The following is a 57671-nucleotide window of genomic DNA, read 5'->3' as shown; positions in this document are numbered from 1 at the left end:
TCCATCCGGGCCAGTACAGTCTCGCGGTCCCAGACCGGCAGCCGAAACGCCTCCTGGTAGTAGCGCAGGTAGGAGCGCATGCCCTCGCGGGAGAGCGCGCGCAGTTGCTCGGGCGTGGCATCGGGCCCCACCACGCGACGCAGATTGGCCTCCAACTGGAGCACGCCGCCGCCGCGCCGCCGCCAGACCAGGTCGGCGATCCGCCGGAAGGCGGCGGTGGCGACCGGTTCGGGCAACCGCTTGACCACGGACCAGCCCAGGGCGTACCCGGTGTCGGCCAGCCGCTGCCCGAGGTCGGTCATGCCTTGTCACCCCCGGACACCGCGTTGTCGATCGCGGAGGCCGAGCGATACACCGCGATCATCCGCTGGAAGACCGTGATCAGGCTGCCCACCGCGATGAACCACAGCGCGGCCTCCTGGATGTAGGGGACACCCATTCCGTCGAGGCCGGTCGCCACCAGCGAGATGACCAGCCGCTCGGCGCGCTCGATCAGTCCGGAGACGTCGCAGGCCAGGCCCAGGCTCTCGGCCCTGGCCTTGCAGTAGGACACGACCTGGCCGGATCCGAGGCAGAAGATCGCCAGGATGCACATGCGCAGGTTGTCGCCGTCGCCGGCGAACCAGATCGCCAGCGCGCCGAAGATCGCGGCGTCCGCCACCCGGTCCAGCGTGGAGTCGAGGAAGGCTCCCCATTTGGTCGAGCGGCCCAACTGGCGCGCCATGTTGCCGTCGACCAGGTCGGAGAAGATGAACGCGGTGATGACGAGCGTGCCGGTGAGGAACCAGCCGATCGGGAAGAACACCAGCGCCGCGACGACCACCCCGAGGGTGCCGATCAGCGTCACCGTGTCCGGACTCACGTTGTGGCGCAGCAGAAAACTCGCGAACGGGGTGAGCACACGCGTGAAGAAGGCACGAGCGTATTTGTTGAGCATCGCCTTCCCGAGGGATTGCCGGGGCGGCGGGGGATCCGAGGGACTCGACCCGCCTGGTGCGCCCATCGTACTGACGCGGTCGCACCTCCCGGGCCCCCCGTCGCCCGGGCGTGCCCTGCCCGGGCGTGCCGCGTTGGAGAACAGCGCATCCGGCGAGGACACTTGTACTCGGTCGGACGTCGGGGCAATGCTGCCGTTCAGGAATCGATTTGCGGACGTTGGCGTACCGACGACCGACAAGAGCCTGTCCGTCCGATCTCGACGGACCCGCCGGAAACGGACGGACAGGCCCTGGCACCTGTGCGTACGGGGACGTCGACGACGACCGCACGACATGGACAACCAGGAGGTGGCACATGGCGGACAAATCCGGAGCTAGCGCCGGAACCGTCGGCAGGGTAACCGCGCCGGCGAGCCCGGACTCGGTGCGCAACGTGGTGCTGGTGGGCCACACGGGAGCGGGCAAGACGACATTGGTGGAGTCCCTGCTCGTGGCGACCGGGACGATTCCCCGGGCCGGTCGCGTCGAGGACGGGACGACCGTGTCCGATTTCGAGGACATCGAACACCGCCAGCACCGCTCGGTGGCGCTGTCCTTGTCGCCCGTCGAATTCGAGGGCGTGAAGATCAACCTGCTCGACACCCCCGGCTACGCGGACTTCGTCGGCGACCTGCGCGCCGGCCTGCGCGCCGCGGACGCCGCGCTGTTCGTGGTCTCGGCCGCCGACGGCGTGGACGGCTCGACCCGGATGCTCTGGGACGAGTGCGCCTCGGTCGGCATGCCCCGCGCGATCGTGATCACCAAACTCGACCAGGCGCGCGCCGACTTCGACGAGATGGTGCTGATCTGCCAGCGGGTGTTCGGCGACCCCGACTCGGACACCGTGCTGCCGCTGTACCTGCCGCTGCACGGCGAGGACGAGGGCGTCGCGGGCCTGATGGGCCTGCTCACCCAGCGGGTCTACGACTACTCCTCCGGCACCCGCCGAACGCTCGACCCCGACCCCGAGCACCTGCCGCTGATCGAGGACGCCCGCAACCGGCTGATCGAGGGCATCATCGCGGAGAGCGAGGACGAGTCCCTGATGGACCGTTACCTCTCCGGCGAACAGATCGACGTCGACACGCTCATCGCCGACCTGGAGACGGCCGTCGCCCGCGGCTCGTTCTACCCGGTGCTCGCGGTCGCCCCCGACGGGCTGGGCACCATCGAACTCCTGGAGGGCATCGTCCGGGCCTGTCCGGCACCACCCGAGCACGAGGTGCTGCCGGTCACCACCCCCGACGGCAAGCCCCGCGACCCGCTGACCTGCGACCCCGAGGGCCCGCTCGCGGCCGAGGTGGTCAAGACGACGTCCGACCCGTACGTGGGCCGGATCTCGCTGGTCCGGATCTTCTCCGGCACGCTGCGCCCGGACATGACGGTGCACGTCTCCGGGCACGGCATGGCCGATCGCGGACACGAGGACCACGACCTGGACGAGCGGATCGGCGCGATGTCGATCCCGCTGGGCAAACACCAGCGCTCGCTCAACCGCGGCATCGCCGGCGACATCGTCGCGATCGCCAAACTCACCCGGGCCGAGACCGGCGACACCATCTCGGACAAGGACGATCCGCTCCTGATGGAGCCGTGGATGATGCCCGACCCGCTGCTGCCGGTCGCCATCCGCGCGCACAGCAAGGCCGACGAGGACAAGCTCTCCCAGTCGCTCGCCCGCCTGGTCGCCGAGGACCCCACGCTGCGCCTGGAGCACAACACCGACACCCACCAGCTGGTCCTGTGGTGCATGGGCGAGGCGCACGTCGAGGTGCTCCTCGACCGGCTGCGCAGCCGCTACGGCGTCGCGGTGGACGCGGTCGCGCACAAGGTCTCGCTGCGCGAGACGTTCGCGGAGAAGGCCAGCGGGCGCGGTCGACACGTGAAACAGTCCGGCGGACACGGCCAGTTCGCGATCTGCGAGATCGACGTCGAACCGCTGCCGGGCGGTTCCGGGTTCGAGTTCGTCGACAAGGTCTTCGGCGGCGCGGTACCGCGCAACTTCATCCCGTCCGTGGAGAAGGGCGTCCGGGCGCAGATGGAGAAGGGCGTCGCGGCCGGCTATCCGATGGTCGACCTGCGCGTGACGCTGACCGACGGCAAGGCACACTCGGTCGACTCGTCCGACATGGCCTTCCAGATGGCGGGCGCGCTGGCGCTGCGCGAGGCCGCCGCGGCCACCCGGATCCACCTGCTCGAACCGGTCTCGGAGGTACGGGTCACCGTCTCCGACGAGTACGTCGGCGGCGTACTCAGCGACCTGAGTTCGCGCCGGGGCCGAGTGGTGGGCACCGAACCGACCGGCTCGGGCCGCACCCTGATCCGCGCCGAGGTCCCGGAGATCGAGATCAGCCGCTACGCGATCGACCTCCGCTCGATCAGCCACGGCACCGGCCAATTCGCCCGCTCCTACTGCCGCCACGACCCGATGCCCCCACAACTCGCGGCGAAGGTCACCTCGCAGCCCGACGACTAGGCCGGGTCCGGTGGATCTTGGTGGATGAGGTCGCGTCGTCCGGTGCCGTGGCTCGGCGTGCCGGAGAAGCAGCCGCATGGTGGTTCCATTCGGCTGTTTCTCCGGTGCGGCGAGACGCGGTGCCGGGCGGCGCGGCCCCACCGAGATCCGCCGGACACGGCCTGGGCCGTCGATCCGCCATCCGCCGCACACCCGAGGTGCCGGGTGCCCGGCGGATGGCGTTCAATATGCGGGTGAACAATCGGGGGTCCCAAGGCTCGACACGACGTCCGCGCACATCCCGCGGTTTCCGCCTGGGCTGGCGCGCGGTGGTGACCGTACTGATTTTCGGCGCTCTGTTGCGCGGCGCGATCTGGGGCACCGACATGGCGTTCCCCTTCGGTCCGCTCACCCAGTACGCGTTCCGCACCGATCCCAACGGCGTGATCGAGTCGAACTACGTCGACGCCGACACCACGGACGGCAGGCGCATCCACATCCCGATGGCGCACTCGGGCATGAGCCGCGCCCAGTTGGAGGGCCAGCTCTGGAAGTTCCTCCAGGATCCGAGCCTGCTCCAGCAATTGGCCAAGAACCAACGCGAGCGCTACCCGCACGATCCGCACTATCTGCGGCTCTATCTGATGCGCGACACCGTCGTGCTGCGCGACGCCGCCGAGGAACGCCGCTTCACCGAGACGCTGACCCAGTGGGAGGTCAAGTGAGCACCGCAGCGCAGGGCGCCGCGGGCTGGGTCCGGGCCGCCCGACGCTGGTGGTACCCCTCGGTCCCGGTCCTGCGGATCGCCTGGATCCGGCTGTTCGTCTACCTCTTCGTGCTGTACGACATCACCGCGCTGACCAAGGGCACGATGGGCAACGCACACCTGCCCGCGTCGCTGTACCAGCCGGTCTGGCTGGCGGACACGCTGCAGCTGCCGGTGCCCACCCCGGCCCTGGCCGAGACGCTGCGGATGGTGATGTTCATCGGCGCCCCGATCGCCGCGCTCGGCATCCTGCCCCGGCTGTCCGGCACCGTGATGGCGGTGGCGTTCACGTGGTGGGAATTCGTCTACATGTCCTACGGGAAGATCGACCACGACCACTTCGCCATCACCGTCACCCTGTGGTTGCTTCCCACCGCCGGCCGGGCCCGATTCCGGGATCGGCACAGCGACGAGAGAGCCGGCTGGGTGATCCGGTGCATGCAGATGTCGGTGGTGCTGAGCTACTTCTTCGCGGCCTGGGCCAAGATCCGCGAGTCCGGCTTCCGCTGGGTGACCGGCGCCACCTTCTATTGGGCGATCGAGCGACGCGGAACCGGGTTCGCCCGGCCCCTCCAGGACCATCCGCTACTGCTCCAGCTCGGCCAGTGGGTGATGATGATCGCCGAATTGCTCGCGCCGGTGATGCTGGTGCTGCGCCGCTGGTGGCTGTTCCTCGCGGTGTGTTTCTGGCTGGGCTTCCACCTGTTGACCTACCTGAGCATCGAGATCCACTTCCTGCCGACGGTGATCTGCTTCACCGCGTTCGTGCCGTGGGAGAAGGTCGACGCGAGGCTGCGGGCCGGCCTTCGGCGGGTGCGGCCCAAACGAACGGTCACGCCGGCGGAGCCGGCAGTGCTCGTTCCGTAGCCACCAGCGCGAGCAGCACCGCGGCGCCGGTCCACGCCAGCGGCGCCACCGAAGCCGGCGTGCCGTCCGCGGCCACCTTCTCCGGGAGCGAGCCGTAGGCGGTGCGGTGCGCCGCGAGCCAGTCCAACCGACGAGCGGCCGCCGCCGGATGTCCCGACGCGGCGTCGTACAGCGCGAAGGACGCGGTCTCCGGCGTCCACGCGGTGGACGGGTCGCCGGCCCAGTCCAGACCGGGCAGGATCCCGCCGTTGGGCAGGGTCAGCCGGTCGGCGGTGCGCCGCACGGCCGAGTCGACCTTGGCATCGAAACCCGCGAACGGCGGCCCCAGCCAGGTCACCGCGCTGTCCTCGCCCCCCGAGGAGCTCGGCGTGCGCTGATAGCCGTACGCGCCGAACCAGGTGCGGATCCCGGTGTCGAGCCGGGACGCGGCGGCGGACCACCGGGTCGCCGCCGGGTCGCCCATCCGGCGGGCCAGGTCGGCGGATGCGCGCAGGCCGGCCAGCAGCGGCGCGGCCGTACCCAGGGTGATCTGATCGGTGCGCGTCTCCCAGTAGTCCGGGCCCGCCGGCGGCAGCCCGGACCGTTGCAGGCTTCCCGCGACACGATCGGCGGCGGCACGCACCGCCGGCCACAGCTCGGCCAGGCCCGCGCGGGTCGCGGGGGCGTTCGGGTCCTGTGCCACGTACCAGAACCACACCGCCCACGGCATCCAGCCGCCGCCGTCCTGCTGCGCCGGGCGCCGGTCGGGCGCGATCCCCTCGACCGTGTAGCGCGCCTCCCACGTCCCGTCCGCGCGCTGCAGGCCGGCCAGGTGCCGAAGGACGAGCAGGGCATCGTCGGGGTGTCCCGTCGCGGTGTACGCCGCGGCCACCCAACTTCCGTCCCGGGGCCAGACGTTGGACCAGAAGCTGTGCCAGGACGCGGTCACCGCGCCGTCCGGTCGGGTGAGCAGCCGCAGATCGCGCAGGGCCCGCTCGGCCATGTCCCGGCGAGCGGCGGTATCGCCCGGCACGTGCCCGGCGTCCAGCCACGCGCGCTCCGCGGCGGTGGGCGGTCGCGCGGGGGCGTCGGTCGGCACGATCTGCAGCGCGCCGGGTTCGCCGGCCACGCCACCCATCAGGAGCGGGCCGGTGGGCCGCGGACCCTTGGTGGCACTGGTGAGCGTCGACACGAGCAGCGTGCACAGCAGGAGTATCGCGGTGGATATGCCGATCCGGCGGGCCCTGCCGTGCATCCGGTACCGCCTCGCCACGAAGGTCCGCGGAGCGCTCGAGGCCCCGCGGGAACATGGGACAAGTCTACGAACGCCGGTTTGGATGGCCACCGCTGGGCGGTGCGCTCGCAGCCCGGAGGGGATACGGCCGAGACGGGCGGGCCGTGCAGCCGCGGGCCGCGCAGGGCGTCCGCGCCTACGGGACCAAACCCTGGGAACCGGATCGATCCCCCGATCGGCGAGCGGCGCCGAACCGGGCAAACGGGTGAAATCCGGAACCGCTCCGCTCGGCGATCACACAGGAGATCAGACAACCGATCAGCACGCACACGCCCGCGATCACATAGGCGTTGCCCGCGAGCAATTGCCACCCCCGCAGGTGCAGCTCGCGATCGCCCCCGAAGGGCACCGTCCACACGAGACCGGCGGGCAGCACGCCGGCCACCCGGGGCCGGTCCATCGGATACGCCGCCGCGAGGGCGCACAGGGCGGCGAGCGCCACCACGTCCGGCCACGCCCGGGTCCGCCGAACCCGATCCACCAGCAGGATCACCAGCGGCAGCGCCCACACCCAGTGGTGCGTCCAGGAGATCGGCGACACCAGCAGCGCGGTCAACGCGCACAACCCCATGCCGGTGAGCTCCGCGCCGCGCCGCGCGGCACGCACGGCGAGCGTCATCCCGAGCGCCGCCACCACCGTCGCGAGCAGTGGCCACAGCAGACCCGGCGCCGGGTCGGCGCCGAACTGTCGAGCCACCGCACCGTGCAACGACTGGTTGCCGGGGAACTGGGCCAGACCGATCCGAGCATCGTCGAAGAACAGCCCACCCCAGTAGTCCACGCACTCACGCGGCAACACCACGAACGCCACCGCGATCGTGCCGACGAACGTCCCCAGCGCGGTCGCCGCCTCGCGCACCCGTCCGGTCAGCAGCAGGTACGGGACGAAGATCACCGGCGTCAGCTTGAGCCCGGCCGCGAGCCCCACGCCGACCCCGACCAGCCGGGCCCCACGCGGGCGGGACAGGTCCCACAGGACCAGCACCAGCAGCAGCAGGTTGATCTGCCCGAAGCGCAGGTTCTCCTGCACCGGCTCGGTCCACAACAGCGCCGCGGCGGTCAGCGCGGTGGCCCGCACCCGATCGCCGCGCAGTCCGGCCATCCCCCAGGCGAGCCATGTCGCCACCGCGAGCAGGACCAGGTTCGCCGCCACGCCCAGCGCCTTGACCGCCACCCACGGCAGCCATGCCAGCGGCGTGAACACCAGGCCGGCCCACGGCGTGTAGGTGAACGGGAGCCGCCCGGGCCGGACCGTGTACAACTCGCCGCCTCCGGCGAGCACGTCCGCTCCGCCCGAGCGGTACACCGCCAGGTCGCCGAGCCACCACGCGTCGCCCGATCCGAACAGGCCGAGCGCGAGGTACGCGGCGACCGACGCCGCGGCCACCGCGAGGGCGAACCCGCGACTCACCCGTGCAGGGTGACGGTATCCGGCCGCAGGTGCGCCGGCATGGCACACGCGGGAGTCCCGCCGGGCATGCGGTCGCGGTTGTCCGCGACCAGGCGGTACACGCCGTGCGCGGCGATGCTGACCGGCTGCACCCGCAGGGCGGCGCCGGCCAGCGCCCACGGGCCGCCGGCGTTCATCAGCAGCTTGGCCACCGCGTGGTGGCCGCCGTACACGGTGCCGACGGGGGTCACCCACAACACCTCGTGCTCGGCGCGGTGCTGCTCGACGCCGAGTTCCTCGAGTTCGGCGAACTGCCAGGCCACCACGTCGGCATCGAACGGGATGTGCTTCCGGGCGAACTCCACCGACCGGGTACAAAAACCGCAGTCGCCGTCGTACACGAGAACCGGTCGTGCGCTCAAAGCTCTTCTCCTTGACAACAGCCGCTTGGATCCTGCCATCGGACCGCCTCCGCCCACCGGCTCCGAGCGCGCCCACCCCGCCCGCGGCGCGCCCGCACCCTGGGGGCGCCGACCGATCCGGTCAGTCGACCGGCCACGCGGAGGCCAACATCTCGCGGGTGTCCGCGAGCAGTTGCGGAAGCACCTTGGTGTGCCCGACCACGGGCATGAAGTTGGTGTCGCCGCCCCAGCGCGGCACCAGGTGCTGGTGCAGGTGCGCGGCGATCCCCGCCCCGGCGACGTGGCCCTGGTTCATCCCGATGTTGAACCCCTGCGCACCGGACACCTTGCGCAGGGTGGCCATCGCGAGCTTGGTGAACCGGGCGAGCTCGATCGTCTCCGCGTCGTCCAGGTCGGTGTAGTCCGCGACGTGCCGATAGGGCACCACCATCAGGTGGCCGCCGTTGTACGGGTACAGATTCAGCACCGCGTAGACCTGCTCGCCCCGCGCGACGACGAGCCCGTCGACATCGCTCAGCGACGGAATCCGGCAGAACGGGCACCCGTCGTCGGGAGTCGGCCCCGACGGCTTGTTCTCACCCTTGATGTACGCCATCCGATGGGGAGTCCACAGCCGGGCAAAGGCATCCGGCCCCCCAACCCCGTCCTGCATCTCGGGCTCGCTCGTCATGCCAGGAAGCATATGCCGTGGGCCGGGAGGGGCCGCGACCCGGTGACCGCACGCTGTCGCGCGATCCCGGGCCGCGGCCGATGACACCGCGTCAGATCTGGATGCGGTCCGCGACGGCCTTGACGATCTCGGCCACCGCGTCGTCGACCGGCACGCCGTTGTTCTGCTCGCCGCTGCGGTAGCGGAAGCTCACCGCGCCGGCCTGCACGTCCTCGTCGCCCACCAGGAGCATGTACGGGATCTTGAACTTGTTCGCGTTGCGGATCTTCTTCTGCATGCGGTCCGCCGAGTCGTCGATCTCGACCCGGATGCCGTGCGCCTTCAGCTTGGCCGCGACCTCTTCGAGGTAGGGGACGTGCTCCTCGGTGATCGGGATGCCGACCACCTGGACCGGCGCGAGCCACGGCGGCATCTTGCCCGCGTAGTGCTCCAGCAGGACCGCGAAGAAGCGCTCGATCGAGCCGAACAGCGCGCGGTGGATCATCACCGGCTGCTGCCGGGTGCCGTCCGAGGCGGTGTATTCCAGGTCGAAGCGCTCCGGCAGGTTGAAGTCGACCTGGATGGTCGACATCTGCCAGGTGCGGCCGATCGCGTCCTTGGCCTGGACCGAGATCTTGGGGCCGTAGAACGCGGCGCCGCCCGGGTCGTCGACCAGTTCCAGGCCCTGCTTCTGCGCGGCCTGGCGCAGCGTCTCGGTCGCCTCGGTCCAGTTCTCCTCCGTGCCGATCGACTTCTCCGGGTTCCTGGTGGACAGCTCCAGGTAGAAGTCGTCGAGCCCGTAGTCGCGCAGCAGGTTCAGCACGAAGGTCAGCAGCGAGTCCAGCTCGCCCGCCATCTGGTCGCGCGTGCAGTAGATGTGCGCGTCGTCCTGGGTGAAGCCGCGGGCGCGGGTCAGCCCGTGCACCACACCCGACTTCTCGTAGCGGTAGACCGTGCCGAACTCGAACAGGCGCAGCGGGAACTCCCGGTACGAGCGCCCCCGGGCCCGGTAGATCAGGTTGTGCATCGGGCAGTTCATCGGCTTGAGGTAGTAGCTCTGGCCCTCGTCCAGCTCCATCGGCGGGTACATGCCGTCGGCGTACCAGTCCAGGTGGCCGGACAGCTCGAAGAGCTTGCCCTTGGTGGCGTGCGGCGTGTACACGAACTCGTAGCCGGCCTCCTCGTGCCGACGGCGCGAGTAGTCCTCCATCGTGCGGCGGATGATGCCGCCCTTGGGGTGGAAGACGGCCAGGCCCGAACCGATCTCCTCGGGGATGGAGAACAGGTCCAGCTCGGCGCCGAGCTTGCGGTGGTCGCGCTTCTCGGCCTCCTCCAGGAAGGTCGTGTACGCCTTGAGCTCGTCCTTGCTCGGCCACGCGGTGCCGTAGATCCGCTGAAGCTGCTTGTTCTTCTCGCTGCCGCGCCAATACGCGGCGGCCGAGCGCATCAGCTTGAACGCGGGGATGTTGCGGGTGGTGGGCAGGTGCGGGCCTCGGCAGAGATCCTTCCAGCACAGCTCGCCGGTCTTGGCGTTCAGGTTGTCGTAGATGGTCAACTCGCCGGCGCCGACCTCCGCGGAAGCGCCCTCGGCGGCCTCGGCGGCGGAGCCCTTGAGCCCGATCAGCTCCAGCTTGTACGGCTCGTCGGCCAGCTCGGTGCGCGCGTCCTCGTCGGTGGTGACCCGGCGGGCGAAGCGCTGACCCTGCTTGATGATCTCCTGCATCTTCTTCTCGATGCGCTTGAGATCGTCGGGGTGAAACGGCGTCTCGACGTCGAAGTCGTAGTAGAAGCCGTCCTTGATCGGCGGGCCGATGCCGAGCTTGGCCTCGGGGAACAGCTCCTGCACCGCCTGCGCCATCACGTGCGCGGCGGAGTGGCGCAGGATGTCCAGGCCGTCCGGGGAGCCGATCCCCACCGGCTCGATCTCGTCGCCGTCGACCAGGACGTACGCCAGGTCCACGAGCCGGCCGGCCACGCGCGCGGCGACCACCGAGCGGTCGCCCTCGAAGAGCTCGGCAGCCGTAGTGCCCGTGGTCACCACCCGCTCGTCCCGGTCCGGGTCGCGGCTGATGGTCACTCGGGCTTCGGACACCGTTCGTCTCCTGACATGTGGTTGGCGGGTGCTGCGCGGCCGGACTCGGCTCGCTCGCACACCGATGCTCTCGCTCGCACACCGATGCTATCGAGCCGGGAGCGTGAACCTTGCCTCGGTTTCCCCGGCCCGGGCGGGCGCCGGCCCGCGGTGGGCACACCCGGGCGCGGGCGCCGGTGGGATGCCGGCGCGGAAGCCGGCGAAGACACCTGCGAAGACGCCCGCACCCTCGCATCCACCGTCACGTCCCCGTCACGACAACGAAAGATCGAGCCCCGACTTCCCACAGGGTCACTCGTTCGGGTGAGAATAGGGCCCGTGACGCAACGGATGGCCTCGCTGGCAGTCCCGCTGCGGCCGGTGATCCGGCTGTTGGCCGGGGCTGTACTGGCGTGCGCCGCGCTGCTCGGCAGCGCGTTCCCGATCCACGCCGAGTCGGTGCCCTCGACCGCGACGATCCCGACGGTGTGCCCCTTCCATCACACCGCCCACCAGGACCGGGACGACGGCGGGCCGGACGACAAGGGCGACGGTTCGGGGCGGTGCGGCGATCGCTCGCACGCGTGTGTGCCGGCCACCGTTCCGCCGCTGCCGCCGGTGGTCGCACCCGCGCCCCGCTCGATGCTCCCGCCATGGCTGGCCGAACCGGACGCCATCGGTATCGCGCTCGCGCCCGCGCCCGCCAAGGACGCCTCCGACCTGACGGTGCTCTGCGTCAGTCGTACGTGATCCGCGCGGCACACCCTCGCACGGTCCACAGACGAAATCCGGAATCGGAATAAGGCGGAGCCATGGGGCAACAGTCCCCCAACACCTCGAAGAAGCAGAGCAAGGCGCAGCGAACGGCCAGGATGGCGGCAACGCGTGAGCGGGTGGCCGCTCAGCGCGAGCAGGAGCGCAAGGCCGCCAAGCGCCGCTCGGCGATCATCTTCGCCGCCTCGGGCATCGCGGTCCTCGCCCTGGTGGCCGGACTGACCGCCGTGGTGATGTCGTCCAACGACGACGGCGACAAGAAGAGCAGCGCGAACAACGTCATCGCCGACGTCAAGCCCGACCCCAACACCAAGAGCGACATAGCCGGGGTGGCCGCGTACACCGCGTCGCAGGGGCACATCTCCAAGCCCAAGGACGTCACCTACAAGCAGACCCCGCCGGTGGGCGGCGAGCACGACCCGGCCTGGCAGAACTGCGGGATCTACGACTCGCCGATCCCCAACCGCAACGGCGTGCACTCGCTGGAGCACGGCACGGTGTGGATCACCTACCAGTCGAATCTGCCCGCGGACCAGCTGGAGATCCTGAAGTCCAAGGTCAAGGGCAAGACGTACATGATGCTGAGCCCCTACGACGGGCTGGACAAGCCGGTCGTCGCCTCGGCGTGGGGTCTGCAGCTGAAGCTGGACAACGCGAGCGACCCGCGCCTGGACCAGTTCATCAAGGAATACAAGGAAGGCAAGCAGACCCCGGAGCCCGGTTCGCCGTGCACGGGCGGGGTCGGGAAGCCGACCTCGTGAGGCCCCGCGCACGCGTCGCGCTGATCGTGGCGACCGGGCTGCTCGCGGTACCCGCGCTGGCGGCCTGTTCGTCCGACGACTCGACGAAACCGGCCGCGGCCGCCGCGCCCACCCGTGCGCTGGGGCCGGCGCCGGCCGCGGTGCCGAACCCGCCGGCCGACGATTCCGTCGACGCCGGGTTCGCACGCGACATGCGCACGCACCACGCGCAGGCCGTACAGATGGCGATGATGGTCCGCGACCTGACCCAGGACGACGCGACCCGCAAGCTCGCGTACGACATCGCGCTGACCCAGCAGGAGCAAATCGGCCGGATGGCGTCCTGGCTCCAACTGTGGGGCCTCACCCTCGGCTCGACCCGGCCGGTCATGCAGTGGATGACGCCGGGTTCGATGCCGGGCCACTCCGGTCACGGCACGCCGGCGGCCGGGGCGGACACCCAGCTGATGCCGGGCATGGCCACGCAGGCGCAGTTGGACAAGCTGGCGACGTTGCACGGCAAGGACGCCGAGGTGATGTTCCTCCAGCTGATGATCACGCACCACGAGGCGGGTGTGGCCATGGCCCGCGAGGGCGTGGCGCGCGCCCAGGTCCAGCAGGTCCGGGATCTGGCGAACACGATGGTGGTGGGCCAGAGTTCGGAGATCGACCTGATGCGGTCGATGCTGACGGAGCGTGGGGCGGCGGCGTAACACCTGCGCGCTGCCGGTGGTGTGGTGTTCGCGGCTCGGGACGGGTGGACGGGTCGCGGCGGGGTGCTGGTTCGCGGTCGGGTGCGGTGGTCGCGGTCGGGCGCGGCGCTCGCAGCTGGGTGCGGTGCTCGCGGTCGGGTGCAGCGCTTGCTATTGAGAGCAGCGCTCGCGGACGGGTTCGCCGCTCGCTGTTCGGTGCACCGCTCTTTTCGCGGTGCACCGTTCGCAGCGGAACGCACGGCTCGGCACGGCTCGCTACAGTGTGCGCCGCTCGCGGCGACGGCGAAGTCCAGCGCTCTCGATGGAGGGCACCGCTCGCCATCGAGAGCGGTGCTCGCAATAGAGGGCACCACTCGCAACGGAGAGCAGTGCTCGCAATAGAGAGCACTGCTTTTAACTGGGAGCACCACTCGCCGTTCGAGGCATTGCTCGCTGCTCGGTGCACCGCTCCCTGTGCGGTGCACCGCTCGCAGCAGCACGCACGGCTCGCTACGTGGTGCATCGCTCGCAGTGCGGAGCACCGCTCTCGGTGGCGTGCATCGCTCGCGTTCCGGCGCGCTGCTCGCCGTTCGGTGCGTTGCCGGCTGTTCGGTGCACCGCTCGCAGCGGAGAGCGCTGCTCTCGGTGGCGTACACCGCTCCATGCGGTGATACCCCGCGCAGCGGGAGGACGGCTCCCTGATGGGTCCTGACGAATACCGACGCCCACTGCCCTCTATCTGCTCGCGACGACTCGGCAACGCCCCGGCTCGGATCGCGCGGGACGCATACGCCTCGTCGATCGGCAATCGGCAATCGGCAATCGGCACCACATTCGATGGGGCTCTGAGCAGGTCAATTGTTCGGGGCACTCATGGCCGGACCGTGGCCTAAGGGGATGCGGGCGTGCCACCGGCCCGGCCGGCATCAGGCGACCTTGGTGCCCACCGGGGCCGTACCATTCCCGAGCGGAGAGTCCGGGTCGGCTTTGGGCGTGGCAACGGGGGTTGCGTGTGCGGGTGTTGGCGGGTCGGTACGAGCTGGTCCGGTTCGTCGGGCGTGGCGGCATGGGCGAGGTCTGGGAAGGGCGGGACCGGCTGATCGAGCGGCGGGTCGCGGTCAAGCTGCTCCCGCACGCGAACGCCGACGCCTCCGGTGCCGCATTGTTCTTCCGCGAGGCGCGTACGGCGGGGGCCCTGCACCACCCGGGCGTGGTCGCCGTGTACGACCTCGGCCAGGACGAGGGGGACGGTTCGCTGTTCCTGGTGATGGAGTTCGTCGAGGGCCGCGACCTGGCCGCGGTGCTCGACAAGGAGGGTCCTCCCGCGGTGCGCACCGCTGTGGAATGGGCGGCGCAGGCCGCCGCGGCGCTGGCCCGGGCGCACACCGCAGGGATCGTCCACCGGGACCTGAAACCGGCGAACCTGATGCTCACCGTCGAGGACCGGGTCAAGATCCTGGACTTCGGGATAGCCCGGTTCGTGGAGTCCACGAACCGATCCAGCAAGGTGATGGGCACCCTCGCCTACATGCCGCCCGAGCGCTTCGACGAGCAGCCCGGGGATGCCCGCTCGGACCTGTACTCGCTCGGCTGCGTCCTGCACGAACTCCTCACCGGCAACGTGCCGTTCAACGCCACCGGCCCGGTCTCGATGATGAACGCCCACTTGCGGAGGACGCCCACGAGACCCGGCGAACACCGCCACGGCGTACCCGCCGAACTCGACGACCTCGTCCTCGCGTTGCTCGCCAAGGACCCCCGGGACCGACCCGACACCGCCGACGAGGTACACCGACGTCTGCGCGCTGCCGTCGACCTCGCCCCGGACGCCGAAACCCGGCGCATGGTCCGAGGAGGGGATGCGATCGCCGACGCGCCGACCATCGGCCTCGATCGGAAGCCCGTCGCAAGCGGCACACCGCGAAGTGGTGACGGCGGCGGCCCATCCAAAGCCCCGACCCCCACGCGTCGCCGCCTTCTGTGGCTTGTCGGCGGCGGCGCAGTTACCGCTCTGGGCATCGGCGGCGTTCTCGAACTGATCGACTCGCCCGACGACCGGCGAGAACCGCAGCGCACCGCCGGCGACCAGGTCCCGTCGTCCCCGCCCGCAGTAACCCCCACCGACACCACGGTGCGCTGGTCCTACTCCACCGGGGCCGAGGTCGACTCCTCGCCGGCGGTCGTGGACGGGGTGGTCTACATCGGCAGCCACGACAAGAACGTGTACGCGCTCGACGCCGCCACCGGCACCAAGAAGTGGGGCTACGCGACAGGCGCCGAGGTCTTCTCGTCGCCTGTGGTGGCGGGCGGGGTGGTGTACGTCGGCAGCACCGACAAGAACGTATACGCCCTCGACGCCGCCACCGGCACCAGGAAATGGGTCTACACCACCGGCGAAAAGGTCGCCTCCTCGCCGGTCGTCGTGGGCGGGGTGGTGTACGTCGGCAGCGCCGACATGAACGTGTATGCGCTCGACGCCGCCACCGGTGCCAAGAAATGGGCCTACACCACCGGAGGCATGGTCTGGCAGTCGCCGGCGGTTGTGGGCGGAGTCGTCTATGTCCCCAGCAATGACAAGAACGTGTACGCGCTCGACGCTGCCACCGGTGCCAAGAAATGGGCCTACTCCATCGGGGCCTCCACCAGCTCGAACCCGGTGGTAGCGGGCGGGATGGTGTATATCGGCAGCGGTGACAAGAACGTGTACGCACTCGACGCCGTTTCCGGCACCGGCCCGTAAGTGCGCCGCGCCGCTCGCTGTGGAGAGCGCCGCTCTCGGTGCAGTGCACCGCTCGTGTTTGGGCGCACCGCTCGCTATCCGGTGCACCGTTCGCCAGGCGGCGCACGCCTCGTTGTGGGCCACACCGTTTGCGGCGGGGCGCGCAGCTCGTTGCGGCCGGCGGATAGGCGAGTGGGGGGGGGGGGGGCGCCCCGCCGTGTGGGGGCCCGCCGGGGGGGCGGGGGGGCGGGCCGGGCGGGGCGGGGGGGGGGCGGGGGCGGGGGGGGGGGTGTCCGTGCCCCCCCCCCCCCCCACTGTGGTCGATGGCGAAGTGCCGCCGCCGGGTTAGACCTCGACGGTCGCCGTCGTCGCCGTCGCCGTCGCATCGCCGGCATGGCGTCGGCGGCGGACCTCGCGGACGACACGTGCCGGCACTCCCACGATCAACGGCACCGAGGCACCCAGCGCCATCCCGCCGAGGACCACCAGCAGCGGACTGTCCTCGACGATGCGTCCCGCCAGCGTGCCGACCGTCATCGCGTACGACACCGAGATGGTCGCCCCGACCAGCGTCGCCGCACGGAACTGCGGGCGGGGATATCCCAGTCGGCCGGCGAGCATGTTCACCGCGGTTCGGCCTCCGGGCAGGAAGCGGGCCGCGATCAGTGCGGACATCCCGCCCTTGGCCAGCGCGCCCCGGGCCAGGTCCATCGCCTTCTGTCGACGCGGCCCGAGCACGGCGTCGCCCCCGCGACGCAGCCGTGCGCGGCCCACCGCGTAGGCACACTGGTCCCCGATGAAGGCACCGATCCCGGCGGTCAGTAGAACCAGGACGATGTACCGAAGGTCACCGTCGGCGACCGCTGCCGCGGCCATCACGAGTTCGTCGCCCGGCACGATCGGCAGCACGGCGTCGATGGAAACGATCAGCGGCATCGCCAGCCACAACCACGGAGAGAACAACAGGCCGGTTCCGGCGCCGGTCACTGGTGTACCCCCGCGCACGCGCAGCGGATCGGTAGACAGGTATCGGTCACCGGGAGATCATCGCGCGATCCCCCATCCGGCGGAACATCGGGTCCTGGTCACCACCGCTCACCTGACGTGATACGGCCTGAAAAACACCCATCTCAGAGGCCTGATCCGCGGAAAAGTGACCTCATCATCGTGTCGACTTCCCGATTCGGAGATCACACTTTCGGCGCACCCCCGGAGGAGTGGCCACTCCCCCAATCCACCAACAACACCCCCGGCTACCACCCTCGCCCGGCCCTCACACACCAACACGGCCGGGACGCACCGCGGGTGCAGCCGGCCCGTCGGGCGCTTGGGAGCGGGCGGCGCACCGGGCGTTTGGGAGCGGGCGAGGCGTCAGGCGCTCGCAAGTGGTCGGGGCATCCGGCGCCCGGGGAAATCGGGGCCCGCCGACGCTGGAGGCGATCAGGCCCGCCGACGCTCAAGGACGTCGAGCCGGCCGGTGTTCGAGGGACGCCCGGGCCGGCCGGCACTTGGCGCCGAACCAGCCCGGCCAACGCTTCAGGCCGCCCAAGCCTGGCAAAGCCTCCCCTCGGTCAAACCCTTCGGCCCCGGCAGGCGTTTGACGCCACCCCAAGCCCGCCAAGGCCCCGCCCCGGCCGACCCCTTCAGCCCCGGCCGGCACTTGGCGCCGAACCAGCCAGGCCAACGCTTCAGGCCGCCCAAGCCTGGCAATGCCTCACCCCAGCCAATCCCCTCGCCTCGGACGGCACTTGAGGTCAAACGAGCCTTGCCGACGCGTGTAGGTCAAACCAGCCATGCCGACGCGTGAGGTCAAACCAGCCCGGCCGGCGCTTGGGGCCACCCAAGGCCCACCAAGCCCACCAAGACAAACCGAGACCCACCAAATCCCGCCCCAGCCAAACCCTCAGCCCGACCGGCGGCGCCTGAAGCCACCCTCAGCCCACCAAAGCCCAAGCCCGGCCAACCCCTCCGGCCCGACCGAAGCCGAAGCCCCGTGTGCGGGTCACGACGACGACCGCTCGATCAGCGTCGTCGGCAACACCACGGAGTCGCCGACGGCCCCGCCCCCGATCCGCTCCAGCAGCAGACGCGTCATCAACCGCCCCTGCCTCGCCACGTGTTGCCGCACAGTGGTGAGCGCCGGCGCAGCCCAGCCCGCGACGTCCGCATCGTCGAACCCGACCACCGCCACGTCCTCGGGAATGCGCCTGCCCTCCTCCGCCAGCACGGCCATCGCCCCGACCGCCATCAGATCGGACGCCGCGAACACCGCGTCCACCCCCGGCTCCTCCGCCAACAGTCGCCGCATCGCCGCGGCCCCGCCGGCCCGGCTGAAGTCGCCGTGCGCAACGAGCGCAGGCCCCGGTACCGCGTCCAGGTAGCCGCGCAGCCGGTCCACACCCGCGCACATGTCCTGCGGTCCGGCGATGGTGGCGATCCGCTCCCGACCGCGGCCGCTCAGGTGCTCGACCGCGGCGCGCGCACCGCCCACGTTGTCCGCGTCGACATAGACGAAGTCGGCGTCCGGGCCGAGCGGCCGACCGCCGACCACCACCGGGATGCCCGCGTCGTGCAGCCGACCCGCCAACGAGTCGTCCCCGTGCAGCGACACCAACAGCGCCCCGTCCACGTGGCCGCCGCGCAGGTACCGCTCCAACCGATCCTGCTGCGCCGGGGTACGCACCATCATCAGCACCAACTGATGGTCGGTGTCCGCCAGTTCGGTGCCCACCGAGCGCACGATCGCGGACAGGTACGGGTCGCCGAACAGCCGGGTCTCCGGCTCCTGGACGACCAGCGCCACCGAATCGGTGCGCCGGGTGACCAGAGTTCGGGCCGCGCGGTTGGGCACGTATCCGGTCCGCACGATCGCCGCCTCGACCACCTCGCGTACCCGAGGGCTGACCTTCGGTGAGCTGTTGATCACCCGGGAGACGGTGGCCCGGGACACCCCGGCCACCGCCGCCACCGTCTCCAGGGTCGGCGGTTCGGCCGTCGGTGCGGCCTCGCCCCGGCCGTCAGTGCTGGTCAATGCTCCCCATCCCGTCCCGCGCCGACTCGGCCCGGAGTTCCCGATTGCCGGCGATCACCGACGCATACCACCGTGCGCTGTACTTGGGCGTACGTCCACCGCTCGCGAAGTCCACGTGCACGATGCCGAAGCGCTTCGCGTAGCCGTACGCCCACTCGAAATTGTCCAACAGGGACCACACGAAGTAGCCCCGGACATCCACGCCGTCCGCGATCGCCCGGCGTACTTCCGCGATATGCGCGGCGATGTAGTCCACCCGTTCGACATCCTCGATCGCGCCGGCCGCATCGACGCGGTCCTCGTACGCCGCGCCGTTCTCGGTGATCATCAGCGGCAGGTCCGGGGCCTCCTCCCGGATCCGCGCCAGCACGTCGTACAGGCCGCTCGGGTCGATCCCCCAGCCCATCGCGGTACGCGCGCCGGGCGCCTGGGTGAACCGCACGTCCGCACAGGCCGGCCAGGGCGAATACGCGCTCGCACCGTGGCCGTCGTCACGATGCCCGGCCGCCTCGGCACCCGCGTCGCCGCCTTCGCCGCTGCCCTCGCCGCCACCGCCGCCGACCAGCAGGGGGGTGTAGTAGTTCACCCCGAGCATGTCGATCGGTCGGGCGATCTCGGCGAGGTCGCCGTCCCGGACGAACGCCCAGTCGGTCACCGAGGCGGTGTCCGCCAGCACATCGGCCGGGTACGCCCCGCGCAGCAGCGGGTCGAGGAAGATCCGGTTGGCCAGTCCGTCCACTCGACGCACCGCGTCCAGATCCGCCGGCCGGTCCGAAGTGGGGCGTACGGCGGCCGTGTTGAGCGTGATCCCGATCCGGTGTCCGGCCGGCAGCCCGGCCCGCAACGCCCGCACGCCGAGCCCGTGTGCGAGCAGCAGATGGTGATGCGCACGCAGGGACAGCTCCGGATCGGTCAGTCCCGGCGCGTGTACGCCCGAACCGTGTCCCAGGAACGCGGAACACCACGGCTCGTTGAGCGTGGTCCAGTCGCGAACCCGGTCGCCGAGCCGCGCCGCGACGATCCGCGCGTACTCGGCGAATCGGGACGCGGTGTCGCGCGCACCCCAGCCGCCCGCGTCCTGGAGCGCCTGCGGCAGGTCCCAGTGATAGAGCGTCAGATACGGATCCACTCCGTGTGCGAGCAGTTCGTCCACGAGCCGGTCGTAGAAGTCGAGTCCGGCCGGGTTGCCCGGACCGCTGCCGCTGGGCTGGACCCGCGCCCACGCGACGGAGAACCGGTAGGCGCCCAGGCCGAGTTCGGACATCAGCCCGACATCTTCCCGATAGCGGTGGTAGTGGTCGGTGGCCACGTCGCCGGTGTCCCCGGCGTGCACCCGTCCGGGAGTACGACTGAAGGTGTCCCAGATCGACGGCGCGCGACCGCCCTCCGCCACGGCCCCCTCGATCTGGTACGCGGCGGTGGCCGCGCCCCAGACGAATCCGGGCGGGAAGCCGCCGACGGGAAGGCTCGTCGGTGCTGTGCGGGTGGACAGGGCGTGGTTGGTCATGATGGTGCTTCCCTTTCTCCGGTTGGCTTGACGCTGCTCGGCACCCATCGGCACCCATCGACGCCCATCGGTGCCGGATCGGCTCGGCGTTCTCGGACCGATCGGCCAAGGACCGATCCGCGCCGGGTAGGGGTACGTCGGCCCCTCCGGCTCGATCGACCCTCGAGCGATCACCCCTTGACCGCGCCCTGCATGATGCCGCCGACGATCTGCCTGCCGAGCAGGCCGAAGACGACCAATACCGGCAGCGTGCCGAGCAGCGTCCCGGCGAGGATGATCGACTGGTCGTGGACGTATCCCCCGCCGAGCGAGTTGATCGCGACCTGCACGGTGGGGTTGCTCGACGACAGCGCGATGATCGGCCAGAAGAAGTCGTTCCACGTGGTCATGAAGGTGAGCAGGCCGAGTACCGCCATCGCCGGGCGCGCGATGGGGATGACGATCGACCAGAAGATCCGCGCGTACGACGCGCCGTCCACGCGGCCGGCCTCGATCAGTTCGTCCGGCAGCGCCTCCATCAAGTACTGCCGCATGAAGAACACGCCGAACGCGGTGACCAACGTGGGCAGGATGACGGCCTGGAGCTGGTTCACCCATTCCAGCTTCGCCATGATCATGAACAGCGGGATCAGGCCCAGTTGCGGCGGGATCATCATCGTCGCCACGGTGATTCCGAGCAGGATGCCCCGGCCTCGGAAGCGCAGTTTGGCGAACGCGAACCCGGCCAGCGTCGAACACAACACGGTGCCCACCGCGACCGTGACCGACACGATGGTCGAGTTGATCAGCGCCTGCACGATGTCGGCCTCGTCGAGCGCCTTGTCGAAGTTGCCGAGCAGGTTGCCGCCGGGCGTGAACGGCGGTGGCACGTGGTTGATTTCGGCGTTGCTGCGGGTGGCGGCGACGATCGACCAGTAGAACGGGAAGACCGAGAGCAGCGTCGCGAACCCCAGGATCAGGTAGACCAGGGGCCCGCCGTGCAGTTGACGCGTGCGCTTGGACCGACCGGGCCGACCCGGGCGGCGGAACCAGCCGGTACCTCCGGCCGGTTCGGGCAACGGACCCTCCGACGGTGAGCCGGCCGGGCGGGCGGTCCGGCGAAGTACGGCAACGGGCGTGCGTGCCATGTCAGCGGCCCTCCCGGGTCTCGCGGCGCGAACGGCTCGCGGAGACAAGCGCGTTGATGCCGATGACGACAAGGATGATCAGGAAGGTCGTCCACGCGATCGCGGAGGCCTTCCCGAGCGCGTAGTTGCTCCAGCCGGTCTCGTACATGTAGAGCCCGATGGTCTGGTACTGATGCGAAGCCCCGCCCCGGACGCCGATCGGTCCGCCCTGGAGCAGCAACGGCTCGGCAAAGATCTGCATCGCGCCGATCGTCGAGACCACGACGGTGAACACGATCGTGGGCCGCAGTCCCGGGAGGGTGACGTGCCGGAACTGATGCCAGGACTTCGCCCCGTCCAACGCCGCGGCCTCGTAGCGGTCGTGCGGAATGGCCTGCATCGCGGCGAGGTAGATGAGCGCGTTGTAGCCCACCCAACGCCAGGTGACGATGGTCGAGACGGCTATCTGGGAGGTCCAAGTGCCGTTGTACCAGTCGACGTTGTCGACGCCGAACAGCCCGAGGAACCAGTTGATCATCCCGTAGTCGCGTCCGAACAGGCCACCGAACACGAGCGTCGCGGCGGCGACGGAAGTCGCGTACGGCATCAGGATCGCGACCCGGAAGAAGGTTCGCCCGCGCAGCCGACGATTGAGCAGATGCGCCAGGCCGAGGGCCATGCACAACTGCGGGACCGTGGATATCAGCCCGATGGTGAAGGTGTTGCGCAGCGCCTTCCAGAAGAACTTGTCGTGCCAGAGGTTGGTGTAGTTCTCCAACCCGAGCCAGGTCATGTCGTCCGGATTCTGCAATCGCACGCGGTGTAGGGATATGTATCCGGTGTACAGGAGCGGGAACAGGCCGAAGGCGATGAAGAGAACGAAGAACGGCGCGACGAAGGCGTACGGAGAAGCGGTGTTCGCCCGGCGCCGCCAGAGTTGACGGGGAGTCATGACGGGTCGATGTGCCTTGGTTTCGGGGCTCGACGGGAGCTGATGTCCGGATTCGGTCCGGGGACCGCCGGGGGACTGGGCTGCATGGGCAGGGGATGGTGCCGCCATCGGAATCACTCCGGGCCGGGAGGGGTGGGCGGACGGTGGGACGGGTGGCCCGACCGGGGAAGGAACGGCCGGGCCACGGAGGGGCGGTGGCGAATCGGACCGGCCCGGGCGCGGCCGTCGGGTGGCGGCCGTCGGGTGGCGGCCGTCGGGCGGCGGGCGTCGGGCGGCGGCCGTCGGGTGGCGGCCGTCTGTCGCGTACTGCGCGCGTGGCGCGGTCGGAGGTCGCGGGTCGCGCGATCGCGGGGCGGGGACTCGGGTCTCGCATGGGTCTCGGAGTGCGGGGCGCGAGGCGGAGGTTGCGGGAACGCCGTGCGGGTGTCGCGGCGCGGACGTGGCACCGGTTACGAGAGGTGGATCACGCGTCGCAGGTCACCGGCTCGGCGCCCGAGGCTCGTAACCGATGCCGCGCAACCGGCCGCCCGCAGACCGCCCGCCGCAGGTCGCGGATCAGCGGCGATCGCGGCCCGCGCATCCCGGCCCGCACATCAGGTGCCGCACACCGCGGCCCCCGCCCTACCAACGCCCTCAGCCGGCGAGTGCGTTCTTGACCGCGTCGCGCGCCTGCTTCCACGCGTCGTCGGGCTTGACCCCCTGCGCTTCCACGGAGGTCAGTGCCGTACTGATGTTCTCCTTGATGTCGTTGTGCCGAACTCCCGTGATCTGTACCGGCATCCGCTCGGCCGCCGCACTGAAGATCCGACCGATCGGCGCACCGTTGAAGTAGGCATCCGTGGTCGCCTTGATGCTTTCGATCGCGCCGGTCTTGGACGGGAAGTTCCCCTGCTTCCGGAACATCTTGGCCTGCTGCTCGGGCGCGGTGAGCCAGGCGACCAACTCCGCCGCCTCCTTGTGGTGCTTGCCGCCCTTGGGGATCGCGAGGTACGAACCACCCCAGTTGCCGGTACCACCCGGCCCCGGCGCGACATCCCACTTGCCCTTGCCCGCATCACCGGCCTGGGTCTTGATGAACCCGATCATCCACGCCGGGCACGAAATCGACGCGAAGCCGTCGGCGGCGAACGCCTGGTTCCAGTCGCTCTGGAACTGCTGCAGGGCCGCGGACATCTTCCCGTCGGCGGCCTGTGTGGCCAGATCCCAGGCGTGCTTCACCGTGGGGTTGGTGTCATAGATCGGCTTGCCGGCCTCGTCGTAGTACGAGACCGCCTGTTGCCCGATGATCGCGTTGTACAGACCGGTCACGCTGTCCAGGTAGTGCGTCTTCTTCGGCGCGTTCGCCTGGAACTGCCTTCCGACTTCGACGTATCCCTCCCACGTGGACCAGCGCCGGGCCAACTCCTCGCGGTCGGTGGGCAGTCCGGCCGCCTGGAACAGGTCGGTGCGATAGCAGATCGCCATCGGCCCGGTGTCGGTGCCGGCACCCAACACCTTCCCGTCGCCGGTGGTCGCGGCCTTGCTCTTCCACGGCAGGTACTCGGCGTTGCCACCGGAAAGGCCCAGCGAATTCAGGTCCATCCACTTGTCGGCCTGGTTCTTCACGACGTCGGCTATCCGCCCGACCTCGATGCCCTGGATGTCGTCGATCCCACCCCCGCCGGCGAGCCGGGTCTGCACCGTACGCCAGTAGTCCTCCTCGCGTTCGGTGTCGTGCTGAACGATCTTGATGTTCGGGTGGGTCTGCTGATACTCGGCGTACAACCCGGCCTCCTCGAAGCCGAAGGTGCCGAACAGCCCCAGATTCAGGGTGACTTTGCCGTCGCCCGAGCCGGAATCCCCATCACCCCCGCACCCGGCGAGCACTGACCCGACCAACAGCGCGGTACACAGGGCCGACAACGCCCTGACTCGACCACGAACGTAGCGCGTGCGCATGGGAAAACCTCCTGATGCCTTGCATCCGGGACGGGGAGAGCGGACTGCTTCGTGCGGAAGTACCGAAGTGCGGCAGTGCGATCAACGATTCGCGGCAACACAGAACACACCATCGGGAGCGCCGAGTCTTGAACAATGAGAGCGCTCTCACAACGTGCTCAGGAGCTTGTCCCGCCCAAGAACCCATGTCAATACTTCGACACCTGAACGTGACACCCCCACACCGTCACCCCACCCCTAAGACTCCTAAACCCCCACCCACACCCCCACCACCCCACCCCAAGCAACACTCGAAGCCACCATGCACGCCCACCGCATCTGCTCCGAAGATCACCACTTGCGTCGAAGGTCCTCGTGACACGTGCATCGGCCCGTTATCAGCGCCCACTTGCTGCCGCCCCGCTCGTACCCCTCCCCAACGACCTCCGCGGCCATCGGCACCCGCATTGCCAAGCGTCTCGCCGCCCTCCTGACCCGAGGGCTTGGACCCGGACAACGTCGACGCCGGCCTCACCGCGAGGACCCGCCAGGGGTCGCCCCTCCCCTGCGCCTGCCTCTACGGCAAGGCCTACCGGGACACCCACAACAATCGGCTCAAGCTCCACGCATCCACCCCAGCGCGGGCCCGGCGCCCGGCGGAAGAAACCCGTCGCCGAGTACCTCGCGCACTCGCAGCACGAGAGCAATGTCCGGTTGTGGATGCCCACTGCTGTATGAAACGGCTACAAATACGACAGAGCCCCGGATCATTTTCATGATCCGGGGCTCTGACCTGTGTGGGCGATACTGGGATCGAACCAGTGACCTCTTCGGTGTGAACGAAGCGCTCTCCCGCTGAGCTAATCGCCCGGGCGCAGGGAGAACATTACCGCATGCGTGGGGGCGGTTGTGCCCACCCCTTCTCGGGGGTTGGGTCGCGGCTCCGGATGAGGCATTTGGGGCGAGAGGCTCGCGCGATCGAGGATCGAGGCGGGCTGGGTCCCGGGTGGAGGCGGAGGCGGGGGCAAGCGCCAGGGTGGGGACAGAGGCGCGCATTGCGAGGTGTTCCGGCGAGGGCCGCCGTCGTTGTGCACGTCCCCCCGCAGAGGCTCGTCCCGTGATGCCCCCCGTAGAACTCCTTCGCCGGGGCACGCAGCCCAAAGCCCAGTGTTCGGAGCTCAGAGCCCCGGGCGGGGAAGTCCGGGCCCGGGGCCCAGAGCCCGGTTCCGGGCCGGGAACCGGGGCCAGGGCCGGATCCCGGACGCCGAGGCCTGATCCCGGAGCCAGGGCCGGACCCCGGAAGCCAAGGCCGGACCCCGAAGCCAATGCCGGGCCCCGGAGGCCAAGGCCGGCCCCGGGTCCCGGGGCCGAAAGCGCGCGCCCGGATCGCCCGCCCGAGCTCCGCTTCCCGGTCAGGCTTCCCGGTCAGAAGGGGAGGGCCATGCCGTATTTCCAGAGGTAGGACGCCACCGCTGCGCCGATCAGGATGAGGCCGATGGCGAGCATGATCATGTTGCGGCGGCGGGTCTTGGGGTCGAGAGCGCGGTTGGCGGCCTTGGTGACCTTGTCCTTGGTCCACAGGAGGGTGCGCTGGGCCCAGACGAATTCGGTGCCGAGGACGGCCAGGCCGAGGAAGATGACCGCCCAGCCGGGGCCGGGCAGCGGGAGCATGATGATGCCGCCGACGATGATCGCGAAGCCGATCACGGCGACGCCGATCTGCCAGGTCATGTGCAACGGCTTGGAGCGCTTGATGAAGGCGGGTGCGCGGGAGCCGAATGGTTTCGCCTGCTTGTCGGCCAGGCCGCTCGGGGCGTCCTGGTCGGCGCTGGTGGGCTCTCGTGTGGCGTGCGCGCTGTTGTCCGCGACCCCCGTGTCCATCCTTGGTCTTCCTCTCTCGTCGTACCGGCCGTCGTTCACCGGGCACCTCCGTCTGGCCTGCGGCCGGAGCCGACCATGGCTCGGCCTGGCTTGACAACGCTACAAGGGGGCAGAGGTTCGATGCAGGCCCGCCGGTACGGTGCGGACTCGCCCCGGGCATGACGGGTATGAACTGAACGCCTGTTCCCTTCCGGAAATCATGCGGGCGAACGTTACACCTCCGCATCGCTCTTAAGGAGTACCCAGACGCCCGTATATCGGGCAGAGACGTTTACAAGAGGTCCGCAGGTGGGATGTTGCGAACGCCGACGTGCGAATCCCCGAGCGCACACTGAGCGAAAGGCCATGGCGCTTATGAACACCACGGTCAGCTGTGAGCTGCACCTGCGCCTCGTCGTCTCGAGCGAGTCTTCATTGCCAGTCCCTGCGGGGCTGCGATACGACTCGTCGGACCCGTACGCCGTGCATGCGACCTTCCACACGGGTGCCGATGAGACGGTCGACTGGGTCTTCGCCCGCGACCTTCTCGCGGATGGGCTGCGTCAGCCGTCCGGCACCGGCGACGTTCGTGTGTGGCCCTCCCGGAGCCACGGACAGAGCATCGTCTGCATCGCCCTCAGCTCGCCCGAGGGTGAAGCCCTGCTCGAAGCGCCCGCGCGGGCGCTGGAGTCGTTCCTGAAGCGTACGAACGCTGCCGTTGCCCCCGGCAACGAGCATCGCTTCTTCGACCTCGACCGGGAACTGTCCCAGATTCTCGCCGAGAACTGAACTCCCGGAACCGCGGGCACGCCCCTGTCCGCAGCGCCGGGTACGTACGTCAGCGCTCCGCCGCACCCACCGTCCACACGGTGGGAGCGGCGGAGCGTTTTAGCGTTGGCCGCCGCAGCCGCCGGGACGAGGAGCCGCGACCGCCGAGCGGGTGAATCGCGCACGCCGCGCGATCGGTCGATCCGAATACGTACACGATCCGCACATGGTGCAAAGAAAGCGCACAGTCGAACACATTTTCCGGCATGGGAATGCGTTCACATTCCTCATCCCGTGGCGTGTCCTGTTGTGCACAGCGTGTGTTTAACCCGCCTCTCGGTAACCGCCGACAACCGGCGGTAATCCGCAAATCGGGATTCCCCGACTTCAGATCCCGCGCTTGCGCAGCAGTTCCTCGATCTCCGCGAACTCGTCGTCCACCGCACCGCGCGCAGCGCGCCGGGAACGCGGTGCCGCGGCCGGCTTCGGCTGCCGACCGCTCGGCTGGGCTGTGCCCGCGCTGCCGCCCGCCCCGGTGTCCGCACCGGTTCCGCCCAGGAGCGCGGCCAGATCCGCGGAGGACGAGGAGAACGAAGAGGGCGACGAAGCGGAAGAAGCCGACGTACCGGTCGACTCCGGGTTCTTGCGGCCGATCATCCGGGTGATCATCAGCAGCATCACGGCGAACGCGAGGATCGCGACGCCGCCCCACGCCTTGATCCCGAAGGCGAGATCGGTCGCCCAGTCGGCGGCCGCGCTGCCGACCCGGCGGCCCAGCGTGGCCAGGCCGGTCAGGTACAGGCCGATCGGGAACAGCGCCGCGGCGGTCCACCGCGTCGCGTTCAGGAAACGTCGTTGGCGTGCCTTCTGTACCGCGATGACCAGGCCGAGACCCGTCAGCGCCATGCACAGGGCGCCGGTCACCACATCTGCGCCGGACATGCGCTCGGCCTCCTCCTCGTGCGAAGCATTCGAAACGTGCGAAGCGTCGGTACCGTTCGATGCGTCGGCGTCGTCCGAAGCCTCGATGTCATCCGACGCGTCGGCGTCGTCCGAAGCCTCGATGTCATCCGACGCGTCGGCGTCGTCCGAAGCGTCGGTGACGTTCGAAGCGTCGGTGACGTTCGAAGCGTCGGTGACGTTCGAAGCGTCGGTGTCGGCTCTTGTGTCGGTCTTGTCGGACCTGGTGCTTCCTCCATCGTCGTCTCCTCCGCGCCCGGACGCCACGATCGGCGGTCGGTTCGGTACTCGGGGAGGACTCCGACCGATCCATCTCCTCCCCGTGGAGTACACCCAGCATCAGGGATGTGCCCGACCCTCACAGGATGGGTTTCCCCCAATAACGCGTGCGCGGCGCGAATCCCGCCCCCGTGCAGACCTTCGCGTGGGTGTCGTCGGGGAGTTCGATCGCCACCTCGTGCAGGCCCTGGGTCGCCGTCACGTGGCCGGCCGCGCGGAGCAGGGTCGCCGCGTCCGCCGGGGTCGGCGCGGTCAGCGCGAGGATGACGCCGTGCGCGACCCACACCACCGCGCCCTCGCCCAGCGTGTACGGCGCGGGCGCCGTGGGGTGGTCCAACCGGGCCTGTGCCCGGGCCTGCGCCACGGTGGCCGCCCAGCCCGCCGCGCGCAGGTCCGCCGCGTACCGGTGCAGCTCCGCCGCGCACCACGCGTCGCGTTCGTCGGGGTCCATCATCCGTACGCCGGGCGGCAGTCCGGTGGCGCGCACGGGGGCTGCGAGGCGGCGGCTGTCGGGGGCGTACCCCAGGGCCTGGACGAGGCCGGTCGCCGCCCGGTTGCCCTCGGGGACGGCCGCCGCCATCCGGGTGCAGCGCAGGCCGCGCATGATCTCCTCGGCGGCGAGCATCGCGACGCATGCGTGGCCGCGGCGGCGGCGCGACGGCAGCACCTGGATGTGCAGGATCCATCCTGTGCCGGCGCCCCACGGGCCCAGCGGGGTCAGGTGCACGCCGCCCACGGACCGGCCGTTGGCGCAGATCGAGTACACGCCGTCACGGCCGGGTCCGGCCGGTCGCAGAGTGGTGGTCATCGGGTGGCCCCCGCCTTCCCGGGCGCAGCGCCCCGTTACCGGCAGTGCTGCCCGCGCGCGGCCCCGGCCAACCTGGTCGGAGTCACGCACACGATCACACCGGCTTCCCGAACGGTCCGTGATCCTCGGACACGTCGGAGCGGGAGCCGCGCACGCAACCACACCCGCTTCCCGAACGGGCCCGCGATCGCGGACGCCTCGGAGCCAGGGGGCGATCACGCCGATTTCCCGAGTGGGCCGCGATCACTCGACGCGTCGGAGCCGCGCACGATACGCCCGGCTTCCCGGGCAGGCGCGCGATGTCCGACGCCTCGGAAGCCACGCGCACGCTCACCGCTCACCGCTCAGCGGATGTGGTCCACCCGTTCTCGGTGTGCCGGCGCCGCGTGGGTGGCGGGGTCATGGATCGATGTCGGCGGCGGAGCGGGCCGTGAAGATTTCCATTGCCTTGCGGGTGAGTGGGCCGGGTGCGGTCGGGGTGTGCTCGTCGACGCGGTGCACGGCCTGGATGTCGCGCAGCGACGAGGTCAGGAACATCTCCTCGGCGTCGGCGAGCGCGGCCAGGGGTACGTCCATCTCCTCGGCGCCGACCCACTCCAGCACCAGCGCGCGGGTGACACCGGCCAGGCAGCCGGCCGTCAGCGGCGGGGTGACGATGCGGCCGTCGAGTACGGCGAACACGTTCGAGCCGGTGCCCTCGCACAGGTTGCCGGCCGTGTTCGCGAACAGCGCCTCGCTCGCGCCGCGTTCGGCGGCGTAGCCGAGCATCACCACGTTGTCGGCGTAGCTCGTGGTCTTGAGGCCGGTGGTCGGCGCGTGCTCGTTGCGGGTCCACGGGACGGTGACCACGGCCGTGCTCTTGCCCCGGGCCTTGGCCGCGCCGAGGGCCACCACCAGCGTCGGCGGGGCATCGCCGCGCTCGGAGCCCAGCGGCGAGCGTCCGCCCGTGTAGGTGATCCGCAGTCGGCCGACGCCGGGCAGCGGGTTGGCCGCCAGCACCTCGGAGCACGCGCGGCGGATCAGGTCGAGGTCGGGCGCGGGCAGCCCGAGACCGCGCGCGGAACGGGCCAGCCGATCCAGGTGTCGGGTCGTCGCGAAGGCCCGCTCGCCGGTCGCCTTCATCGTCTCGAAGACGCCGTCGCCGACGGTCAGACCGTGGTCGTCCACCCGGACCACGGCCTGCTCGTCGTCGACGAGGCGATCGTTCAGCCAAATTCTGCTCATGCGCCCTCCGAGGCGTCCGTTGCGTCGTCCGCTGCGTTGTCCGCTGTGCTCGGGACATCCGCGTGGTGCGCATCCTGCCCGGCACGCTCGTGCTCGGGTCCCGGCAGGTAGTCCCGCCCCGCCACCGCGAGCAGGTTGTGTGCCTTGAGTTCGGTCTCGTCCCACTCGCGCTGCGGGTCGGAGTCGTACGTGATGCCCGCGCCGGTGCCGAAGCACAGGCGGCCGTCCCGGACGAAGAAGCTGCGTATGCCCACCGCGAGCGAGCCCTCGCGGCGGTCCGCGTCGACCCAGCCGATCGCGCCGCAGTACGGGCCGCGCGGGACCGGTTCGAGCTCGTCGATGATCCGCAGCGCACTGCTCTTGGGCGCGCCGCTGACCGAGCCGGGCGGGAAGGTCGCGGCGAACAGTTCGGGCCAGCCCACGCCCGGTGCCAGGGTGCCCGCGACGGTGGAGACGAGGTGGACCAGGCCCGGGTGCTTCTCGACCACGCACAGGTCGGGCACGGTGACCGAGCCGATCGCGCTCGCCCGGCCGAGGTCGTTGCGGACCAGGTCCACGATCATCACGTTCTCGGCGTGGTCCTTGGGCAGCAGGTCGGCCTCGGTGCGGCCGGTGCCCTTGATCGGGCCGGACCAGACCCGGTCGCCGGCGCGGTGCAGGTAGAGCTCGGGTGACGCGCACGCGACGTGCACGTCGTGTGCGGGCAGTCGGATCACTCCCGCGTACGGGGCCGGGTTGCCGCGCGCGAGGCGGCCGGCCAGGCCGAGGATGTCGGCGTCCTCGGGCAACGGTGCGCTGAGCAGGCGACACAGGTTGACCTGGTACACGTCGCCGGCGGCTATGTGTTCGCGGATCCGGCGCACCCCGGCGCGGTACGCGTCGGCGCCGAGCGAGTCGGTCCACGCGTGTGCGGGCGGTCCGGTCCACGGCGCGGCCGGCAGCGGGGCCGGGCGCACCTCGTCGAAGCGTGCGCACAGCAGGTCGCCCTCGAAGTCGGCGACGACGGCCCAGAACCCGTGCGAGTCCAGGGCGGCCGGGTCACGGGTGACATCACGCAGGCCGGTGGCCAAGCGCCCGCCGAGGTGGGCGAGAGGAGGTGGCTGACTCACTGGTTCGTTCCGGGGTCGCGACCGCGGCACCTGTGGCGGATCGGCGCGCGGATCAGATCGTCCATTGTAGAAGGGCACCACGACGTCTCGAACGGCCCGGCACCGGCGGCTTCGAAGGCCCCGTACCCGGGCACTCGACGCGCCCGGAACCGCCGCTGGTCGATTCCGCGTTCCCCAGTGCCCGTCGGGCACGGCATGATGCGGCACGGTGGGTAGGGACCCGGCAGCCCCGAGTCCGGTGACCGCACCTCCCCCGGTCGGTTCGTCCCGGCCCCCGAAGCCTCCACAGCACCACGCGATCGAAGGACGTTCATCCGTGCACTGTTCCGCCTGCGACACCTGGTCTACGCGGGCCGACCGCTGTTCGTACTGCGGCGCCGTCCCGGCCGCCGCGCCGCAGCAGCCCGGCACCGGGTCGACCCCCGTGCTCGCCGGGCCCGCCGCGGCTCCCGCCACTCCCGCGGCGCCCGCGCCGCCGGATCCGTACGCCGCGCCGGCATCCGCGGTCGCCCCGGCCGGTGCGTACACGGGTGCCTATCCGCACGCGCCGGGACAGTTCGCCCCGCAGACCCCGTACGGCATGCCGAGCCCGTATCCGGCGTCGCCGTACCCGGGTTGGCTGCCGCAGCCGTTCCGGGCGCTGCGCGGACTCGCTGTGACCCTGTACGTCCTGCTGCCGCTGTCCGCGGTGTTCGCGGCGCTGTGCGCGGCGGCGTTCTTCCACCGTGCGGACGTCCTGCGGCAGATCTCCGACGCCGGCGAGCTCGGCATGACCGACGCGCTGCGCACCAAGGCCGAGGACTCGGACTCGCTCGTGGCGGCGGCGACCACGTTCCTGGTCCTGTCGATGATCGCGACGGCCGTGCTGTTCATCATCTGGATGTACCGGGCTCGCGCCAACGTGGACCTGTTCGGCCCCTCGAAGCAGCACCTGTCCACCGGGTGGGCGATCGGCGGCTGGCTGGTGCCGGTGGTCAGCCTGTGGTTCCCGAAGCTGATCCTGCACGACGTGTGGCGCGCGAGCGACCCGCGGACCGCCGAGCGCGGCGGGCGTACGCCGGGCCGGTTGCCGCTGCTGTGGGCCTGGTGGGTGCTGCTGGTGGCGTCGGGTGTGCTGTTCTTCGCGAGCCGGCTGTCCTACCCGCTCGACGAGGACATCGAGCTGTCCGACGCCGACCGGTTGCGGACCATCGACTTCCTGTCCGGGATCGCGGATGTCGTGCTGATCCTGGCGGCGGTCGCGGCGATCCTCGTGGTCCGCAGGATCACCACGTTCCAGCACGAGCGCGAGGCGCTGGCGTTCGCGTCGGGGCTGGTCCCCGGTGGCGTCCCCGGCGCGATGCACGGGATGCCCGGGATGCCGGTCGGCTTCGGTGGTGCGCCCACGCCGTGGGCGGCCTATCCGGCACAGGCGCCGACCGCGCAGTACTTCGCGCCGCCGGTGCCGCAGGCTCCGGGTACGCCGGGGGCTCCGCCGGTACCGCCGGTGCCGCAGGCGCCGACGTCGACGGCGGATGGCTCGGGGGCTGTGGCTCCCGAAGGGGCTGTGGCTCCGGTCGCTTCGGGGGTTCCGGCTGCGGTTGCGGCCGAGGCCGTTGCACCGGTCGAGGCTGCGACCGCGGCGGCCCCCGACTTGGCTCCGGCCTCCTCCGCTCCGGCTGCCCCGGCCCCGGCCGCTCACGAGGCGCCGGCCGCTGCCGACGCGACGACGGTGCTGCCGGTCGATGGGGCGCCTGCCGCGCGGCCCAAGCAGGTCCCGCCGCCGCGGCCCACCGCCGCGCCGACCGCAGGCGTCGTCCAACCGGTTTCGACGCCCGCCGCGGCCGAATCGCAGGAACCGGTGTCCCTGGGCAAGCCGACCAAGGCCGCGGAGCCCGCATCGGAAACCATCGTCGAGCCGGTAGCCGAGCCCGCTTCCGAGACCGCCGTCCAGCCGGTAGCCGAGCCCGCTTCCCAGACCCTCGTCGAGCCGGTAGCCCAGACCGCCGTCCAGCCGGTGGCCGAGCCCGCCGCCGAGACCCTCGTCGAGCCGGTAGCCCAGACCGCCGTCCAGCCTGTAACCGAGCCCGCCGTCGAGCCCGAAGGTGAGCACGAAGCGCTCGGCGAGGGCAAGGACGAAGGCGGGAACGAGGTCCGAACTCCGGCTGAACCAGAGGCGGAGCCCACCTCGGTCCCCGCCCCGGCCCCGGTCCCCGCCGCAGAGGCGACCACCACCACGGCGCCGGTTGTCGAACCCGCGCCCTCCGCGGAGCGTCGCAACTGAGTCGAGGGCGGCGCGTCCGGCCCAGAGGATGACGCGAAGGCCCGGTCGAGGGCTTGCCGAGACCCCTCGGTGAGATCCGCCGAGCCGCGCCGAAGGCCGGTTCGAACCCTGGTGGTTCGAGCCGGCCTCGGTCGTTTTCGCAGGTTGCGCGGGTCGCGCGGTGGGGTCCGCGGGGAATCGGTTTTTGTGATGGCCCTCGGATCCGCTAAAGTTCTCAACGTCGCCGGGACGCGGAAACGCGGCTCGGGTCGACAGGCGGACGTGGCTCAGTTGGTAGAGCATCACCTTGCCAAGGTGAGGGTCGCGAGTTCGAATCTCGTCGTCCGCTCGGAAGAAGTAGAGGAATGTGGTGGGCAACCACTATGGTTCCTTCACTTGGTGGAGTGGCCGAGAGGCGAGGCAACGGCCTGCAAAGCCGTCTACACGGGTTCAAATCCCGTCTCCACCTCCAAGAGACCCCAAGGCTCCGTGCCGAGGGTGAACTTCCCGCGCGATTAGCTCAGCGGGAGAGCGCTTCCCTGACACGGAAGAGGTCACTGGTTCAATCCCAGTATCGCGCACGCCGCACAACCGAACACGCAGTACGGCAGTACGTGTACCACGCAGGACACGCACGGCGCCCGCGCGATTAGCTCAGCGGGAGAGCGCTTCCCTGACACGGAAGAGGTCACTGGTTCAATCCCAGTATCGCGCACCGGAAGTATCGAAGGGCCGGAGGATCATCGCGATCCACCGGCCCTTCGACGTTCCACGCCCACCGTTGCCGTCCCGCCCCGCTCATCCGCCCACAGCCCACCGTGCCGCGCAGCTCCCCCGTCCCGCGTGTGCTCGCTCACATGCCCGCGTGTACGTGCGGCGCGCTGGGCACGAAGTCCGGGGCCGCGAGTCGGGTCAGGCGCTCGCGGGTTTCCTCGTCCTGCGGCACGAAGACGTTCAGTCGCTGGCCGGGCGAGGCGACCAGGTCGGTCGGGATGCCGCGCACATGCAGGACACCGACGTCCAAGTGGCGGAAGAACTTGACCCGGGTGCGGGTGAGCGAAATCGGGTGGGCGGCCCAGGCCTTGGCGAACTCGGGGCTGGCCTCGACCAGTTCGTCGATGAACGCGGTCCAGACCGGATCGCCGATGTTGCGGGCGTAGGTGCCGCGCAGCACGCCGACCACACCCTGGCACTCCTGGAGCCACTCGTGGAACGGGTTGCAACACTCGGGTCGGGTGAACAGCTCCCAGATCATGTTCCGCCGGCCTCGGGGGCAGGCGACCATCGCCGGAAAGACCCTGGCGTACAGCTCGTTGTAGGCCAGCACGTCGTAACGCTCGTTCATCACGACGGCGGGCAGCGTGGCGAAGTCGTCGAGCAGGACCCGGGTGTCCGCGTCCACCGCGTTCTCGGCCCGGAGCGTCGCCGTGCTCGGTACGCAGGCCAACCGCTTGACGTGCTCCGATTCGACGGCGTCCAGGCGCAGCGTACGGGCGATGCCGGCGATGACCTGCGCGCTGACGTTGATCGGGCGGCCCTGTTCGAGCCAGGTGTACCAGGTGACGCCCACACCGGAGAGTTGGGCCACCTCTTCGCGGCGCAGGCCGGGGGTGCGCCGGCGGCGGCCGACGGGGATGCCGACCTGGTCCGGGGTGATCCGCTCCCGGCGGCTGCGCAGGAAGGCGCCGAGTTCGGCGCGCGAGGCGGCGCGGGCGGGACGGACGTACTGCGGCGTGGCCCGCTCGGAGTCGGGCGGATGGGCCCGGGCGGCGCTGCCCGGCTCGGCGGTGATCCCGCCTCGGTCGCCTCGGTCGGGAAGGCCGTCGGATACGCCGTGGGAAACGGCGTCGGGGCCGGAGTGCGGGACTGTGTCGGGAACGGCGTCGGTGCGCGGGCTGCCGGTCATCGGTCCATCCTGTGCCCGGGTGATCTCGATTGCCAGGTGCCTGGTTATACCCGGATAACCAGGCTACTGGTCCGGGTACCGGGCGGCGGACCAGAGTCGTCCTCATGAACGATACGGATCTGATGTCGGGCAGCGACGCCCGACGCGAGGGGGACGTGGAGCGGGTGACCTCCGCTCTCGGGGACGCCGGTGAGAAGTCGGGGCAGAGGCAGGCGGGAGACCGGCGCAGAGACCGGCGCGGGGCCGCGGGCACGGTGTTGCTGGTGGTGCTGGTGGCCGGTCAGTTCATGGCGGTGCTGGACGCCTCGATCGTCAATGTCGCGGCGCCGGTGATGCGTTCGGACCTGCACGCGTCGGGGGCCGGGCTGCAGTGGATCATCGCGGGGTACACGATCGCCTACGCGATGTTGTTGATCACCGGTTCGCGGCTGGGCGCGATCTTCGGGTACGGGCGGGCCTACCTGGGTGGGCTCGCGCTGTTCACGCTCGCCTCGCTGGCGTGTGGACTGGCCGGGTCGACGGGCGAGTTGGTGGTGTTCCGGTGTCTTCAGGGCGCGGGTGCCGCGTTGTTGGTGCCGCAGGTGTTGACGTTGATCCAGCGCCGGTTCGAGGGGCGGCGGCGGACCGCGGCGATGGGCCTGTACCAGACGGCGATCGCCGGTGGTGCGGTCGTCGGGCAGATCCTGGGCGGAGTGCTCGTGAGCGCGGATCTGTTCGGTACCGGGTGGCGGCCGGTGTTCCTGGTCAATGTGCCGCTCGGGCTGCTGCTGCTGGTGGTCGGGTGGCGAGCGCTGGGCGGGGACGGGCCGGATCCGGGTGCGCGCCCGGGTTGGGGTCGGCTGGATGTGCCGGGCGTGCTGGTGCTGGCGCCGGCGATGCTCGCGCTGGTGGTGCCGCTGGTGATGGGGCACGAGCAGGGTTGGCCAGTGTGGGGTTGGGTGATGCTGGCGGCGGGGATCGCCGGGATGGGCGTGTTCGCGCTGGTCGAGCGGGCGGTGGCGGCGCGCGGCGGGTCGCCGTTGGTGCCGGGAGCGGTGTTGCGCTCGCCCGGGTTGATGTCCGGCGGGATCGCGTTGCTGATCGCGGTGGGCAGCTACAACGGGTTCCTGTTCACCCTGGCGTTGCACCTGCAGTCCGGGCTCGGCGACAGTCCGTTGCGGGCCGGGCTGACCTACGTGCCGTGCGCGATCGGGTTCGCGGTCTCCGGGTTGTGGTGGGGGCGGTTGCCCGAGCGGATTCGGGCGCACGTGGGATATCTGGGCTTCGCGCTGGTGTCCGTGTCGTACGTCGGCATGGCGGCCTCGGTGCACGGCGGCCGGGAGGGCGGCGTGGCGCTGGCGGTCGGGTTGGCCGCGATGGGCCTGGGCCAGGGCGCGGTGATCGGGCCGCTGATGGCGAGCGCGCTGGGTCGGGTACGGGCCGAGCACGCGGGTGACGCGAGTGGGGTGCTGGTCACGCTCATGCAGGTCGGCGCGGTGTTGGGGGTGGCCACCTACGGCACCACATTCCTGTCGGCGACGGGTGTGGGCGCCCATGCCTCGGCGCATGCGGCCGTGGTGACGTTCGTGGCGCTGGCCGCGGTGAACGTGTGCGCGGCGGTGTGGGCGTGGCGGGTGGTCGTCGGGCAGCGGGCGGGCCGGGTCGCCTGAGCCGGTACGACCGGGCCTGCGGGCCGCGGGCGTCGGCCGTTGCGGCGCTGCGATCGGCCGGCGATCCGGGTGCTCGGCTCGCCATGCGGGTGATCGGCCCGCGATTCGGGTGCTGGGTCGGCGGCACCGGTGCCCGGCCCGCGAGTCGGGTGCTCAACCGGTGATTCGGGTGCTCGGCCGGCGGCACCGGTGCCCGGCCCGCGAGTCGGGTGCTCGACCCGTGATTCTGGTGCTCGGCCGGCGGCACCGGCATTTGGCCCCCGACTCGGGTGCTCACCCCGGCAGTACGGGTACCCGGCCGGCCGGCGGGGGCGTACCCGTCCGGCCCGAACCCGTCCGGCCGTAACGGGACGGGCGTACCCCACCGGCCGAACGGGGGCATCCCGTCCGGCCGGTGCGTACCGCGTGTACGGCAAGGGGTCGGGTGTGGTCAGTCCCGTTCGGGCCAGCGGCGGCCGGCCGCGCGTCGGGCGTCCTGTTCCGGGGAGCGGGCCGAGCCGGCGCCCGAGGAGGGCGTTCGACCACCCGGTTCGGCGGCCGCGCCCGATCCCGGGCCGGGACGTGTACCCGAGCCTGCCCCGGCGGCGGCCGGTTCGTGCTGCGGGTCGGCCTGAGCCGATCCGGGTCCGGCGGTCGCCGCCTGCGCTTCGGCCAGTTCGGCCGCGTCCGCGGCGGCCTGGGCCTGGAGGCCGGACATCGTGCGCAGCGGCACCTCCTTGATGAAGAAGACCAGCACGAACGCCACCGCCATGACGCACGCGGCGATCAGGAAGACCAGCTGCATCGCCTCGGAGAAGCCCTCCTTGAAGGGCGCGGCCAGGCGCGGGTCCAGCTGCTGGATGAAGGAGGAGTCGCTGAGCACGCCGGAGCCCTGCGCGCCGCCCGGGTTCGGGTTCCGGGCCATCTCGATCACCGGCCCGTTGGCCGGATCGGCGAGTACCGCGGGGTCGGCCAGCGCGGCCTGGAACGCGGGGGTGCGGGCGTCCCGGGTGAAGGCCTTGGCGATCTCCCCGGAGACGTTGCTGAACAGCACGGACAGGAACACCGCGGTGCCGGCGGTCGCGCCCATCTGCCGGAAGAAGGTCGCGGCCGAGGTGGCCACGCCCATGTCCCGGGGCGGGACGGCGTTTTGCACGACCAGGATCAGCGTCTGCATGCACTGGCCGAGGCCGATGCCGAGCAGGACCATGAACAGGCTCGTGGTCACGAGCGAGGTCTCGGCGTCGACGAACAGCGCGAACAGGCTCATCGCGACGGCGGCGATGCCGGTGCCCAGGATCGGGAAGATCTTGTACCGGCCGGTCTTGGAGGTGATCTGGCCGGAGATGATCGACGAGCCCATCATGCCGACCATGACCGGGATCATCAGCAGGCCGGCCTTGGTCGGGCTCGCGCCCTTGACGATCTGGAAGTACTGCGGGATCAGCATGAACCCGCCGAACATGGCCATCCCGAAGATCACGCCGATCAGCGACGCGAGGCTGAAGATCCGGTCCGAGAACAGGCGCATCGGGATCAGCGCGTCCTCACCCATCCGGCGCTCGACCAGGATCCAGGTGAGCACGCCGATGCCGCCGATCAGGTAGCAGGCGGTCGCGGTGCCCGAGCCCCAGCCCCATTCGCGGCCCTGTTCGGCGACGATCAGCAGCGGTACCACGCCCAGGGCCAGGGTGACCGCGCCGAACCAGTCGATCCGGTGCGGGCGGCGGGTGTGCGGGATGTGCAGCACCTTGGCGACCACGAGCAGGGCCACCACGCCGACCGGCACGTTGACCAGGAACACCCAGCGCCAGCCCGCGATGCCGAGGATCTCGTCCTGGCCCGCGAAGAAGCCGCCGACGAGCGGGCCGAGCACGCTGGAGGTGCCGAACACGGCGAGGAAGTAGCCCTGGTAGCGGGCGCGTTCGCGGGGCGGGACGATGTCGCCGATGATCGCGAAGGCGAGCGACATCAGACCGCCCGCGCCCAGGCCCTGGAGGGCACGGAAGCCGGCGAGTTGGTACATCGACGTGGAGAACGTGCACGCGGCGGAGCCGACCACGAAGATCGTGATGGCGGCGAGGTAGAACGGGCGCCGGCCGTACAGGTCGGACAGCTTGCCGTACAGCGGCGTGGCGATCGTCGAGGTGATGAGGTACGCGGTGGTGGCCCACGCCTGTTGGCTGAGGCCGTGCAGGTCGTCGGAGATGGTACGGATCGCGGTCGAGACGATCGTCTGGTCGAGCGCCGCCAGGAACATGCCGGCCATCAGGCCGTACAGGATCGTCATGATCTGACGGTGACTCAGGCCGCTTTCGCTCGCGGCCTGGTCCGGTACTGCCTGCGGTTTGTTGTCGGTCATGCGGTACGGCCTTCCGGTGCACCGGGCGCGGTGTCGCGTGTGGGTGCCTGCTCGCGTTCGAGGTCGTCGTTGAAGCGGCCGAGGAGGTGGACGAGCGTGCGGCGTTCGTCGGCGGACCAGTCGCGGGTGACCCGATCGAGTTCGGCCTGCCGACGACTGCGGTAGATCTCGAACGCCTGGGCCCCGGCCTCGGTCACCGCGAGCAGGGTGCCGCGGCCGTCGTTGGGGTCCGGGCGGCGCTCGACGAGGCCGCGCTGGACCAGCGACGCGATCTGCCGGCTGACCGTGGACACGTCCAGGTAGGTCATCGCGGCCAGGTCGGTGACCCGGCGGGGTCCCTCCATCGCGAGGTAGGCCAGGAGCAGCCGGTCTCCCCCGTCGGGCACCGGGCCGCTCTCGGCGCGACTGCGCGCCTTGGCGGCGGCCGAGAGCCGCATGAGACGCGCGAGTTCGCGTCCGAGTTCGTCGGGTGCGCGGCCGGCTGTCGGCTCGTCACACGGTGTCGTCGCGGTATCGATGACCGCCCCCTTGTCGCTCGCCGCGCATTAACTGCATGGCTCAACCAACAATACCGCTTCCGTCGCCCACCACCGCCCCCACGGGCGCTCCCGACCCGACCCCGCCGACGGGATCGGCGGCATCGGCGCGACGGCGGCGGAGCGTGGGTGCGCCGGCGTGGGGCGTGACGAGGGGCACGGGGCTTGGCCCATGCTCATCTGACTGCCCGTCAGCTATGGTGACGAGGTGCCTGTCTCGCGACTATTGGGCACTCGTACGAGGTATCCCACGGGCATCTCGCCGGGTCCCGGGCATCACGGCTGCAGCAGGCTCGGCCGGCCGGTCGACCGCGCGGCACACGTACGACCGCACAACAGGGAGTGAGTGACCATGCGCGTGGGAGAGGTGGCAGGCGCCGACCTGCAACGCTTCGGAAAGCCGCTCGACGGGATCCGGGTCCTGGCCATCGAACAGATGCAGGCCCTCCCCTACGCCACGCAGATGCTCGCCCGACTGGGCGCGGAGGTCATCAAGATCGAGTCGCCCGGCGTCGGCGAGTCCGGGCGCGCCGCGCTGCCGATGATGACCGACCCGCTCGGCCGTCGCGTCGGCGTCACCTTCCTGCGCAACAACCTCGGCAAGCGCAGCGTCACCGTCGACCTCAAGCATCCCGAGGGCCGCGAGATCGTGCTGCGCCTGGCCGAGAAGGCGGACATCGTCTGCGAGAACTTCAAGCCCGGAACGGCCGACCGGCTCGGCCTGGGCTTCGCGGACATCGCCGCCGTCAACCCGCGCGCGATCTATCTGTCGGTGTCCGGCTTCGGCAACACCACCGAGTCCCCGTACGCGTCCTGGCCCGCGTACGCCCCGGTCGCCGAGGGCATGGCCGGTCTGTACGACTTCAAGCGCGCCCCGGACACCGCGCCCGTGGTGTCCCCGCTGGGTGCGCTCGGCGACTCCGGCTCGGCGCTGTTCGCGGTGATCGGCGTGCTCGCCGCGCTGCGCCACCGCGATGCCACCGGCGTGGGCCAGTACGTGGACATCTCCATGTTCGACGCCATGGTCGCGCTCAACGACGCGGGCATCAGCTACTGGTCGATGGGCCTGAAGGACCCCGGCCTGGCGCCGCTGATCAACCACTCGTTCCGGGCCTTCGACGGCTACTTCCTGATCCAGTGCGCACGCCCGCACATGTTCGAAGCGCTCGCCGACCTGGTCGGCAAGCCGGAGTGGAAGAGCGACCCGCGCCTGGCCGGCCCGCAGGAGTGGTTCGACCACATCGAGGACATCCTGCGCCCGGGCATCGAGGGCTGGGCGGCGGACAAGTCGCGGTTGCAGGCGTGCGCGGCGCTGAGCGGGGTGGGCGTGGCGTCCGGCCCCGTCTACAACCCCGGCGACGTGATCGAGGACGAGCACGTGCGCAACCGCAACATGATCGTCGAGATGGAGCGCACCGACGGCGACCCGGCACCGGTCCTGTCGCCGGGCAACCCGGTCAAGCTCTCCCGGGTCGCCGAGGGCCCGGAGACCCGGGTGCCCTGGGTCGGCGAACACACCGCGGAGGTCCTGGGGGCCGAACTGGGCCTGTCCCGCGCGGAGATCGACCGCCTCGCGGCCGACGGCGCGATCGGGTTGGAGACCCCGTAGCCGACCCCGCGCCCCCGAACCCACCCCGCACGGCGGCCCGAGCGGCCGGCCGGCAACGCAAGAACGCGACGAACCCCAAGTGGGACGAACCCCAAGTGGAACGAGGCGGAAGCGGAGAAATGACGACTGACGGAACCGCAGTTTCGACGGGACGCGGCATCCTCGGGTACGGGGCGTATCTCCCGTACCGGCGCCTCGACCGCAAGACCATCGCCGCCGTGGCCGGCACCGGCGGCGGCAAGGGCACCCGCACGGTGGCCTCCTTCGACGAGGACACCACCACCCTGGGTGTCGAGGCGGCCCGCAACACGCTGCGCGCGACGCCCGGCGTGCGACCGCGCGCGCTGCTGTTCGCGACGGTGGCGCCCGCGTACGCGGACCGCACCAACGCGACCGCGATGCACGCCGCACTGCGCCTGGACGCCTCGGTGCCGGCGATGGACGCGACCGGCTCGGTGCGCTCCGCGGCCGGCCTGCTCCGGCTCGCCCTGGACGGCGCCGGCACCGCGCTCGTGGTCGGCGCGGACATCCGGGTCGGCCTGCCCGGCAGCGGCGACGAGGCGGCCGGCGGCGACGGCGCGGCCGCGCTGCTGGTCGGCGGTCCGGCCGACGGCCCGGTGCTCGCCGAGTACCTCGGCGGCGCGTCGGCGACGGCCGAGTTCGTCGATCGCTGGCGTGCCCCCGGGGACGTGCGCTCGAAGTTGTGGGAGGAGAAGTTCGGCGAGAACAACTACCTCGCCGTCGGCCGGCAGGCGTGGAGCGACGCGCTCAAGGCCACCGGGTTGACCGCCGACCAGGTCGACCACGCGGTGATCGCCGGCCTGCACGGCCGCGCGGTCGCCGGACTGGGTCGCCGGCTCGGGGTGCGCGAGGGCGTGCTGGGCGACGACCTGGCCGGCACCGTCGGCAACACCGGCGCGGCGCACCCGGGTCTGCTGTTGAGCGCGACGCTGGAGAAGGCCGAACCGGGCCGGGTTCTCGCGCTCGTCGTACTCTCCGACGGCGCCGAGGTCTTCCTCTTCCGCACCACCGACGCACTCGCGGCCTACCGGCCCACCCGCACGGTCGCCGAGCAGATCGCCGGCGGCGCGCCGCTGCCGTACGGGAAGTACCTCGCGTGGCGCGGGCTGCTCCCGATCGAGCCGCCGCGCCGGCCCGAGCCCGCGCGCACCTCGTCCTCGGCCGCCGTGCGCTCGGTGGAGTGGAAGTACGGTTTCGTCGGCTCGCGCGATCGCGAGAGCGGCGCCGTGCACCTGCCCCCGCAGCGGGTGTCGATGACCGGTGGCAATGTGGACGACATGGAGCCGGTGCCCACCGCCGACGTGCTCGGCACGGTCAAGACGTTCACCGTGGACCGGATGGCCTACTCGCCCAGCCCGCCGGTGGTGTTCGCGGTCGTGGACTTCGACGATCCCGAAGGGAGCGAAGCGACTTCCGACAAGGGTGGTGGCGGGCGACGGGTGGGCGGTCGGCTGCCGATCGAGTTGACCGACGTGGACGCGACCGAGGTGGCCATCGGCGACCGGGTCGAGCCGACGTTCCGCCGGCTGGGCAGTGCCGACGGCATCCACAACTACTTCTGGAAGGCCCGCCCCGTGCGGACCGCCCGAGCCGCCGAGGAGGCATAGGCATGGGATCGCACGGCATCAAGGACCGCGTCGCCATCATCGGGATGGGCTGCACCCCCTTCGTCGAACACTGGGACCGGGGCACCGACGACCTGCTGATCGAGGCGACCACCGAGGCGTTCGCGAACGCCGGCGTGGACAAGGAGCAAGTCGACGCCTACTGGCTGGGCACCGCACAGTCGGGGATGTCCGGACTGACCCTGGCCAAGCCGCTCCAGTTGCAGGGCAAGCCGGTCACGCGCGTGGAGAACATGTGCGCGACCGGATCCGACGCGTTGCGCCAGGCCGCGTATGCGGTGGCTTCCGGCGCATACGACGTGGCCATGGCGGTCGGCGTGGAGAAGGTCAAGGACGGCGGCTTCCAGGGGCTGAACGCGTTCCCGATCCCGGGCGACGGCACCGCCCGCACGCTCACCGCGGCGGCGATGTTCTCCATGGTGGTGCCCGCGTACGGGGACAAGTACGGCGTGTCCGAGGCGGAGATGCGCGACGTGTTGTCGCACATCGCGGCGAAGAACCACTACAACGGCGCACGCAACCCGCGCGCCCAGTTCCGCAAGGAGATCGCGCCGGAGAAGATCTCGGCGATGCCCAAACTCGCGGGGCAGTTGGGCGTGTTCGACTGCGCGGGCGTCGCGGACGGCGCCGCGGCGGCGATCGTGGTGCGGGCCGAGGACGCACACCTGTACACGGACAAGCCGCTGTACATCAAGGCGCTGTCGCTGGTGGCGGGCAACGGCTCGGGGGTGATCGACCCGGAGTACGACTACACCACGTTCCGCGAGATCGCCGCGTGCGCCGAGGACGCCTACCGCCAGGCGGGCGTGCGCAATCCCCGCGAGGAACTGGCGATGGCCGAGGTGCACGACTGCTTCACCCCGACCGAGCTGGTCCTGATGGAGGATCTGCGCTTCGCCGATCGCGGCACCGCATGGAAGGACGTGCTGGCCGGCGCGTTCGACCTGGGCGGCCGGCTGCCGGTCAACCCGGACGGCGGCCTGAAGAGCTTCGGCCACCCGGTCGGCGCGTCCGGGCTGCGGATGATGTTCGAGGCCTGGCTCCAGCTGCGCGACGAGGCACCGGCCGAGCGGCGGATCCCGGCGGACGGCCGCAAGCTCGCGCTGACCCACAACCTCGGCGGATATCCCGGCGACATGGTCTCGTTCATCTCCATCCTGGGCAGCGAACTCGGCTGATCGGCGTGTCGCCCGCGCTGTTCGAAGTAGTCGAGCCCGCGTCGGGTTTTGCTCGTCGAGGCCGGTGAGGGGGCTCGATCGCGGTCGCGATCGGGCCCCTTTCGCCATCTCCGGACACCGGAAATGGGCAATCTGCCACAAGCATCACGGTTCCCGTGGTTTCATCCGCGTCCGGGCCCTCGATGTGCGACAGTCAATGCACCCTGCCACCTCATGTCCGGAGGAGCGCGAGCGGATGCGCGAACGGCCCGAGCACCCCGTGGACGGACCCCTCGTGGTGGATCCGGCGCAATGGCTCGCGCACATCGGCCGGATGCGCGCCGAACTCGACGCCCTGCGCGGCGGGTTCGGCCTGCGCCCGGGCTCGGCCGGCGGCTCCGCGAGTGCGCCCCTCGGCGCCGGTTCGGGCGAGGACACGGCGGCCGTCGAGGAGGCGTATCGACGGGCGTTGTTGTGCGATCTGCTCGCCTGCAGCCTCGGTCAGGCGGCGGAGTATCTGGCCCGATTGAGTCAGGACACCGAAGACCCGGAGCATCGGCAGGCCGACGATCCGGGCCCGGCGACCAGCACGCCGGCGCGCAGCACGGTCCGGCCACCGGATGTGCGACCCGCCGCGCCGTTCGCGCCCGGCGACGTGGAGAACACCGCGCTGTCCTGGCGGCATCTGCGCCGGCTGTTCGTCGAGCCGGACCCGAACGGGGTGTTGCCCGAGCAGCGCCGGACGGTGCCGCCGCGGGCGCCGGGTTCGAGTCCGGTGGCCAGCGCCGAGTGGCACCTCGATCGCGACGATGTGCGCTGGTCCGAGGAGATGTACGCGCTGTTCGGCCGCGACCGCGCGCTCGGCCCGCTGCCACTGGCCGAGTTGGCCGGACATGCGGCGGCCGAGGATCGGGCGTTCGTCGCGGACCTGGTGCGCGAATTGCTCGAACACGCGAACGGCGCGGAGGGCGAGTTCCGGATCGTGCGCGCGGACGGCACCCGGGTGTCCGTGCAGTTCGTCGGCGAGCCGGTGCTCGGCGCGGACGGGAGGCCGCACGCGGTCTGGGCATTGCTTCGTGACATCACCGAACTGCGGCGCACCCAGGAGGCGTTGACCGAGACCCGGGTGCAGTTGCTGGCCCAGCGCCGGCTGGTGCGCTCCGAGCACCGGGTCGCCGCCGAGCTCCAGCGCGTGGTGATGCCGTGGTGGACCCGACCGATCAGCCTGCCCGGCATCGAGGTGGCCACCCGCTACTTCCCGGCCGAGCAGGACTCCAAGGTCGGCGGCGACTGGTACGACGCGCTCGCGCTGCCGGGCGGCGACGTGCTCCTGGCGGTCGGCGACATGTCCGGCCACGGGGTCGCCGCGGCGTCCGGGATGACCACGCTGCGCGGCGCGTTGCAGGGGGTGGCGATGACCGGGGCCGGGCCTGCGGCGATGTTGACGGCGCTGAACCGGATCGTGGTGCACACGCTGCCGGCGGACAAGGTGGCCACCGCCGTGTGTGCCCGATTCGAGCCGGTGGAGCGGGTGTTGACCTGGGCGCAGGGTGGTCATCCGCCGCCGCTGCTCTACCGGGGCGGGTCGGGTCGGGCGCTTGCGACACCGTTCGGTGTGCTGCTGGGTGCGCTGGACGAACCGGAGTTCGTCGAGGCCCGGGTCGAACTGGCGTCCGGCGACGTGTTGTTGATCTTCACGGACGGCCTGGTCGAGCGGCGCGGGCGCGGCACGGAGGAGGCGGTCCGCGCGCTCCTGGGCCTGGGGCCGCAGTTGCTCGGCGCGGACGCCAGGACGTGCGTGGACGTGGTGTTGAGTCGGCTCGGGCACACCCGGTACGAGGACGACGCGTGCGTGATGGCGGTCTGCGTGCGATAGCGCTTCGCTCGGCTCGGGACGGTGGCGCCCACCCACCCGGTGTGTCGGGTGGGTCGGCTGCGGAGGTCGCATGTGCGGGCGGGGGTGATCGGGCCTCCCCGGCCTCGGTCGTGGTTCAGGAGCCCTCGGCCAGTTCCTGGCGGAAGGCGTGTACTTCCGGGACGTCGCGGTAGCGGTCGGTGAGTTTGCGGAGCACCTCCAGGCGGTCCCAGGTGCGTTTGGAGCCGATCTCGCCGGCGGCCCGGACCGCGAGGCGCGCGTGGTGTGCGCCGCGGTCGGGTTGGCCGTCGAGCAGGCACGCGCAGGCCAGCGAGATCAGGTCGAAGGTCTTGGACCGTTCGTGCCCGCGGGCCCGCAACTCCAGGGCCTTCTCCGCGTGTTCCTGGGCTCGGCCGGCCGCGGTGGGATCCACCTCGGCGAGCGTGCGGTACACCAGCGCCTGCATGCCGTGCAGGTCGGCCGAGTCGAAGAAGGCCACCCAGTCCGGCTCCTCCTCCGGGCGCGATCGGCCGAACTCCGCCTCGGCCCGGCCCAGGGACCGCCGGCAGTCCGCGGCTCGGCCGAGCGCGGCCTGCGCCCATGCCTCCACGGTGTGGAACATCGCGCGCGTGGTCGCCCCCGCCCGCTCGCCCGCCGTACGCTGCGCCAACTCGATCAGGGCGAGCGCGTCGGCCGGGCGCTCCAGGTGCACCATCTGCCGGGCGGCACGGGAGAGCGCCTCGGCCGCGCGCGGCAGGTCGCCCGCCTCCCGGGCGGCGTGCGCCGCGATCACGAAGTAGTTCTGTGCGGTCGGGTCCAGGCCCACGTCGTGCGACATCCAGCCACCCAGCGCGGCGAGGTTGGCCGCCACGTTCCACAGTCGGCGGGTGATCGGCAGCGGATTGGGATAGGTCAGCAGATTGCCGACCTCGTTCAACTGTCCGATCACCGCCTTGCGTTGCAGCCCGCCGCCGCGATCCGCGTCCCAGGTGCGGAAGACGGTGACCGCGTTCTCCAGCGCGGTGACCTCCTCGGCGCCGATCGGCCCCGCGTCGGCGAGCCCGTAGGACACCGGATCGGCCGGCGCACCACGCGGGTGGGACATGCCGAGCCCGGGGCTGAGCCAGCGATCGAAATTGGCCACCAGGGCCGGGCCCGCGACGAGCGCGAAACCGCCGCCCGTGAAGCCGTGCCGGTTGAGCATCAGGTCCATGCCGGTGAACTCGGTCAGCGCGGTCACCGTGCGCTCGGTGCTCCACGGCAGGTCCTCCTGCACCACCTGCGTGTTGTGCCGGGGGCGGCCGGTCAGGCCGAGGTCCTCGGAGGTGACGACACGCCCGAGACGCTCGGTGAAAAGCGCCGCCAGAACCCGGGGCACCGGGTCCCTGGGCCGCTCGCCGTCCTCCAGCCAGCGCCGGACCCTGGAGGTATCCGTGGCAAGCTGGGGATGGCCCATCGCGGCGGCCCGACGGTTGACCAGTCGGGCGAGTTCGCCCTTGGACCACCCGGTCAGGGCGAAGAGGTCCACCAGTTTGGTGTTGGGTTCCCGGCGCATTGCAAACCGCCCGTTGATGTGGGGACCGTGGCTCGAAAGCGTCCTGTCGGAGGCCGCTGCCGGACCGAGGCTAGCCCGCTCCGGAGCAGCCGGCTCCGATTCGCCATGGTTCGCCAGGGCTCGCCACGTGGATCACCACCCGGACCTCGGAGTGTTGTGGATGGTGGATCCGGCACGTGGCCCCCACCCGTCGCGCGGCCGGATCCACTCATCGGCAGCGCAGGAAGGTTTACATGTCATCCACGACGTCCACCACCCCCGGCCGCCCGACCAATCCCGGTTCCGCGACTTCACGGCCGGGCACACCCGGCCCGAACAGGCGTACGCCTTCCGGTGGTTCGGCGCCCGGCACGGTGGCGTCGACGAACACCGTGGTCGCGGCGAACGCCGCGGTCGCCACCGGTCCGGCCCCGGCCGGCGGAGCGGGCCCGGGAGTACCTCGCATGGCACAGCAGATTCCGGGTCCGGAGGCGGTCGCCGCGCTCGCGGCCCGGGTCTGTCCCGGCTTCACCGCGGGTGCCGTGCTGCGCAGGACCCCACGATCCCTGTTGCTGTCCGGATCGGTCGGTCGCGGTCCGGTGGTGGTGAAGTATCTGACCGACCCCTCGGCGCACTGGCTCCAGCGCTTTCGGCACGAGGTCAACGCCTACCGCACCTTCACCCGGCAGCGGCCACCGGTCCGGGTGCCGCGGCTGATCGCCGCCGACCCGGAACGGCGCATCCTGGTGATGGAGCACGTGGCCGGCCGGCCCGCCGCGAACGAACGCCACCCGGGCACCGCGATGGCCCGCGCCGACGTCCGCGCCGTGCTGCACGCGTTCGCCACGCTCAACCGGTGGAAGCCCCCGCCCGGGTCGTTCCCCCTGGCGTTCGACTACCCGGCCCGCGTCGACCGCTACCACAAGCTCGGCCTGCTCACCGACCGCGACGCCGGCGACCTGTCCCAACTCCTGCGCGGTCTCAGCCGGGTGCCGGCGCAGTTCTGCCACGGCGACGCGGTCCTGTCCAACGTGCTGCTGACCGCCCAGGGCGCGGCGCTGGTCGACTGGGAGTCCTCCGGCTACCACCTGCCCGGCTACGACCTGGCGGTCCTGTGGACCCTGTTGGCCCGGGATCCGATGACCCGTCGCCAGATCATCCAGACGGCCCAGCAGTCGGGCTCCCTCTCGCGCGATGCGTTCCTGGTCAACCTGATGCTGGTGCTCGTCCGCGAGATCCGGCTCAACGACGTGGGCCCCGTCGGGGAGGACCAGCGCCGTCTCCTGCGCAGGCTGCACGACGACTGCGGCATGGTCCGCCGGGCCGTCCGCGCGGCGATCGGCACCCGGTAACGACGCTCGTGGCCGCACGGCCCGACGGGTCCATGCGGCTTCGGCGTCGTGCCCGCGTCGACGATGTACGTGGCTCGGGTGGTGTGTCCACCCGCGCTCCACCCGTTGCGACCGGTGCGGAGGTTGCGGTTTCAGGGGCGGCGCGCGGGCCTGCTTCGGCCCCGCGCCCGCGGGGGGGTGCCGGCGTTCAGCCGCCGAAGGTGTCCGCCGGGATCGGCTTGAGCAGCTGGAACACGTCGTCGGTGATCGGGCGGTCCCAGGTCACGATGCGGACCATGACGTTGTCGCTGCGGTCGAATTCCACGCAGGCGAGGCGCCCCTCCGCATATTTGATCTTGCGGATGATCAGCAGGTCGTCGCCGAGCATGATCGGGGTGTCCTCGGTGGACAGCTCCTCGGGCATCTCCTCGTGGCCCAGGGCCGCGACCAGCTGCTGGGCCTCGATCCGGCCGACGCCTTCCTCACGCGCGGGCGAGCCGGGCGGCAGGTTGCCGATCAGCATCGCCGGGCCGCGGTTGGCCAGCAGGTCGTAGCGCACGAAGATCCCCTGGCAACTGCCGTCCTCCCCCGGCAACATGGCCACGACCACGGAGCCGGGCCAGTCGGTGAACGGGATGGCGAGAACGTCGAAATCCGGCCCGGACGGGGGGCGGCGGCGCAGGAAACCCATACAGACATGCTAGTGGCCCCTCACCATGCCGCCGGCCACACCCACGGCTCGGCCGCACGCGACGGGAAGGCCGGTGGATCGGCCGCCGGCCGACACCGGCCGTGGAAACGCCCCAAGGCCCGCACCCTGCACGGGCGCGGGCCTTGCTAGGTCTGCGGTCCGTTGCCGGAGCCGCGGGACCGATTCAGAGCGGGCGAACCATCTCGGCCTGCGGGCCCTTCTGACCCTGCGTGACCTCGAACTCCACGCGCTGGTTCTCCTCCAACGAACGGTAGCCGTTCGTCTGAATGGCGGAGAAGTGGACGAAGACGTCAGCGCCGCCGTCGTCCTGCGAGATGAAGCCGTAGCCCTTGTCGGCGTTGAACCACTTGACCGTACCGGTGGCCATGTCTTGATTCCTTCACGTAACCCACAGACACCACACCTCGTGATGCCCGGGTCGCGAACCGTCGAGTGGTCCCACTCCCCGCGTTACCCCGGGATGCCCTCGCTGTGAGGAGCGAAAAACGCCCACGGCTGTTGATGTCCGCAGGCGTTGGACGTGCGAGGGAACTACATCTACTGCTGCAACCGCGGACAACGCTACATGCCAACGAGTGCTCCGCAACAGCCCTTCGCAGTGCGAATCCGACCGTCACCAATGCGGCCAACGGGGGGCATAGCCGGCACACGTCGCTCGGTTCATCCGCGCGGGTGACACAACTGGGCGCAACCGAGGCCTGACCAAGCGTCAGTCGGAGCCCCTTCCCGACCGGCACCGCATCATCGTCCGAACACCCTTCGAACACACGGATGTTCACTCGTCCTTCGCATCGGCGCCATCGGTTCATGGTTGGCTCTTCGCGCCGTTTGTCTACCGTTTCGACATGGCCGCCCCGACCGCCCTGCCCGCGCCCCCGACGCCCGCGTACGTGCCATCGCCGCCGCGGGTCGCGCCGGTCGCGCCGCCTCGGGACCGGGCGCCGCGAATACGACCGCGCCGGTTGCGACAGGTGGGTGCGGTTCCGGCTCGGGTGTACGGATTCGTCGCGCTGGTCCTGATCGGCATCGTCACCCTGGCCGCGGTGATCGCGGTCGGTGCCGGCAACGCCCGATCCGGGCTCGACGAGGTCGCCGACACCTCGGCCCCGCGGGCCGCCGTCGCGGCGGATCTGTACTTCGCGCTCGCCGATCTCGACGCCCAGGTCGCCAACGTGCTCCTGGTCGGCTCGGACGAACAGGTCGGCAACCGGCAGTTGGCGCTGCGGCAGATGCGCGAACGGCGCTCGCGGATCACCGCCGACATCCAGATGCTCTCCGTCGGCGGCGCGCCCGTGGCGACCGTGGGAGCGCTGATCGACGGACTCGGCCGTTACGACGCCTACGTCGCGCAGGCGCGGCTGGCCGACGAGCAGGTCCAGGACCGCCCGGCCGGCCGGCCGCCGTTGGCAGCGCTCAACTACTTCGCGAGCGCGACCAGCCTGTTGCACGACGATCTGCTGCCGGCCGCCGACGCGCTCGGGCGCGGCGCCGAGGAGAAGCTGGCCTCCGATGCGGACTCCGACCGCACCCACGCGCGCTGGGCGGCGCTTGCGGTCGGAGCGGTCGGCACCCTGCTGGTGGCCGTGCTGATCGTCGGCCAGATCCGGTGGGCCCGCCGGTTCCACCGCATCCTGGCGCCGGGGCTGGCCGCGGTGACCATCGCGGTGGCCGCGCTCACCGGCACCGCCGCCGCGTTGTTCGCCGACCACGCCTCCCGGCTGCGCGACGCACAGACGCAGGCTTTCGACCCGTTCCTGAAGCTGGCCAGGACTCGGGCGACCGCCTCGGACGCGAACGCGGACGAGAGCCGGTTCGTGATCCTGCCCGATCGCGCCCGGGCATACAGCGAGAGCTTCGCCGCCAAATCCGCACAGCTGGACCGGAACGTGCCCGACCAGCGCGTGGCCTCCCGCCTGGATGCCTTCCGCCGGGACGACAAGGCGCTGCGCGCAGCGGTCGCCGAGGGCCGGCTGGATGTCGCCGTCGGCCTGGCCACCAAGGTCGGCCGCGGCAACCTGGCTTTCGACTTCTACGACTACCAGACCGCATTGGGCCGGGTCGCGGACGCCGCCCGAGCCGACTTCGAGGACCGCACCGACAGCGCCGACGACGCACTCGCCGGCTGGCCGTGGGTGCCCATCGCCGTGCTCGGGGTGTGTGTGGCGCTGGTGGCGGCGAGCGCCCGCCCGCGCCTGCGGGAGTACGCGCCGCGCTGATCGCGCGCGGCCTGCGGCGGGGCTGTCGGCTTCGGGGCGGGTGCGCGGGCGGGTGTCGGGGGCGGGCCCGGGCGGATGCCGGGGCGGGCCCGGGCCCGGGCGCGGTCGCGGTCGCGGGTACCGGGCGCGGTCGTGGTTGTGGTCGTGGTCGTGGTCTCGATTTCCGGACTCGGCCGGTGGACTCGGCCGCGGTCTCGCGTCCGGGTCCGCGTACAGGGCCGTCCACCGCGGCGTCGCCCACCCCGACCCCGGCGCGCCGGACTCGCCGGACTCGCCGGACTCGCCGGACCACCCCCCAGCCCACATCTTTGCCGCAGTCAAGTGTTCGCGGCGGTCGACAGTGTCACAGTTTCCCGAGGCCATCCAAACGATATTGCCTCTGGAATATCGCCCGGCTCACGCCTTACGCTCCGCCCATGGAATTCAACCTTGCCGACCTCTTCGAGCGCGCGGCCGGGGAATACCCCGAACGCGAGGCGATCGTCGCGAACGGTGAACGCCGTACATATGCCCTTCTGGAGGAGCGGGCTAATCGCCTCGCCCATCACCTCCGGGACTCCGGCGTGCAGCCGGGCGACCATGTCGCGGTCTACGCCTTCAACATCATCGAATGGGCGGAGGCGATGCTCGCGATCTACAAGATCCGGGCCGTCTGCATCAATGTGAATTTCCGCTATGTCGCGGATGAGCTGGCCTATCTGTTGGACCAGGCCAAGCCGGTCGCGCTGGTCTTCCAGCGACAGTTCGCCGACCGGGTCGCCGAGGTCGCGCCCAAGGTCGCCTCGCTGCGACACCTGATCGTGGTCGAGGACGACTCCGAGCCCGCCGCGGACGGGGTCACCGCCGAGTCGCTGGGCGCGGTGCGGTACGAGGACGCGATGGCGGCCGGCTCGCCCGAGCGCGACTTCGAGCCGCGCTCGGCCGACGACCTGTACCTGCTGTTCACCGGCGGGACCACCGGCCTGCCCAAGGGCGTCGTGTGGCGCCAGGAGGACGTGATCTTCGCCCTCGGCGGCGGCATCGACCCCACCAACGGTCAGCGCATATCCCGGCCCGAGGAGATGGTCGAGAAGGGCCGCAACGGCCAGATGACCACCTTCCCGATCGCGCCGCTCATGCACGGTGCGACCCAGTGGGGAGTGCTGCAGAACCTGGCCAAGGGGCACCGCGTGGTGCTGATCGACAAGTTCGACGCCCATGGCGTGTGGGAGACCGTGGTCGCCGAGAAGGTCAACATCATCCTGATCACCGGCGACGCGATGGCCCGCCCGCTGCTGGAGTCCCTGGCCGAGCCGCGCGACGGGCGCGAGTCCTACGACCTGTCCTCCCTGTTCGCCCTGTCCTCCAGCGCGGCGCTGTTCTCGCCGTCGCTGAAGGAGGAGTTCATGGAGCGCCTGGGCATCGTGGTCAGCGACGCGATCGGCGCCTCCGAGTCGGGCGCCAACGGCGTGGGCGTCGCGGTCAAGGGCCAGACCGAGCAGCAGAGCGGGATCACCGTCAAGGCGGTCCCCGACTCGGTCGTCCTGGACGAGGACCTCAACCCGCTGCCCGCCGGGGTCGTGGGCCGACTCGGCCGCAAGGGCAACATCCCGCTCGGCTACCTCGGCGATCCGGTCAAGACCGCCGAGGTCTTCCGCACCGGCCCCGACGGCACCCGCTACGTGGTGCCCGGCGACTACGCCCGCCTGGAGGGCGACGGCCGGATCACGCTGCTGGGCCGCGGCTCGGCGACGATCAACTCGGGTGGCGAGAAGATCTTCACCGAGGAGGTCGAGGGCGCGGTCAAGTCCCACCCCGAGGTCTACGACGCGATCGTGGTCGGCGTCCCGCATCCGCGCTGGGGCCAGACCGTCGCGGTGGTCGTCCAGCCGCGCGAGGGTCGCACGCCGAGCCTGGCGGACGTCCAGGAGCACTGCCGCACCAAGATTGCCGGGTACAAGGTGCCCAGGGTCATGCGCACCGTCGAGCAGACCGTGCGCACGCCCACCGGAAAGCCCGATCTGCAATGGGCACTGGCGGTGGCATCCGCGCCGGAAAGTGCGCCCGAATCCGCCTAGCGGAACGCGGACCGCGGACCGCGGAACACGGTTCGAAAAGATTCGCCGCACCGATCGGCGGGTCGAGGAAAACGCCGAATACACCGCCCGTGAATTCCCGGGCGGTGTATTCGTATTCCGTCTCAAACGGCCCGTTCGCGACCCTCCCAATAGGGATCGCGCAACCGCCGCTTCTGCAACTTCCCATTCGGGTCGCGTGGCATCGCGTCGACGAAATCGACGGTACGCGGACGCTTGTACGTGGCGAGCTGCTCCGCACAGAACGCGAGCAATTCCGCGGCCAGCTCGGGGCCGGCTACGAAGCCCTCGTTGGCCTCGACGACCGCCTTGACCTCCTCGCCCCAGTCCTCGTGCGGGATCCCGAACACCGCCACGTCACCGACCGCGGGGTGCCGCAGCAACGCACTCTCGATCTCGGCGGGGTAGATGTTCTGGCCACCGGAGATGATCATGTCGATCTTGCGGTCACGCAGATACAGGTAGCCGTCCTCGTCGAGCAAACCCACGTCGCCGACGGTGAACCAGTCCCCGATCCGGCCCTTGCGGGTCTTCTCCTCGTCCTTGTGGTACTTGAACTTCCCGGCCCGCATCAGCATGTACACGGTGCCGATCTCGCCGGCCGGCAGCCGGTTGTCGTCGTCGTCGAAGATGCCGATCTCGCTGATCGGCCACGCCTTGCCCACCGTCCCGGGCCGATCCAGCCACTCCTGCGCGGAGCAGAACGTACCGCCGCCCTCGCTGGCGGCGTAGTACTCCTCGACGCACAACCCCCACCACTCGATCATCCGCCGCTTGACGTGATCGGGACAGGGTGCGGCGCCGTGCACGGCGTGCCGCATGGACGACACGTCGTACTTGGCCTTGATCTCGTCGGGCAGTTGCAGGAGTCGGTGGAACTGGGTCGGCACCATGTGCGTGTGGGTGACCCGGTAGCGGTCGATGAGGCGCAACATCTCCTCCGGCCGCCACTTCTCCATCAGCACCACGCCGTGGCCGATGTGCAGCGACTGCTGCGCGTGCTGGAGCACGGCGGTGTGGTAGAGCGGCGAGCCGACCAGGTGCACGTTGTCGTCATGCGGCTTGACACCGTAGATCAGCAACGTGCCGCCGTAGCGGGCCTCTTCGGGCGATCCCCCGGACAGCGGCCGGCGCACGCCGCGCGGGCGGCCGGTGGTGCCGGACGTGTAGTTCATCGTCATGCCGACGCTGCGCTCGGCCGGCGGCTCCGCCGATTGGCCCTCGGTGAGTTCGGCGAACGACCGGAAGCCGGGCACCGCGCCGACCGCGAACCGCGCCTGCGTGGGCACCTTCGCCTCGTCCGCCGCCGCGACGATCGTGTCCGCGAACCGCTCGTGGCCGATCACCACCTTGGACTCGCTGTCCGCGAGGATCCAGGCGATCTCGGGACCGACCAGGTGGTGGTTCACCGGGACCATGTACAGCCCGGCCTGCGCCGCCGCCATGTACGCCACGATGTACTCGGCGCAGTTCGGCAGGATCACGCTGAAGACGTCGCCGGTGCTCAGGCCCGCCGCCCGCAACCCGTGCACGAGCCGGTTCGACGCCGCGTACAACTCCCCCGCGGTCCACTCGGCGCCATCGGGGTCGACCAGCGCGAGCTGGTCCGGATTGGCCTGCGCATGGGCCCAGAAGCCGTTCGCCACGTGCGGTTCCCTTCGAGCTGCCCGGTTACTTGACAATGTCTGACATTGTGACGGCAGCGCGCACAGAAAGAAAGGGGACCTTACTTATTGGCGGGCTCCCCCACTGTGGTCTGCGCGACAACGACGACCTCGGGCAGCCGCGCGGCCGACGGCTCGACCCCGGGCCCGAGCCGCTCCATCGCGCCCTTGATATGCGGCGACGGGTACACCGCGCGAATCACCGGCGTCGCCGCCCCCACGACCCGACGCAGCCCCTTGAGCCCGGGCCCGGCCACCGCCGAGGGCAGCCCGCGATGCCCGTACAGGTCCTTCGCCCACCGCGGCAACGCCGCGTACGCCAACTCCGCGACCTGGCGCCACAACACCTCGCGCCCGAGCACGAGCACGAAGGGCACCGGCGGCCGACGCAGGAAGTCGAAGACGCTCCGGGCCTCGTCGGACATCGCCATCTCGGGCCGGATCCCGGTGAAGTAGCGATCCATCTCGACCAACGAGCCCGGCACTTCGTCGGCCGGCAGCCCGACCAGCTCCGCCGAGCGACGTTGTTCGTCCAGGTACAGGTCGGCCAGCTCGTCGGTGAGCGGAAACCCGGCCTGGCGCGCGACCGACAGATACGACCCGACCTCGGCACAGTGGATCCAACGCAGCAGCTCCGGCTCGTCTATCCGGTACGACTGCTCCGTGTCCGGATCGACCGCCTTGATCACGGCGTGGATCCGCCGCACCCGCGCCCCCGCCTGTTCGGCCTCCGCCCGCGTCCCGTAGGTCGTGACCCCGACGAAGTCCGCGGTCCGCATCAACCGCCCCCAGGGGTCCTTGCGAAAATCGGAGTTCTGCACGACCCCGCGCACGGCCCGCGGATGCAGCGCCTGCAGATAGAGCGCCCGGACACCGGCCACCCACATCACCGGGTCGGCATGCAACTGCCAGGTCACCGAATCGGGCCCGAACAGCCCGATGTCGCCGCCGATGGGGTGGGCAGCGCCGGTGGCGACGGTTGCGCCGGTTGCGCCGGTTGCGCCGGTTGCGCCGGTCTTGGGGGCCTTGTGGGGCTCGCGGGCCTTGCTGTTCCCGCTGTTGTTGCTGCTGCTGTTGCTGCTGTCTGTGCCCTGCCGTGAGTCAACCACCGGCACACCTTCCCGAACCTGGTCTGTTACCTGCACCTGGGACTACGAGGGTACGAGCCGCGCACGGCGGACGACGGGCGACGGGCGACGGGGTGGGGCCGGTCGGGAGTGGGGTTGGCGTCGGCCGGGGCGATCGGGGGTCGCGTGGGCGAAACGTGAGAGTTGCGTCTTGGTCGGGTCGGGTCCGGGTGGCTTTGTGCTAACCGGTCGGCGTGGACCGGCGGAGGTCAGCCCGGTCCCACGGTCACCGGCGGTCAGGAGCCCTGGGCTCCCCGGCGAGATGCGGGTGTTGCCTGCGGAAAAGGCGCTGGCAACGGCGGAGCGGGTGGGTGCTTTCGTCGGGTTCGCCGGGGGGCCTTCCCGAGTGGGCCGGGCCGTTTCGGCGTGCGGTGCATCTGGGTCGGGTCGGGTCCGGGTGGCTTTGTGCTAACCGATCGGCGTGGCCTGGTGGAGATCAGCCCGGTCCCAATGTCACCGGCGGTCAGGAGCCCTGGGTCCCCCGGCGAGACACAGGCCTCGCCTGCGGGAAAAGCGCTGGCAACGGCGCGGAGGGGTGGGCGGCCCGGCAAGGTTCGCCGGGGGACCTTCCCGAGTGGGCCGGGCGTTTTCGGCGTGCGGCCGCGACTTGGTCGGGTAGGGCGCGGGTGGCTTTGTGCTAACCGGTCGACGTGGACCGGCGGAGATCAGCCCGGTCCCAATGTCACCGGCGGTCAGGAGCCCTGGGTCCCCCGGCGAGACACAGGCCTCGCCTGCGGGAAAAGCGCTGGCAACGG

44 protein-coding genes and 5 tRNA genes (1 of these 49 only partly in view) are annotated in these 57671 nt (G+C 70.9%); 21 read left to right on the top strand and 28 right to left on the bottom strand.

Annotation, left to right across the window (positions count from 1 at the left end; genetic code table 11):
* Together ACIBM5_RS44435 and pgsA are read right to left on the bottom strand one after the other, a co-directional pair.
* Positions 1 to 302 carry the 5' end (the start) of a phosphatidylinositol mannoside acyltransferase gene (locus ACIBM5_RS44435; RefSeq protein ID WP_396012389.1) on the bottom strand. 625 nt of this gene lie to the left of the window's left edge, so 302 of the gene's 927 nt are visible here — the first part of the coding sequence; it begins with the start codon at positions 300 to 302; its stop codon lies off the left edge, out of view.
* The gene (pgsA, locus tag ACIBM5_RS44430) at positions 299 to 1003 is read right to left on the bottom strand and encodes a phosphatidylinositol phosphate synthase (RefSeq protein ID WP_391587580.1); all 705 of its coding nucleotides are present in this window, start codon (positions 1001 to 1003) and stop codon (positions 299 to 301) included. Before pgsA ends, ACIBM5_RS44435 begins: the two co-directional genes overlap by 4 nt.
* Before the next feature lie 290 nt (positions 1004 to 1293).
* Between pgsA and ACIBM5_RS44425 the strand changes: the two genes are divergently transcribed.
* The 3 genes from ACIBM5_RS44425 (at position 1294) to ACIBM5_RS44415 (ending at position 5065) form a co-directional block, all read left to right on the top strand.
* Positions 1294 to 3453: an elongation factor G-like protein EF-G2 gene (locus tag ACIBM5_RS44425; protein ID WP_396012388.1), complete on the top strand. Its 2160-nt coding sequence runs from the start codon at positions 1294 to 1296 to the stop codon at positions 3451 to 3453.
* A gap of 311 nt (positions 3454 to 3764) precedes the next feature.
* Positions 3765 to 4157, top strand: coding sequence for a hypothetical protein (locus ACIBM5_RS44420; protein ID WP_391587582.1), 393 nt, complete (start codon positions 3765 to 3767; stop codon positions 4155 to 4157).
* Complete coding sequence (locus tag ACIBM5_RS44415) at positions 4154 to 5065, top strand: hypothetical protein (protein WP_396012387.1); 912 nt, start codon at positions 4154 to 4156, stop codon at positions 5063 to 5065. Before ACIBM5_RS44420 ends, ACIBM5_RS44415 begins: the two co-directional genes overlap by 4 nt.
* Here the strand turns inward: ACIBM5_RS44415 and ACIBM5_RS44410 are convergent.
* The 5 genes from ACIBM5_RS44410 to thrS all read right to left on the bottom strand — a co-directional run bounded on the left by ACIBM5_RS44410 (position 5031) and on the right by thrS (position 10891).
* A complete protein-coding gene (locus ACIBM5_RS44410) occupies positions 5031 to 6299 on the bottom strand; it encodes a hypothetical protein (RefSeq protein ID WP_396012386.1) in 1269 nt (422 codons plus the stop codon). The genes ACIBM5_RS44415 and ACIBM5_RS44410 overlap by 35 nt on opposite strands.
* A gap of 175 nt (positions 6300 to 6474) precedes the next feature.
* A complete protein-coding gene (locus ACIBM5_RS44405; protein ID WP_396012385.1) occupies positions 6475 to 7749 on the bottom strand; it encodes a glycosyltransferase 87 family protein in 1275 nt (424 codons plus the stop codon).
* Positions 7746 to 8150: a thiol-disulfide oxidoreductase DCC family protein gene (locus ACIBM5_RS44400; protein WP_391587586.1), complete on the bottom strand. Its 405-nt coding sequence runs from the start codon at positions 8148 to 8150 to the stop codon at positions 7746 to 7748. The genes ACIBM5_RS44405 and ACIBM5_RS44400 overlap by 4 nt, the downstream gene beginning before the upstream one ends.
* A 121-nt stretch (positions 8151 to 8271) precedes the next feature.
* Complete coding sequence (locus tag ACIBM5_RS44395; RefSeq protein ID WP_391587587.1) at positions 8272 to 8832, bottom strand: HIT family protein; 561 nt, start codon at positions 8830 to 8832, stop codon at positions 8272 to 8274.
* A 79-nt stretch (positions 8833 to 8911) separates the two neighbouring features.
* A complete protein-coding gene (gene thrS, locus ACIBM5_RS44390) occupies positions 8912 to 10891 on the bottom strand; it encodes a threonine--tRNA ligase (protein ID WP_396012384.1) in 1980 nt (659 codons plus the stop codon).
* Positions 10892 to 11209: 318 nt separating this feature from the next.
* On the opposite strand from thrS, the gene ACIBM5_RS44385 reads away from it, so the two are divergent.
* From ACIBM5_RS44385 to ACIBM5_RS44370, 4 genes are all read left to right on the top strand, one after another.
* Positions 11210 to 11620, top strand: a complete 411-nt coding sequence (locus ACIBM5_RS44385) for a hypothetical protein (protein WP_396012383.1) — start codon at positions 11210 to 11212, stop codon at positions 11618 to 11620.
* 62 nt (positions 11621 to 11682) lie between these two features.
* The gene (locus ACIBM5_RS44380; protein WP_396012382.1) at positions 11683 to 12405 is read left to right on the top strand and encodes a DUF3105 domain-containing protein; all 723 of its coding nucleotides are present in this window, start codon (positions 11683 to 11685) and stop codon (positions 12403 to 12405) included.
* Positions 12402 to 13097, top strand: a complete 696-nt coding sequence (locus ACIBM5_RS44375; RefSeq protein WP_391587591.1) for a DUF305 domain-containing protein — start codon at positions 12402 to 12404, stop codon at positions 13095 to 13097. Before ACIBM5_RS44380 ends, ACIBM5_RS44375 begins: the two co-directional genes overlap by 4 nt.
* 997 nt (positions 13098 to 14094) lie before the next feature.
* On the top strand, positions 14095 to 15816 hold the full coding sequence (locus tag ACIBM5_RS44370) for a serine/threonine-protein kinase (protein WP_396012380.1): 1722 nt from the start codon (positions 14095 to 14097) through the stop codon (positions 15814 to 15816).
* 324 nt (positions 15817 to 16140) lie between these two features.
* On the opposite strand, the gene ACIBM5_RS44365 is transcribed toward ACIBM5_RS44370, so the two are convergent.
* The 8 genes from ACIBM5_RS44365 to ACIBM5_RS44330 all read right to left on the bottom strand — a co-directional run bounded on the left by ACIBM5_RS44365 (position 16141) and on the right by ACIBM5_RS44330 (position 26189).
* Positions 16141 to 16782, bottom strand: a complete 642-nt coding sequence (locus ACIBM5_RS44365) for a DedA family protein (protein WP_396012378.1) — start codon at positions 16780 to 16782, stop codon at positions 16141 to 16143.
* A gap of 1015 nt (positions 16783 to 17797) precedes the next feature.
* A complete protein-coding gene (locus ACIBM5_RS44360) occupies positions 17798 to 18826 on the bottom strand; it encodes a LacI family DNA-binding transcriptional regulator (RefSeq protein WP_391587594.1) in 1029 nt (342 codons plus the stop codon).
* Entirely contained in the window at positions 18813 to 20333 is a 1521-nt protein-coding gene (locus tag ACIBM5_RS44355) for a glycoside hydrolase family 1 protein (RefSeq protein WP_396012377.1), read from the bottom strand. Before ACIBM5_RS44355 ends, ACIBM5_RS44360 begins: the two co-directional genes overlap by 14 nt.
* Before the next feature lie 170 nt (positions 20334 to 20503).
* A complete protein-coding gene (locus tag ACIBM5_RS44350) occupies positions 20504 to 21460 on the bottom strand; it encodes a carbohydrate ABC transporter permease (RefSeq protein WP_396012376.1) in 957 nt (318 codons plus the stop codon).
* Between the two features lies 1 nt (position 21461).
* Positions 21462 to 22391 carry a carbohydrate ABC transporter permease gene (locus ACIBM5_RS44345; RefSeq protein WP_396012375.1) on the bottom strand — a complete coding sequence of 310 codons (930 nt, stop codon included), beginning with the start codon at positions 22389 to 22391 and terminating at the stop codon, positions 21462 to 21464.
* Positions 22392 to 23024: 633 nt separating this feature from the next.
* On the bottom strand, positions 23025 to 24329 hold the full coding sequence (locus tag ACIBM5_RS44340) for an extracellular solute-binding protein (RefSeq protein WP_396012374.1): 1305 nt from the start codon (positions 24327 to 24329) through the stop codon (positions 23025 to 23027).
* A 777-nt stretch (positions 24330 to 25106) separates the two neighbouring features.
* A tRNA-Val gene (locus tag ACIBM5_RS44335) sits at positions 25107 to 25178 on the bottom strand.
* Between the two features lie 555 nt (positions 25179 to 25733).
* Positions 25734 to 26189: a TIGR02611 family protein gene (locus ACIBM5_RS44330; RefSeq protein ID WP_391587620.1), complete on the bottom strand. Its 456-nt coding sequence runs from the start codon at positions 26187 to 26189 to the stop codon at positions 25734 to 25736.
* A gap of 354 nt (positions 26190 to 26543) precedes the next feature.
* On the opposite strand from ACIBM5_RS44330, the gene ACIBM5_RS44325 reads away from it, so the two are divergent.
* Positions 26544 to 26957, top strand: coding sequence for an SsgA family sporulation/cell division regulator (locus ACIBM5_RS44325; RefSeq protein WP_026218464.1), 414 nt, complete (start codon positions 26544 to 26546; stop codon positions 26955 to 26957).
* A 366-nt stretch (positions 26958 to 27323) separates the two neighbouring features.
* Here the strand turns inward: ACIBM5_RS44325 and ACIBM5_RS44320 are convergent, their stop codons facing one another.
* The 4 genes from ACIBM5_RS44320 to ACIBM5_RS44305 all read right to left on the bottom strand — a co-directional run bounded on the left by ACIBM5_RS44320 (position 27324) and on the right by ACIBM5_RS44305 (position 31316).
* Positions 27324 to 27878 (bottom strand): hypothetical protein, encoded by a 555-nt coding sequence (locus tag ACIBM5_RS44320; RefSeq protein ID WP_396012373.1) that lies wholly within the window; start codon positions 27876 to 27878, stop codon positions 27324 to 27326.
* A gap of 376 nt (positions 27879 to 28254) precedes the next feature.
* Positions 28255 to 28983, bottom strand: coding sequence for a GNAT family N-acetyltransferase (locus ACIBM5_RS44315; RefSeq protein ID WP_396012372.1), 729 nt, complete (start codon positions 28981 to 28983; stop codon positions 28255 to 28257).
* Positions 28984 to 29382: 399 nt separating this feature from the next.
* Positions 29383 to 30207 carry an aminotransferase class IV gene (locus ACIBM5_RS44310; protein WP_396012371.1) on the bottom strand — a complete coding sequence of 275 codons (825 nt, stop codon included), beginning with the start codon at positions 30205 to 30207 and terminating at the stop codon, positions 29383 to 29385.
* Entirely contained in the window at positions 30204 to 31316 is a 1113-nt protein-coding gene (locus ACIBM5_RS44305; protein ID WP_396012370.1) for a chorismate-binding protein, read from the bottom strand. Before ACIBM5_RS44305 ends, ACIBM5_RS44310 begins: the two co-directional genes overlap by 4 nt.
* Positions 31317 to 31632: 316 nt before the next feature.
* Between ACIBM5_RS44305 and ACIBM5_RS44300 the strand changes: the two genes are divergently transcribed.
* The 5 genes from ACIBM5_RS44300 (at position 31633) to ACIBM5_RS44280 (ending at position 34273) form a co-directional block, all read left to right on the top strand.
* Positions 31633 to 33579 (top strand): DUF4328 domain-containing protein, encoded by a 1947-nt coding sequence (locus ACIBM5_RS44300; RefSeq protein WP_396012369.1) that lies wholly within the window; start codon positions 31633 to 31635, stop codon positions 33577 to 33579.
* A gap of 255 nt (positions 33580 to 33834) precedes the next feature.
* Positions 33835 to 33907, top strand: a tRNA-Gly gene (locus tag ACIBM5_RS44295).
* 49 nt (positions 33908 to 33956) lie between these two features.
* Positions 33957 to 34030: transfer RNA gene (locus ACIBM5_RS44290), tRNA-Cys, on the top strand.
* 37 nt (positions 34031 to 34067) lie between these two features.
* Positions 34068 to 34139 (top strand) — tRNA-Val (locus ACIBM5_RS44285).
* A gap of 62 nt (positions 34140 to 34201) precedes the next feature.
* Positions 34202 to 34273 (top strand) — tRNA-Val (locus ACIBM5_RS44280).
* A 138-nt stretch (positions 34274 to 34411) separates the two neighbouring features.
* Here ACIBM5_RS44280 and ACIBM5_RS44275 read toward each other — a convergent pair.
* A complete protein-coding gene (locus ACIBM5_RS44275; protein WP_396012368.1) occupies positions 34412 to 35464 on the bottom strand; it encodes a helix-turn-helix transcriptional regulator in 1053 nt (350 codons plus the stop codon).
* Positions 35465 to 35568: 104 nt separating this feature from the next.
* On the opposite strand from ACIBM5_RS44275, the gene ACIBM5_RS44270 reads away from it, so the two are divergent.
* Positions 35569 to 37113, top strand: coding sequence for an MFS transporter (locus tag ACIBM5_RS44270; protein WP_396012367.1), 1545 nt, complete (start codon positions 35569 to 35571; stop codon positions 37111 to 37113).
* 430 nt (positions 37114 to 37543) lie between these two features.
* Here ACIBM5_RS44270 and ACIBM5_RS44265 read toward each other — a convergent pair whose 3' ends face one another.
* On the bottom strand, positions 37544 to 39454 hold the full coding sequence (locus ACIBM5_RS44265; protein WP_396012365.1) for an MDR family MFS transporter: 1911 nt from the start codon (positions 39452 to 39454) through the stop codon (positions 37544 to 37546).
* Positions 39451 to 39891 (bottom strand): MarR family winged helix-turn-helix transcriptional regulator, encoded by a 441-nt coding sequence (locus ACIBM5_RS44260; protein ID WP_396012364.1) that lies wholly within the window; start codon positions 39889 to 39891, stop codon positions 39451 to 39453. The genes ACIBM5_RS44265 and ACIBM5_RS44260 overlap by 4 nt, the downstream gene beginning before the upstream one ends.
* Before the next feature lie 451 nt (positions 39892 to 40342).
* On the opposite strand from ACIBM5_RS44260, the gene ACIBM5_RS44255 reads away from it, so the two are divergent.
* The 4 genes from ACIBM5_RS44255 (at position 40343) to ACIBM5_RS44240 (ending at position 46278) form a co-directional block, all read left to right on the top strand.
* The gene (locus tag ACIBM5_RS44255; RefSeq protein ID WP_396012363.1) at positions 40343 to 41599 is read left to right on the top strand and encodes a CaiB/BaiF CoA transferase family protein; all 1257 of its coding nucleotides are present in this window, start codon (positions 40343 to 40345) and stop codon (positions 41597 to 41599) included.
* Positions 41600 to 41718: 119 nt separating this feature from the next.
* Positions 41719 to 43227 carry an OB-fold domain-containing protein gene (locus ACIBM5_RS44250; RefSeq protein WP_396012362.1) on the top strand — a complete coding sequence of 503 codons (1509 nt, stop codon included), beginning with the start codon at positions 41719 to 41721 and terminating at the stop codon, positions 43225 to 43227.
* Positions 43228 to 43229: 2 nt separating this feature from the next.
* The gene (locus tag ACIBM5_RS44245; protein ID WP_396012360.1) at positions 43230 to 44423 is read left to right on the top strand and encodes an acetyl-CoA acetyltransferase; all 1194 of its coding nucleotides are present in this window, start codon (positions 43230 to 43232) and stop codon (positions 44421 to 44423) included.
* A 235-nt stretch (positions 44424 to 44658) separates the two neighbouring features.
* Entirely contained in the window at positions 44659 to 46278 is a 1620-nt protein-coding gene (locus tag ACIBM5_RS44240) for a PP2C family protein-serine/threonine phosphatase (RefSeq protein WP_396012359.1), read from the top strand.
* 115 nt (positions 46279 to 46393) lie between these two features.
* On the opposite strand, the gene ACIBM5_RS44235 is transcribed toward ACIBM5_RS44240, so the two are convergent.
* The gene (locus ACIBM5_RS44235; protein WP_396012358.1) at positions 46394 to 47812 is read right to left on the bottom strand and encodes a hypothetical protein; all 1419 of its coding nucleotides are present in this window, start codon (positions 47810 to 47812) and stop codon (positions 46394 to 46396) included.
* A 229-nt stretch (positions 47813 to 48041) separates the two neighbouring features.
* Positions 48042 to 48257 carry a hypothetical protein gene (locus tag ACIBM5_RS44230; RefSeq protein ID WP_391587635.1) on the bottom strand — a complete coding sequence of 72 codons (216 nt, stop codon included), beginning with the start codon at positions 48255 to 48257 and terminating at the stop codon, positions 48042 to 48044.
* On the opposite strand from ACIBM5_RS44230, the gene ACIBM5_RS44225 reads away from it, so the two are divergent.
* A complete protein-coding gene (locus tag ACIBM5_RS44225; protein WP_396012357.1) occupies positions 48256 to 49143 on the top strand; it encodes an aminoglycoside phosphotransferase family protein in 888 nt (295 codons plus the stop codon). The two genes, ACIBM5_RS44230 and ACIBM5_RS44225, sit on opposite strands and share 2 nt — an antisense overlap.
* A gap of 187 nt (positions 49144 to 49330) precedes the next feature.
* Here the strand turns inward: ACIBM5_RS44225 and ACIBM5_RS44220 are convergent, their stop codons facing one another.
* Together ACIBM5_RS44220 and ACIBM5_RS44215 are read right to left on the bottom strand one after the other, a co-directional pair.
* A complete protein-coding gene (locus ACIBM5_RS44220) occupies positions 49331 to 49813 on the bottom strand; it encodes a hypothetical protein (RefSeq protein WP_391587637.1) in 483 nt (160 codons plus the stop codon).
* Between the two features lie 184 nt (positions 49814 to 49997).
* On the bottom strand, positions 49998 to 50201 hold the full coding sequence (locus ACIBM5_RS44215) for a cold-shock protein (RefSeq protein ID WP_020557813.1): 204 nt from the start codon (positions 50199 to 50201) through the stop codon (positions 49998 to 50000).
* Between the two features lie 478 nt (positions 50202 to 50679).
* On the opposite strand from ACIBM5_RS44215, the gene ACIBM5_RS44210 reads away from it, so the two are divergent.
* Both ACIBM5_RS44210 and ACIBM5_RS44205 read left to right on the top strand, forming a co-directional pair.
* Positions 50680 to 52050 carry a hypothetical protein gene (locus ACIBM5_RS44210; protein ID WP_396012356.1) on the top strand — a complete coding sequence of 457 codons (1371 nt, stop codon included), beginning with the start codon at positions 50680 to 50682 and terminating at the stop codon, positions 52048 to 52050.
* Positions 52051 to 52466: 416 nt separating this feature from the next.
* A complete protein-coding gene (locus ACIBM5_RS44205) occupies positions 52467 to 54107 on the top strand; it encodes an acyl-CoA synthetase (protein WP_391587639.1) in 1641 nt (546 codons plus the stop codon).
* A gap of 122 nt (positions 54108 to 54229) precedes the next feature.
* Here the strand turns inward: ACIBM5_RS44205 and ACIBM5_RS44200 are convergent, their stop codons facing one another.
* Positions 54230 to 55771, bottom strand: a complete 1542-nt coding sequence (locus tag ACIBM5_RS44200) for an acyl-CoA synthetase (RefSeq protein ID WP_396012355.1) — start codon at positions 55769 to 55771, stop codon at positions 54230 to 54232.
* A gap of 80 nt (positions 55772 to 55851) precedes the next feature.
* Complete coding sequence (locus tag ACIBM5_RS44195) at positions 55852 to 56742, bottom strand: oxygenase MpaB family protein (RefSeq protein ID WP_396012392.1); 891 nt, start codon at positions 56740 to 56742, stop codon at positions 55852 to 55854.
* Positions 56743 to 57671 lie beyond the last annotated feature (929 nt).

The sequence above is a fragment of the Embleya sp. NPDC050493 genome (assembly GCF_044458105.1).
GTDB lineage: Bacteria > Actinomycetota > Actinomycetes > Streptomycetales > Streptomycetaceae > Embleya.
This window is presented reverse-complemented; position numbering and strand designations above follow the sequence as displayed.

What these genes read in the sequence shown, in the direction of transcription:
- ACIBM5_RS44220 (WP_391587637.1), bottom strand. Translation starts at nt 49,813, where the DNA reads ATGGGTTTCCTGCGCCGCCGCCCCCCGTCCGGGCCGGATTTCGACGTT.
- ACIBM5_RS44255 (WP_396012363.1), top strand. Translation starts at nt 40,343, where the DNA reads ATGCGCGTGGGAGAGGTGGCAGGCGCCGACCTGCAACGCTTCGGAAAG.
- ACIBM5_RS44265 (WP_396012365.1), bottom strand. Translation starts at nt 39,454, where the DNA reads ATGACCGACAACAAACCGCAGGCAGTACCGGACCAGGCCGCGAGCGAA.
- ACIBM5_RS44380 (WP_396012382.1), top strand. Translation starts at nt 11,683, where the DNA reads ATGGGGCAACAGTCCCCCAACACCTCGAAGAAGCAGAGCAAGGCGCAG.
- ACIBM5_RS44330 (WP_391587620.1), bottom strand. Translation starts at nt 26,189, where the DNA reads ATGGACACGGGGGTCGCGGACAACAGCGCGCACGCCACACGAGAGCCC.
- ACIBM5_RS44250 (WP_396012362.1), top strand. Translation starts at nt 41,719, where the DNA reads ATGACGACTGACGGAACCGCAGTTTCGACGGGACGCGGCATCCTCGGG.
- ACIBM5_RS44340 (WP_396012374.1), bottom strand. Translation starts at nt 24,329, where the DNA reads ATGCGCACGCGCTACGTTCGTGGTCGAGTCAGGGCGTTGTCGGCCCTG.
- ACIBM5_RS44350 (WP_396012376.1), bottom strand. Translation starts at nt 21,460, where the DNA reads ATGGCACGCACGCCCGTTGCCGTACTTCGCCGGACCGCCCGCCCGGCC.
- ACIBM5_RS44225 (WP_396012357.1), top strand. Translation starts at nt 48,256, where the DNA reads ATGGCACAGCAGATTCCGGGTCCGGAGGCGGTCGCCGCGCTCGCGGCC.
- ACIBM5_RS44230 (WP_391587635.1), bottom strand. Translation starts at nt 48,257, where the DNA reads ATGCGAGGTACTCCCGGGCCCGCTCCGCCGGCCGGGGCCGGACCGGTG.
- ACIBM5_RS44345 (WP_396012375.1), bottom strand. Translation starts at nt 22,391, where the DNA reads ATGACTCCCCGTCAACTCTGGCGGCGCCGGGCGAACACCGCTTCTCCG.
- ACIBM5_RS44310 (WP_396012371.1), bottom strand. Translation starts at nt 30,207, where the DNA reads ATGAGCAGAATTTGGCTGAACGATCGCCTCGTCGACGACGAGCAGGCC.
- ACIBM5_RS44275 (WP_396012368.1), bottom strand. Translation starts at nt 35,464, where the DNA reads ATGACCGGCAGCCCGCGCACCGACGCCGTTCCCGACACAGTCCCGCAC.
- ACIBM5_RS44355 (WP_396012377.1), bottom strand. Translation starts at nt 20,333, where the DNA reads ATGACCAACCACGCCCTGTCCACCCGCACAGCACCGACGAGCCTTCCC.
- ACIBM5_RS44320 (WP_396012373.1), bottom strand. Translation starts at nt 27,878, where the DNA reads ATGTCCGGCGCAGATGTGGTGACCGGCGCCCTGTGCATGGCGCTGACG.
- ACIBM5_RS44235 (WP_396012358.1), bottom strand. Translation starts at nt 47,812, where the DNA reads ATGCGCCGGGAACCCAACACCAAACTGGTGGACCTCTTCGCCCTGACC.
- ACIBM5_RS44245 (WP_396012360.1), top strand. Translation starts at nt 43,230, where the DNA reads ATGGGATCGCACGGCATCAAGGACCGCGTCGCCATCATCGGGATGGGC.
- ACIBM5_RS44410 (WP_396012386.1), bottom strand. Translation starts at nt 6,299, where the DNA reads ATGCACGGCAGGGCCCGCCGGATCGGCATATCCACCGCGATACTCCTG.
- ACIBM5_RS44425 (WP_396012388.1), top strand. Translation starts at nt 1,294, where the DNA reads ATGGCGGACAAATCCGGAGCTAGCGCCGGAACCGTCGGCAGGGTAACC.
- ACIBM5_RS44325 (WP_026218464.1), top strand. Translation starts at nt 26,544, where the DNA reads ATGAACACCACGGTCAGCTGTGAGCTGCACCTGCGCCTCGTCGTCTCG.
- ACIBM5_RS44210 (WP_396012356.1), top strand. Translation starts at nt 50,680, where the DNA reads ATGGCCGCCCCGACCGCCCTGCCCGCGCCCCCGACGCCCGCGTACGTG.
- ACIBM5_RS44260 (WP_396012364.1), bottom strand. Translation starts at nt 39,891, where the DNA reads ATGCGGCTCTCGGCCGCCGCCAAGGCGCGCAGTCGCGCCGAGAGCGGC.
- ACIBM5_RS44240 (WP_396012359.1), top strand. Translation starts at nt 44,659, where the DNA reads ATGCGCGAACGGCCCGAGCACCCCGTGGACGGACCCCTCGTGGTGGAT.
- ACIBM5_RS44315 (WP_396012372.1), bottom strand. Translation starts at nt 28,983, where the DNA reads ATGACCACCACTCTGCGACCGGCCGGACCCGGCCGTGACGGCGTGTAC.
- pgsA (WP_391587580.1), bottom strand. Translation starts at nt 1,003, where the DNA reads ATGGGCGCACCAGGCGGGTCGAGTCCCTCGGATCCCCCGCCGCCCCGG.
- ACIBM5_RS44215 (WP_020557813.1), bottom strand. Translation starts at nt 50,201, where the DNA reads ATGGCCACCGGTACGGTCAAGTGGTTCAACGCCGACAAGGGCTACGGC.
- ACIBM5_RS44395 (WP_391587587.1), bottom strand. Translation starts at nt 8,832, where the DNA reads ATGCTTCCTGGCATGACGAGCGAGCCCGAGATGCAGGACGGGGTTGGG.
- ACIBM5_RS44270 (WP_396012367.1), top strand. Translation starts at nt 35,569, where the DNA reads ATGAACGATACGGATCTGATGTCGGGCAGCGACGCCCGACGCGAGGGG.
- ACIBM5_RS44205 (WP_391587639.1), top strand. Translation starts at nt 52,467, where the DNA reads ATGGAATTCAACCTTGCCGACCTCTTCGAGCGCGCGGCCGGGGAATAC.